We start from the raw sequence: 57,671 nt of genomic DNA, 5'->3' as shown, positions 1-57,671 counted from the left end.
GTAGCACGAGCCATTGATAATGAAATGAAGCTGCGTGGAGACGATTATGTTTGTTTGGATTGCCGACACTTAGATCAACGAAAGTTTCTCGAACATTTTCCCAATATCTATAAGCAATCTAAGGATGAAGGGCTGGATATGTTCATGGATTTGATTCCTGTGGTACCGGCAAGCCATTATCTATGTGGAGGAATCGATGTAGATTCATTTGGGCAAAGTACAATAAAGAATATGTTTGCTGTGGGCGAATGTTCGAATACAGGACTTCACGGCGCAAATCGTTTGGCATCCAATTCTTTGCTTGAGGCTCTCGTTTTTGCACATCGTGCAGCAATGAAAACGATAGAACGGCTGCATGAAGATAATTTTAATTACGATCATCTTCTAAAAATTCCCGAATGGAATCAGGAAGGAATGAGAGTGAATGAAGAAATGGTTTTACTAAATTATCTTCGAAAAGAATTGCAGACTTTGATGAGCGATCTTGTCGGTATTGTGCGTAGCAATGCCCGTCTGAAAATGGCAAAGCAAAAAGAAGAAGAAATATACAAGTCTGTAAAAGAAATATATAAATTTTCGATACTATCGCCGCAACTCTCAGAATTAAGAAATCTGGCTAGTGTGGCTTATCTGATTATAACTCAAAGTATAGAACAAACAGAAAATAGAGGTACATTTTATAATAAAGATTTAGATATCCATGAATAGACCTTCATACGTAACTGATAGTAGATTATATCATTTTATTGATGAGGCCATTAAAGAAGATATTGGCGACGGAGATCACTCTACATTGGCCAGCGTGCCTGCTGATCTGCAACAAAGAGCACATTTGATCATAAAACATGATTGCATCTTGGCTGGAATTGATCTGGCACGAGAGATATTTCATTATTATGATAAAAATCTGAAAATAGAAATCCTCAAAAATGATGGGGATCAAGTAAAAGAGGGCGAGATCGCATTTATAGTATCAGGTGCGGCTCGGTCGATTCTCACAATGGAACGCCTAGTACTAAATTGTATGCAGCGCATGAGTGGAATAGCTACATATACGCATCGGATGGTAGAGCTGCTGGCAGATACAAATACTCGCATTCTGGATACCCGAAAAACGGCACCAATGTTTCGTATGTGTGAGAAATGGGCTGTTTATATAGGTGGAGGTCAAAATCATCGCTTTGGACTTTTTGATATGATCATGCTCAAAGATAATCATAATGATTATGCCGGAGGAATAACCAAAGCTGTAGAGGCCACAGTAAAATATCTGAAAGAGAATAATAAAAATCTACGAATAGAGGTGGAAACACGCAACCTGAAAGAAGTAGAAGAAGCCTTGGCTACAGGTGCTGTGGATGTTATTATGCTCGATAATATGTCTTTATCTGAAATGAGTGCTGCTGTAAAGCTAATAAATGGTAGAGTAAAAGTTGAAGCTTCGGGCGGTATTACAGAAGATATGGTGCATGATATAGCTAAGACGGGAGTCGATTATATTTCTTCGGGAGCAATTATATACTCTGCCCCAAATATTGATTTAAGCCTTAAAGCCTTTTAATTTTATCTGAATTACCATGAAAGCAGAAGAAATTCTATCCTTACGCTTATCTAATCATCAGTTGGATGGTACATTCGTGGGCGAAGCATACGAGTTGGTTTCGTGGATGGGAGCTATTCAGGCACAAGACTACAATATGGCGAAATGGGGCATCGGTATACGTATTCCCGAGATTCCCGATCAGAAGATTGAAGAGGCTTTGAACAAGGGTGATATTTTGCGTCTTCATATCTTACGTCCTACATGGCATTTTGTATCTAAGGACGATATATACTGGATGCTTTATTTGAGTCTTCCGAGAGTGAAAACTGCAATGCGATCTTATGATAAGGATCTGGGACTTACCGAATCATTAATAGCCCGTACAAATTCAATTATAGAAAAGGCACTTCAGGGAAATTCATTAACACGTCAAGAGCTGAAAGATGTAATAAATAGGGCAGGTATAGATGCTGACAATAGAACCGTTAATCATATAATGATGCATGCCGAGTTGGATGGCGTTGTATGCAATGGAGAGACGAAAGGCAAAAAACAGACGTATGCTTTGTTGCAAGAAAAAGTTGAAAAAACGACAGATCATTTCGATAAAGATGAATGCCTGTATAAATTAGCATTCAAATATTTTAGGAGTCATGGCCCTGCTACTTTACAGGATTTTGTTTGGTGGTCGGGATTGACTACAGCAGAAGCCAGACAAGGAATAGCTCTGATAGGGGACGATTTTATTCATGAAACAATAAATGATCAAACATATATTTTTCATAGAGACTCTAAACTAGTCAGCAGTAATAATTTGATCAATCTTTTACCTGCTTTTGATGAATTTACAGTTAGCTATAAGGATAGAAAAGAAAGTCTGCATATAGACCATCACCATAAAATAATAACAAGTCCGGGAATATTCAGACCTGCTATCAGCCTTGATGGCAAAGTTATTGGTACTTGGAAAAAGTCATCAAAAAAGAATGAAATTCTTGATACCGAGTTCTTTTGCACATCAAATAAGAAAACGCAGAATTTGGTTACTAAAGCTATCGAAGGATATAAAAAATACCTACTTTAAGTATATATCATATACACTACAAATACAACATACAATGTAAAAGTAAGGAAGATAAAAAAGCTATTTATACTTATCAGAACAAAAGATTTCAAATTGGATATCAATCTGTTCTCTTCAAAGAATACTCTATTTCCTCTGAAAAAATAGAATGTTACATATAGAGTAGCAAAAGAATATAAAAGAAAATAGAATGTTGTATTTAAGTTTAACCAATCGAACAGACAGCTTAGAATTGTTGCTATCGTTATCGTTAGCAAGGTCGTAGAAAAGAAATGCAATGTAAAAACTGCGCTGTCGAAATAATACTTTTTCTTTTTATTATGAAACAACCATAACCAAAAGGCAAAGAGAGGCATATATATAAAGAGAACTTTGGGGATATTGTGAATGAAGAACTCGATGGCTTTTTCTCCTTTTTGTTTATCTTTTACATTCTCTAATATACCTGCTATAAATTGTTTTGTCTTATTCCCCGTCTTTTCATCTACTCCCGCATTATTAATTTTATCTTCTATCTTATTAATCTTTTCAGGTATTTTAGCCTCATTAATGAGTTTCTTATTATTTACATCCAGCTTTGTGATAATCGTATCTAAAGAGTCACTATTTACATTCTCGCTGATCTCTTGTTCTATTTTTTCTTTGTCTGGTGTTGATACTTCGGGAAGGAGAGGGGGGATAAAAAAGGCAATGAAACTGATGAATATATAAAGAGTAAAAGGATTTACGTACGATTTCCGTTTTCCATTCATATACTCCAATGAGAGTTTACCGGGAGAAAGAAAAAGATATTTTGCTGTTCTCCAAAATGAGCTGTCGTAATGCAAAAAATCGAATACAAAATGAGTAAATACATGATGGAAAGATTGCCTGCTTTCACTGTTTTCTTGTCCACATTTAGGACAGTAGTGCTGCTCAACAAAAGCCCCGCAATTTTGGCAAGTCTTGTTGATCCTGATCTTATGTTTACTCATAGTTCAAAAAAAGCTATTATAGTTATTTGCTTAATCGATAGGTGATACCTAGTGTACCGTATATATTGTAGAACGTGAATTTAATAGGGTTTGATCCCGAATAAAAATAAGGAAGAAGCCCCCATGTGAAACTGCCATAAAACCCGATACGATTATTTAAGCGATATTCACCTCCTGCTAATAGTCCAAAATCATAGTCACGGGAGTCGTCACCAAAGTCGAATGTTGCACCGTCCCCGCTTATCTCTTGTTTTTGACCTACCGGAGAATCGATTCTGATGTAACCATCATTTACATATCCGTCAAACTTGGATGAGAGAGTTCTTGCTGCATATATACCCAGTTTAACTTGCCATTTGTTATTGAATCGGTATGTACCATATATAGGTACGGTAAGATAAGTCATATTTACATTCGTTACATTTTTTCCTACAAAGTAACCTGTCAACTTTTCGCTCCCTTCGCTCAGAGTAACACTTGTATACATGTATTTCACATGATCGGAAACCCGCATGCCTTTCCAATCAAGAGTTAACCCTGTACCTACACTCCATCGTTCGTTGAGGTTGTAGACCAGATTGAATCCTAATTGAGGGTTGAATTTTGGGTTGTAACTATTAATCTCTCTTACTTCAGCCGGAATAGGTACAGGTGCAGTTGCTCCCATATTAAAGCCTAGTATAAAGCTCAGATCGAATGTTCTGTTATCAGAATTCTGCGCTGAAATATTATTACTTATCATTAATACTGTTGCAAATATTAAGATGATGTTATATTTTAATCTCATCGTATATATTCTTATTTTATAGGATCACATACTAGTTCAAGATCATCAGCAATAAGAGTGCTGCCTACAGCTCCCTGATATTCGTTTCCATCTTTGCTTGAAGCCAATACGATGGTAAGGCGATAATCATTTTTCGTAAAATCGAGTTCTTCTTTATACCTGAATGGAATAGAAAATTGTATAAATCCATTGCTTGCAGGTGTTTCCACTATACTCTTGTCTGTATGAGACCATTTGGCTGTTCCTACAACTCTAGGAGACGTAAGAATTGATTCCCCATCAAGAAACTCTTCGTTTGCAGGAGCTCCTTTACTCACTTTAAATATCGTAGCATACATCGACAGCGAATCTGTTTTGTTTGCTATAACCTTTCCGTCTTTACCTGTAAAAATATCGCCCGGGGTATATTTGTAGTAGCCGTTGAACATGATCGGTTTACCACTTTCTTTCAGATGAGCTTGTCCTAATATTAGTGACTTTAAAGGGTTAGACATATTCGCGGAGAAAGCACCTCTAAAAAGTGATCCGGAAAAAATAGGGTAGTCTGTTCCAAAAACTTTTGTCCCTTTTATCGTGCGTAGTATTGCCGCATATTTTCCATTAACGCAGTCGGTCGTTTTATCAGTAGGATAATGATCCAAAGTTAATGATCCGGTGCCTACCAAAATGGATAGTCCCGAATTTGCATTACTCCATAAGAGATCACTTAAAATCGGATATGGAGCTTTTTCAGTACCCGCTGTTGTCCATTCTTCGAACGTATTTTTAAGACTAATCTTGGAGGTTACTGTTACAGTATATGTTTTGGTATATTTACCATCTTCGGAAGTTACTGTATAGATAACATTTTTTCCATTTGAGAAATCTTGAGAAGTTCCCGATTTGGGTTCGATCGTAGCTCCGGCAGTAACTTCAATTATTGGTGTAAGGTGTGAGTAATCAGCATTATCAGAGACGAAAAGCTGAACAGTATGCTCTGTTATAGCCCGAGTTATAAATGCTTCATCTTCAACTTTCATATCTATAATGTCCGCCTCCATATTGAGCGGCTCATCTTTAATGCATGAAGTAATACTCAGCATAGACAAGATAAATAGTAAGAGATTCTTAATATTCATAAATTATTCTAAAAGAAATGCTGATAAAGTTACACAATGATTTTGTGGCAGAAGTTTTTAGTTTTGTAAATTAATGCTTTTTAACGCTAAAATCTTCTGGGATAATTTATCATATTTCCTTCTGAGAATATGATATAGTTCCCGAATTTAGTCACTTCCTAGTAATATATTTCAGTAGGAGTACTACTTAGTTCAACATATAGGTTGTCATTTTTGACTGAAAAACGTACTTTGTTTTCCTTCGAGAGCCAACCTAACGCAAGAAGTATCAACGAATTTTTGTAATGTGTTAATTCTTCGATTTCCTGAACCGACATCTTGCCTTTCTCTGACAGATACTGCCAAATAGCTGTGGCGTTTATACGAATATCTTTTCTTAGCATGGCGAATAGTTTTAGTTTGGTTAAATAAAGCTTACCTTATATGTAAATATACTAATTTTAATTGATTAACGTAACAAATAAGCCGCCTAATATTGTTCCAAAACCACAATTTACCCAAGATTCAGACGAAAGGGGATATGTTCCCCAGTAACATGCAAAATAGTACCAATAGATATATGCGGCAATGAAACCGATGAACATACCTATCAGTACAATTTTATTGTGTAATATGAATTGTAATATATCTTTCATTATTGATTAAGCTAAAGAATATAGACCTGCATGACTATTTTCTGTTAGTATAATCGATTCTTCTTGTACACTAGGGAATACGGCTTCTCTAATGGCTCTGGCAAACATATTGTTTATTTTATGTCCCGGACAATTAGCTATAACTTTTCCCTTTATGAAACGACCTACTAAAGCCAAATCACCTACGATGTCTAACAATTTATGCCTGGCCGGTTCGTTTGGATAAAGCAAAGGTTTGTTCATAATGTATCCTAACTTTGTAGAATCTTTTCTCTTTGCACCCAACATGTCTGCTAATAGATCAAACTTTTCTTGCTCTATTGGCTTATCATATATAACAATGGCGTTATCTAAATCTCCACCTTTCACTAAGTCATTATTGAGTAGAGATTCGATTTCTTTTACAAACACAAATGTTCTTGCAGAAGCAAAGTCTTTTGGAAATTCAGACAGATCATGCATTGTTGCATCTTGCCTTTTTAGGAATGTAGAGTTGAATGATATGTGTGATTCTATACTAAAAGAGTCATCAGGGATCAATATCATTGACGATCCGGTGGCTTTATCTACAACCTTAATTTTTTTGCGTTTTATCGAAATATATTCTCTTGCTGTATTCTGTATTTCTGTGCCGACTTCTTTTATTTTACTTACATACAAAATAGAACTTCCATCTAATATAGGGAATTCGGGTCCATCTACATCTATCAGGCAATTGTCTATTTCACATGCATATAATGCAGCCATAGCATGCTCTACCGTGCTTACATTAACATTATTGGCTGATACTACAGTTCCTCTTTGGGTCGCCGTAACGTTTTCTGCCAAAGCATTTATTATCGGTTTTCCCGGCATATCTACACGTCTGATCTTATATCCAAAATTTTCAGGTGCCGGGTTGAATGTGATATGTATATTTAGTCCTGTATGCAATCCTTTCCCTTGTAGGGAAAAACTATTTTTTAAAGTACGTTGATAAACCATAATAATAATTCTTTAATTTTATATTTAGGGAATCTTGATCAGGCATGAGCCTGTAGAATACCCCCCACCGAAGACCGATATACATATTAGGTCTCCTCGTGCTATTTTTTTTATGTTTTGTGCCAATACCAACAAGGCACTTGTTGAGCCGGTGTTGCCTAACTCTTCAATATTAGATAATACCTTTTCTTCGGGTATAGCGAGTTGTTTCGCGACATTCTTTAATATTCTCATATTAGCCTGATGCCCTATAAAAAAGGTTAAATCATCTAACGAATATCCGTTCATTTCGACTATATCCTTCGTGTTTTGCGCCATATATGTGCAAGCCTGTATAAATACATCTTTGCCATGAGGCATTTTCAAACCATCTTCTTTCGGATTAAGATAAACCGCTCTCGAAGCTAACCCTATATGTCCTAATCCTTGTGTTGTGATATCTATAATCTGAGGATCTTTTTCTGAATAGGATTCGGTTGAAAAAAAGTAAGCAGTAGCTCCATCTCCCCACAAATGCCCTGATATGCAATCTGTATCATCTGAATATGTAGAGTTGCGATCGGCGCAGATAAGTAATGCTTTTTCTGCTATCTGCGATGTAAAGAAAGAATATATAATTTCTATAGCATTCAGCCCTGACGAACATGCCGATGATACAAAAAATACTTTTGCATTTGATATATTGTATTTGCGCTGTACATAATGCCCTGTTGTAACAATTGTATCACTAGGCGTATATGATGCAAAAATTATCAGATCTATATCTTCTATATTGTAGGGAAGATCCGGTAATGCCGACTCTATGGCTTTGCTAGACATATAGTCTATCGTTTCTTCCTGCGAAGCTCTTGAACGAGTTAAGATTCCTGTACGTTGATTTATCCAATCACTTGTTAATCCGTTTATTTCGGTGAAGTAATCGTTTGGAATCCTTGTTTTCGGGACGTAACATCCAATTGAGTTAATAAACATATTAGTGTGTTGTTTTATATTATCTACAACTATTTTGCAATCCTACTATAGATAATTTCCATATTAGAGGTTGGAACTAAACCCATAATACGACTTATTTCTTCTCCATTTTTAAGTATCAAAGTACAAGGAACTCCGGATATATTATGCTTTTTATATAATTCGGAGTTCTTATTTACTTCCGATCTGTAAAACTTACTATTCTTGTTTGTTAGCTGATTTATATTGTGCATCATTTTTCCACAAATGTTCGAGTCTTCTTTGTAAAAAATAATAGACACAATCTCAGCAGAATTCTCTATTTCCGACAAATCATATATTTCTTCTATTTGTGCAATTTCATTTTCAATAGAGTATGAGTTCCCGCTTATAGATATTAGTCCTATAATGTTTACCAGAATAAAAAAAAGGACAAATAGTACAACGAAATGCCATGTTTTGAAACGAATTTTTTTTAAATCAAACATTTTTAAAAGAAATTATAGAAATTAGGTTTTATACAAATACCTACTCTTATATTCATTGTATATTGATTGTAGCCGAGCAGACTTTCTCCGTACCCTTGGTAGAAACGAGCAAATAGATACTGGTTCGATCTGTCTGACATTTTAAATGCAGCGGTGAGAGTCGTATTCACATTACCCCATCCTTTTCGCGGATTGATATCTGCTGAAAGCCACCATCGATGTTTATCACTTGTGTAGTTGAACGAAACAAAGCCAAGCCCTCTATAATCTAGCAGATCTTTATTGTTTCCCCCATCCACATATGGAATCCAAACTTCTCCAGAGATATTGAATCGGGCGTTGAAATAATATTTCATTGATAAACTTAAATAGTTCCAGCTTCTGGATTCTTCCTCATCTCGTCCGTTCGATTCATGTTTCAACTGTACAAAGGCGGCACCAACCACTCTGTCTTTATACAATATATACTTTCCAAGCCCTACACCCGGATTATAATTTGTATCTCTGAATGGGCTCGATTGAGCGTATATGTTCCAAAATGATTTTTGTGTATAAGTTAAATACAAGAATGATTTAAAAGGTAAGATACTTCTAGTCAGTCGTTGTCTTATACTCAGCTGGAAAGTTACATCAGCACTGTTTTCTGAAATCTTCTCATCCAGTGGTACCCCGGTAACAAAATAAGTGTCTCTATATACAGCGAATGCAGGCATACGGTCTGCCATTTTTATAGCATCCCTCTCTGATATTTCTAAATGCCTTGGGCGAAAAATATGAGGGTCTTTCATTGCACTGTCGTACTGCTGCCGTATGCTATCGTTACCTAGATACATTAAATCTGTATCATTTTGAGCTAGTAGTGTAACTGATGAAATAATAAGTATTATAAATATATAGCTTCTTAACATGAGGTGATTAGTATTATAAATTGTCTAATGATGAGTAAATAAATGAATTCTCATTTCTGAGCGGTTATCTTGTGATTTCGTTTTCTATGTTGCTGTTTTATAATGAACATTCATTCACATTTCATTGTTCATTAGAGCTATACTTTTATTAGGCTATATAAATAACGCATTACTTCCATCCTCCGATTCATATCCTGCATTACATTAATAGCGAATGAAGAATCGTCACAATCCCTGTCAGAGGTCTCTTTCACACTTGTATTATTAAACAAGATTGCTAAGATATCTATATCTATATCATCTTTAATCTCTCCCGCATTTATACTGTTCCGCATAGCATCTTTCCATGATTCTAAGGATCGATTATTTATTATTCTAAATCGTTCTAAAAATTCAGGATAATGCTTGCCGGCTTGTATTATAAGAGCTGTATAATTTAAGAAGATAGTATGGGTAACACCTGCTCTGGTAAAAGCATTGACAACTATTTTTTGTCGTCTATGCATTACCTCTATAAATTTCTCTAGAGAGTAGGTATGCTTATCCATATTGTGCTGCAGCTTATCGAATATTTTAAAGAAATATTCATCTATTACAGCGTTAAAAAGCTCTTCTTTATTTTTAAAATAGCGATACAAAGCACCCCTAGACATCTGTAATTCTTCTTGTAACACAGATATTGAAGCACTATCATAGCCTTTATTCATGAAAACATCAAAGGCTCTCCTTAATATATATTCTCTACTATATTTCATTATTTGAGTTAAAAATAAAAGGTGTGAACGATCGTTCACATTGCAAAGATCATGATAAAATTTAAAAATGCAATATCTTTTGTGTTAAAAAATATTTTACAAATGCTTAGGTTTGGATATTCAATCTATACGATTATCGCTAATCTTTTTAGTATATAGATTATAATGGAAGATGATTATTTGTCACGATGAAAAATCGTGAATTAAGAAGACATTTAAAAAAAATGTTTGTTAAGAAATTCCATGAATTTGCTTTTATATGATTCGGAGACAGGGATGTATTCTTTTCCGAAAACGATACAATTTCGTTCTATTGTTTTTATTTTGTTCAGATTGACAATAAAAGAACGATGCACTCTCATAAATAATTTACTTGGTAGTTTTTCTTCAAGTGATTGCATACTCATTAAAGAGCTAATTGGTTCTTTTTGACTTTCGAGATGGAATTTCACATAATCTTTCTGGTTCTCTATATACAAAATATTGTCAAAATCTATTTTTTCCATTCTATAACCCGATTTTATAAATATACTTGTTGTAGAATGAGATATATTTGCCATTTTGAACCACTCTAATGCTTTGTTTGTTGCCTGTAAGAAATCTGTGTAATTTATCGGCTTAAGAAGGTAGTCCAAAGCGTTTACGCGGAAGCCTTCAACTGCATATTGATCGTACGCCGTAGTGAAAATAATACGTGTAGATGCGTGTATTGTTTTTGAAAACTCAAGTCCATTAATTTGAGGCATGTTGATATCAAGAAATAGTAGATCTATCTGTCTCTCATTTATTGTACTGATAGCAGCTAGTGCACTATTAAATGTTCCAACTAGCTCCAGATAAGATGTCTTTAAGACGTATGATTTTAGTAAATCAATAGCCAAAGGTTCATCGTCTATTATTATACATTTGAGTGTCATGCTGTTATTTCTATTTTTTTGAAATCTATCTTCAATAATGTAAAGAAGCGATCAGGGCGTCTCTCTGCAATAAATTCATATCTGTCGGGATATAACAACTCCAACCTCTTCGTAAGATTTACAAGTCCTATTCCTGAATTATGAGTTTCCATATTTTCAGCTTTTTCAATCAAGCTATTTTCTACAGTGCATAAAACACCTTTTCCCGCATCAACCAAGATACTTATATTAATGAAGCTATTCTCTCCGTTATTTATTCCGTGTTTAAAAGCATTTTCAATAAGTGTAATAAACATCAGAGATGCAATCAGGTCTTTGCTCTCTGCACTATTTATTTCAACATTCAGCTTTACCATCGAACTAAGACGAAGTCTCATCAAATCTATGTAATTTTTTGTGAATTCCAGTTCTTTATCCAATGGAACAAATTTCTGATCATTGTCATACATAACATATCTCAACAAGTTGCTCAAGCGATGTATGGCATCCTGAGCTCCGTTTTGATCTATAGCAATGAGCGAGTATATGTTATTTAACGTGTTGAATAGAAAATGAGGATTTAGCTGACTTCTAAGATTTCGTAAATCCGCTTCTAATTGTACACTTTTTATTTTCTCGAAGGTTATAGAATCTTTATACCAACGAGCCGTCATTTTTATGGCAACGCTAAGACCAATCAGAAAGAAGATAGACATATAGTCTATAACAAATTTCATTAAAGGAGGTCCTCCGGGACCACCTCTTCGATGATCCTCCATTCGTGGAAAATCTTTTGGATGTTCCTGCATATTGACAGGTATGGAAAAGGCGAGTAGGTCTGATATTGTTGTTTGTAATGCCACAATAATAATGACAAGAACAATATTTATGCTTATATAGGTAATAATCTTACGGTTGAATAGAAACTTCTCTATTAAATATAAATAATTGAAGTAGAATAGTATAGCTAGTAGAGAAATACGTATGCAATAATTGTAAAAAGGTTTGCTATCAAATACCCCTTCTCTTGACATCAGATAGGTAGGAACAATTAAAACAATTGTCCAGATAAGTACATGTGGAAATATTTTTATAAAGTTTCTCATTTTTATTCGTATCTGAGTGCGTCTATAGGGTCGAGGGTTGATGCTTTTTTTGCCGGATACCACCCAAAAAATATTCCGGTAGCGGTACATACTATAAAAGACAAAGCTATAGTATAAACTTGAATATCTATAGGCCATGCTAAAATATTTTTCACAATATATGCACTGCCAATACCAATGATTACACCTATTACGCCTCCTGTAACGCTCAATAATATAGATTCTATAAGGAACTGCATCAATATATCAAATCCCTTGGCTCCGATAGACATTCGCAAGCCTATTTCCCTTGTGCGCTCTGTTACCGATACATACATGATATTCATTATGCCAATACCACCTACAAAGAGAGATATTCCGGCTATACATGCCAGCAAGATAGTCATCATGTCGGTTGTAGAGCTCATCATGGATATTAGTTCCTTTTGCGATCGTACATTGAAGTCGTCTTCCTGATTCCCTGTTATTTTATGTTGTTGTCGCATTATATTCTCTATACTCGAAATGGCTTGATCTGTAGCATCTTCGCTAACCGCCGAAACCGATATGGATTGTATATAAGTTATTGCCAATATACGCTTTTGTACAGTAGTGTAGGGTGATATTATCAGGTCATCCTGATCCATACCCATTGTATTATCCCCTTTTGATGTTAATACACCAATGACTTTGAATGGGATTTTATTGAAACGTATCGATTGCCCTACAGGGTCTTCACCATTGGTAAACAGGTTATCAACTACAGTTTGTCCGATCACGCACACTTTAGCAGATGTCTTCACGTCCGCATCTGTAAACATTTCACCTTGTGCTATTGTGTATTTGCGGATATCAAGAAAAGAAGGATTTACCCCATAAATAGATGTTGGGGCATTATTTGCTCCAAAAATTACTTGCCCCGAAGATTGAACCTCGGGCGATGCCGCAGAAATGAATTCCGCCTGATCTACTATTGCCTGATAATCTTCCAGCTTTAATGTTTGCATGCTGGATGCGCTTTGACGCACACCTCCAAATTGTCCGGTTCCGGGACGTATATTTATCATATTAGAGCCCATTGTAGAGATCTGATCCTGTATACTTTTTTTAGATCCTTGACCTATTGCAAGCATCGTGATAACGGCAGCTACACCGATAATTATACCAAGCATAGTAAGGAATCCCCTAAATTTGTTCCCGCTAAGGGCTCTTAATGCTATTTTAAAAAGATTGATGAAATTCATTTTAATATATCAGTTTTCTACCGGTAATTTAGCCAGAAATTCTTTTGCTGACTGAATATTTGTATTCCTTGTATCTTCCTTGATACGTCCGTCTCGTATAACAATATTGCGACTGCTAAATGCCGATATTTCGAGGTTGTGTGTAACAAATATAATAGTACGTCCTTGAGAGTGTAACCGCTGCATCAGTGATAATATTTCGAACGAAGTACGAGTGTCCAGATTTCCTGTTGCTTCGTCTGCTAATATGATTACAGGCTTGTTTACTAATGCCCTGGCAATGGCTACCCGTTGCATTTGCCCTCCCGACATTTGATTCGATTTATGATTCAGTCGGTCTCCCAATCCTACATCTTGCAAGGCCTTTATGGCTCTCTGATGGCGATCTTTTGCAGATATATCAGGATTGTACATCAATGGTAGTTCTACGTTTTCAACAGCGGTCGTTTTTGCCAGTAAATTGTAAGACTGAAATATAAATCCAATCTTACGATTGCGGAGAGTTGCCCTTTCATTTTTACCCATTTTGCGTACAGAAATCCCATCCAGATAATATTCACCATCCGAGGGGGTATCCAAACAGCCCAGTATATTCAATAATGTAGATTTACCCGACCCGCTTGTACCCATGATTGTAACAAATTCTCCTTCGGATATACTAAAGTCTATTCCTCTCAAAGCATGAACTATTTCATCTCCAACAATATAATTTCGCTTAAGGTTTTCAACTCTTATGATTTCTTTATTCATTACGTTATTTTTTCTTGTTGTCTTCGGGGCGTTTTGGCATAAAAGGGCTAGACTCTCCATTTCCATTTGCTTGTGCTTCAGGTTTATCGCCATTTGTCTTTTGTGCTATTCCGGTTACAATTTCTTTCCCTGCATGTAGTCCTTCTATTATAGCTGTATGTATGCCGTCGGTTTGGCCAATAACAATATGTTTAGGTAATAGCTTGTCTCCTTCCTTTACCCATACTATTTTTTGAGTCTTATTACTAGGATCAACATGATCTTTTTGTTCAGATACCTTTAGCCCTTCTATGTCTTTCATTACTTCGGGAACAGGGTTGAAACGTAAAGCTTTTGATGGAATCAATAGTAAATCCTTTTCTTCCATTGTATAAATGTTTACGTTTGCTGTCAGCCCTGGTTTTAATTTTAGATCAGGGTTGGGTGCATCTATTACAACTTGGTATGTAACTACGTTAGATGTAGTTGTTGCTTCCAGTCTTACCTGCACTACTTTTCCTTCAAATTCGTCTTCGGGAAAAGCATCCACAGTAAAAGATACTCGTTGTCCTTCTTTTACTCCACCTATATCGGCTTCATCTACATTGGCTATTACGCGCATCTTAGTGAGGTCGTTTGCGATGGTGAAAAGGGTTGGCGTACTGAAAGATGCAGCTACCGTTTGTCCTTGTTCTACAGCACGGGAAACAACTACTCCGTCTATTGTAGAAGTAATGGTTGCATATCCAAGATTGGTTTGAGCCTTTAATACGGCAGCTTTGGATGATGTTACAGCAAGTTGAGCCGTTTTGTATGTCGATTCGGCATTTTCCCAATCAACTTTGCTGATTGCTTGTTTTTCCCAAAGGCTTTTTTGCCTCTCATAATTTTTCTTTTGGAGATCCAGATCTACTAGTCTCGATTGAAGTGCTGCATTTGCATTTTCCAGTTCTGATGCGAGTAGGCGTTTATCCAATTCTGCAAGTACTTGTCCGGCCTTGACCTCCGAATTGTAATCCACATATATTTTAGATATTACACCAGAAACCTGTGTGCCTACTTCTACCAGGGTGATAGGTTCTATCGTTCCTGTCGCTGTGACGGCTATAGAAAGATTTCCTTTTTCTACCTTAGCTGTTATTAATGTAGTTATTGTCTTTTTCCCTTGTGGAAATATAAGAAAAGCTATACAACATAAAACGAGTAGTATAGCACCTATTATCAGATATTTTTTGGATTTTCTTTTCATCATTATCTCATTAAAGCGTTAATTCTTGTCCTTGATAGAAATTTAATAATTTCAAACTTAGTAATGCTGTATATTTGGCTTGTAGTAAAGACTGTAAAGCATTGGCATAATTATTTTTTTCGGTAGTGAGTTCTACAGTATTGCGTATTCCTAATGAATATTGCTCTAGTACAAGCTGATAACTCAATTCCGAAGATTTTACTTGATCCTTGGCAGCTCTATACTTGCTTTGCCCCGATACTGCATCCTGATATAAGGTTTCTATCGTCTTTAATAATGTTTTTTCTGTATCTATCAATTCTAGTTGAGCTGTCTGTATGTCGAGCTCAGCCTTTTTTACGTTTGACTTGTTTTGTTTATTATCGAAAATAGGCACACTAAGTGTAAGCCCTATAGACTGATTGAAATTTCGTCCTATTTGTGTAGCAAAAGAGGGGGAATTATTAAATATATTACCCGTACCTATACTTCCTGTAACAGAGATAGTAGGTAGATAGCCTGCCTTTGCAGATGATTTACTGAGATTAGCCAGCTGGATATTTAATTTACTATTTGCTACTTCGGGCATTATATTCAGAGATCTTCTGTAGACTTCATATTTCGAAGGAATAAATAATAGTATATCCTCGTCATTTATCTCTGGAAATACAATGTCTATATCTTCATCATAATCTAATTCGAGCAATTGCTTCAGTTGTAATTTGTAACTTTCGTAAGAGCTTTGTGCTTGTACCAGATTGTACTTATCGGAGCTATATTGAGCTTCCACTTGAGCATATTCACTGTGTGTAATACTTCCCGCATCAAGAAACTCTTTGCTCTGTTTCAATTGCTCTTCGTCCGACGCTACAATATTTTCATTATTTTTTATAGACTCTCTACTATATAAAATTTGTAAATAAGCCTGTGTAATAGCTATCTCTGTCTGATTCTGGATATTTTCCGTATTCAGGCTTTGAGCTTCTTTTTTTAGTTGAGCTTGTTTGATGTTATTTTTATTCTTTCCGCCATTGTATAATGTCCAGTTTGCATTTAATGTATATTGCCCATTGAACAATCCTTCATAATGATAATCTCCGGCACCATCCGGTGACTGAGAGTTTGTGTATCGCTGCGAAATACTTCCGCTTAAACTCGGAAACAATGCAGCCTTCGATTGCGAAATATCCACATTGTAACTTTCTGTAGTAATAATGGACTTCTTTACTTGAATATTTTCTTGTCTGGCATAGTCTATGCATTCTCTTAATGTCCATTTTTTTTGAGAGAAAGCAGCAACCGGAATGAAGAGTCCGGTTACTGCCATTACTAAACCTAACAAACTTTTAGTAAAATAAATGCTCATGTTTAAATTTTATCTTAATGTTTTCAAAACATTCCGTCTGGTGATTCTTCTGGAGCTGTACCTTCGTTAGGCATCCCTGAAGGGCGTTGATCCCGATTCTCATCGAGTCTCCTTCTGGGTGGTTCGCGGAACTCCACGCTTTGTTTCTTTTCAGCAAATATGTGGTATTGTTCGGCTGTAAGTATAGACTTGTACTTTTTGTCGTATTTCTCTTGTTTAGTCTTAATCTTCTCGTCTGTTTTACTTATTTTTTCTGTAAGTTTTAATCTTTCTTTATTCGCTATTCCGGGATTCTCTGATCTCATTTTTAGCTCTTGTTTCTCTTGCATCAATTTGAAGATATCCTTCCGTTCATCCGAAATCGTTTTACTCAATTTCTCTCGTTGTTCAAGGGTTAGGTTCGGAATATCAGGTATACCCATAATAAAAAAGCTCTCGTCTCGAGAATTACCTTGATGCATAGGGGCATGGCCTTCCCCTCGTCCTTTGCCTCCTCCGGGAGGTCTTCCTCCTCCCATACCACCCATAGAGCTTTGTGCAGCAAGACTACCACATACTATAGCAAGGGATGTTATCAGTAATATTTTCCTCATTTTGTTTCTCTTTTTTCTCAAAAGTATATCTGAGGATTTCGCTATACAATGGTAATCGATGAATAAGTCTGTTTTATCGACAAATAGATCATCTTTAGGTCTAATCTGTTGGCTAGTTTAGATATTGATGCATCGTAACTAAAATGAAACGTTTTCTTGAACTAAACTTATTGAGGGTGTAGTTCTCTTGTAACAAAAATGTAAGTGATTTGCAATGTAAAATATCAAATAAATATATGTTTAAAATTGACTATTCAGTGAAAAAGAAGAACCGCAACTTACTAAAATCAATGTTGCTTGTATTTACGTTATTATCAATAACTACACTTTCGGGTCAGACCATTCTTACCGGAAGTATTATAGATGCAAAAACAAAAGAATCTCTACCGGGAGTTACCATTTCTGTTAAGAACACAACAATAGGTGCTATTTCTGACGAAGATGGAAAATATGAGTTGAAGCTTACTCCGGGGAAATATACCATCGTAACTTCTTACATTTCATATCAACCATTAGAAATTACAGATGTAGAGATCAAGAAAGGAGAGCCCACGGTAGTAGATATTCCCATGATAGAAGCATCGCATACATTAGGCGAAGTATATGTTGTAGCCTTGGGACGTATAAATTCCGAAGTGTCTTTACTGAGCTCTATACGAAAGTCGAATGCAGTAGTCAGTGGAGTATCCTCACAGCAAATTGCAAAAAGTCAGGATAGAGATGCATCGGAGGTGATAAGACGTATTCCCGGCATATCTATTATAGATGATAAGTTTGTTGTTGCCAGAGGGCTTTCTCAAAGATATAATAATGTATGGGTAAATAATAGTACTATACCAAGCTCTGAAGCAGATAGCCGATCTTTCTCATTCGATATATTGCCAAGCTCACAGATAGAAAATATTATGATTGTAAAATCTCCGCAACCGGAGCTACCGGCTGACTTTTCGGGAGGTTTCATTAAAGTAGAAACAAAAGGAATTCCGAATGAAAACTCTATACAAGTCAGTTACGGAGCGGGTATAAATACGCAAACTCAATTTAAGGATTTTAAATATAGTAAAGGTAGTGCAACAGATTTTCTTGGATTTGATAACGGTATGAGAAGTCTTTCGAGTGCATTTTCATCGGGACGTATAGATAATGATAATTCTCAGCAAGTAACAGATCTTACCCAAAACGGATTCAATAACGATTGGCTTGTAAAAAACAAAAAACCATTACCCGATCAGCGTTTAGGTTTTGTTATCAACCGAAAATATACAGGTGCGAATAACAGTATGTGGGGGCTGATAGCTGCTCTGAATTATAGCAATACAAGCAAGACTTTTACCGATATGGAAAACTCCCGATATGGAGTCTATGATTCGGACAATGATAAACCATATTTTACATTTAAGTATAAAGACAATCAGTATAACAATGATGCAAGGGTAGGGGCTTTGGCTAACCTGATATACATGCCGAACGATAAGCACCATTTCGAATTTCGAAATATATTGAACCAAATAGGTAAAAATAGATATACTGAGCGTGAAGGGTATCAAAATACAAGTGGTTTCTATGGGCAACGAAAAGCAGAATATATCTATAGCAGTCGTCTTGCTTATTCGGCGCAATTCGCAGGGAAACACACCTTGACTGAAAAAGATAAACTGGATTGGGTATTAGGCTTTTCTTACAGTAATAGAAATCAACCCGACAGACGTATTATCAATTGGGAGCAAAATGGTTATCCGGGTGATGCTCATTATATGGAATATCAAATCGATCAAAATGATATAACACGTGACTATAACAAACTAAACGAATATAATTATTCCTTTTCTGCCAATTATACACATGATTTCTCTTTTGATAATGGATTTAAACCGTCTATAAAAGCAGGTGTATATGGAGAGTATAGAGATCGGAATTACAATACACGCTATTTTAAATATCGCTGGATTCCTGAGAATCTCGATGAAGATTTTGGATATAAAGATGTTTATACTCAAATGCTGATCCCCCAAAACTATGGAGCAACTAAGCTGTATGTTTATGATGATACCGATCGATTAAATGATTATTCGGGAACAAATACACAGGCTGCAAGCTATATCGGCTTCAATATTCCACTGAATAAATTGAATATTTATACCGGAGTTCGCTTAGAGCACAACAAAATGTCTTTGAAAAGCTATACAACAATATCAGGAGATAAATCAAAAACATCAGATTATAACTATACAGATATATTTCCTTCATTGAATGCTTCTTACAATTTGTCTAGCGATCATTTGGTAAGATTGGCTTATGGACGATCTACAAACAGACAGGAATTTAGAGAAATATCATCTTCGTCATACTATGACTTCGATTTGTTCAGTTTTGTTTCGGGTAATCCTGATTTAAAACCTGCATATGTCAATAATTTTGACTTAAGATATGAGTTTTATCCTTCCAACTCAGAAATCTTCTCGGTAGCTCTATTTTACAAAAACTTTACGAATCCGATAGAATGGACTTATCTCGATGGAGGTGGAACATATATCTATACGTTCAAAAATGCGGATAATGCGGATAATTATGGTATTGAAGTAGATATAAAGAAAAGTTTAGATTTTATAGGGCTTAACAACTTCTCTTTGATCTTCAACGGATCTCTGATAAAAAGCGAGGTAAAGTTTAAAGAAAGAAGTAGTGCCAACTACGACCGCCCTATGCAAGGTCAATCTCCTTATCTGGTAAATACAGGTATTTTCTATCAGAATGAAAAATTGGGAATTAATGCAACGGCGCTCTATAATATAATTGGGAAACGTATAGTTGGTATTGGCCGTGTATCTACTACTTCGGGTGGATCTGTGAACAATGATATTCCTGATATGTATGAGATGCCAAGAAGTGTGGTAGACTTTATTATAACTAAAAAATTCGGGAAGCATTTTGAGCTGAATGCAGCAGTAAAAGATATACTTGCCGCAAAAGTAAAGTACGCTCAATTTCCTAAGTTCATAGATGCAGATGGCAATACACAGGAAAGAGAACAAATAACAAAAGAATTTAAGACCGGACAAAATATATCATTAACAGCTAGATACTCTTTTTAAACAAACAAATTATAAATAAGAAAGTAATACATTTTAATAATATGAATATGAAGACATTAAATTTATTTGGAAAATTATTTTTAGTCGCATCTATTGCTATTCTATCAGCTTGTTCTGATAATGGTAATGATGATCCAACAGTAGATCCGTCTAAAGAGCAGATCTTATTTAACAATGGTACCGAAATAGGCAATGGTGAGCAGGAATTTAGCATAAAAGAGAGCCATACACTAGCCAAAGGTACTTATGTGTTGAAAGGTTGGGTATACATCGAAGATGGTGCTACGCTGACTATCGAACCGGGTACTATTATCAAAGGTGATAAAAATACAAAAGCAGCAATTATAGCAAAAAGAGGCGGCAAGCTAATCGCCAAAGGAACAGCTTCTGCACCTATTGTATTTACTTCTAATCAGGCGGCAGGAAGCCGTAAGCCGGGAGACTGGGGAGGTATTATACTTTGCGGTAGAGCAAAAAATAATATTGATATCGTGGATGGAATGCAAATAGAAGGTGGAGTAAATGCCAAACATGGCGGTAATGACGATAATGATAACTCTGGTATAATCAGCTATGTGAGAATTGAGTATGCCGGATTTCCTTTTGCAACAGACCAAGAGATCAATGGTTTGACAATGGGTTCTGTAGGTCGTGGTACACAAATAGATCACGTGCAAGTATCTTACTCTAATGATGACTCTTTCGAATGGTTTGGCGGAACTGTAAATGCTAAATATCTTGTAGCATATCACGGATGGGACGATGATTTCGATACAGATAATGGTTATTCAGGTAATCTTCAATTCCTTTTAGGTGTTAGAAATCCTCAAATTGCAGACCAATCTTTATCTAATGGTTTCGAATCAGACAACAATGCGAATGGTACAACGGACGAGCCATATACAAAAGCTGTATTTAGTAATGTGACGCTAATCGGGCCAATCGGACAAACTACAGATTTTGCTAATACAACTCAATACATTACAGGCAATGGGGTAAATCCGAATAATGGGTCGAGACTCGGTGTATTCCAAGCTGCAATACAAATTCGTCGCAACTCTCGTTTGAATCTTTTCAACTCTGTTGCTACAGGCTATCCGGTAGGTTTAATATTAGATAACCAAAAAGGAACTACTCAAAAATGGGCTGAAGACGGTATTATTAAATTGCAGAACAATGTTTTTGCAGGTATGGGAGTACTTGGAGCTGACATTAACAAACAATCTCCGACATGGACAGATCAATTGTCAACAAATGGAACATCTATAACAGACGAAACAAAAGCATCATTCTCAAGTACATTCTTTAAACTTTCAGCTAATAATAATAAAGTTTTGACTAGTGTTTCAGACCTGAAATTGAAACAACCAAATAGTAAAGCGGGTAGTCCTAACTACGGTCCTGTTTCAGGCAGCCCTGTACTCGGATTAGCTTCATTTACAAATGCTTCGTTATCAGATTCATTCTTCACTAAAGTAACCTATTCAGGTGCCTTTGCCAGTGACTCTAGCAATGATAATTGGTTGCAAGGATGGACAAATTTTGATCCTCAAAACACTACTTACTAATAATAACAGAAATTTTCAAAATGAGAAAAGGCCGGATGTGAAAAACATTCGGCTTTTTATGCTTAATATTGGGGATACCAATAAGTATATAAGTGCATAAAATAGAAGAGAATGCAGCGTATATTCTCCTTTCTTAACACGATTCTGTAATTGCATTGTTTTAACAAAGAGAAATTATATCAGGGTAATATTAACCCTTAAATTGATACTTTAATCATATCTTTGTGTCTTTAAATCCATAATTTTTAACCATAAAAAGGAGATTATGTCTACATACACAGAAGATAACCGCAAGGTCACTACTCGTCGCCTGATAGAAATGAAACAGCGTGGCGAAAAAATTTCAATGCTTACAGCGTACGATTTTTCAATGGCATCTATCATCGATCAGGCAGGAATGGATGTTATCTTAGTTGGTGACTCAGCCTCTAATGTAATGGTTGGTAATGTTACTACTCTTCCGATGACGTTGGAACAAATGATTTATCATGGGCGTTCTGTCATGAATGCCGTTAAACGGTCTTTAGTTGTTGTTGACATGCCCTTCGGTACAGTGTCAGGTAATCCATTAAAGTCTCTGGAATATGCAATCCGCATGATGAAAGAAACCGGAGCCGATGCTATTAAAGTAGAGGGTGGAGAAGAAGTTATCTCGGATATCAAGAAGATAATCGATGCCGGTATTCCAGTAATGGGGCACTTAGGGCTTATGCCACAATCTATAAATAAATATGGTACGTATAATGTGAGAGCAAAAGATCAGACGGAAGCAGATAAGCTGCTAAAGGATGCTCTTAAACTTCAGGAAGTAGGTTGTTTTGGTGTCGTATTAGAAAAGATACCTACAGAGCTGACAAAACAAGTCACATCAAAACTATCAATTCCTACTATCGGTATAGGGGCGGGACCTCATGCTGACGGACAGGTCTTAGTGGTACATGATATGCTTGGGATAAATAAAAATTTCTCTCCTAAATTTTTACGTCGTTATGCAGATTTACATTCCGTAATGACTGAGGCCGTTCAGAATTATATCAAGGATGTGAAGACTTCTGATTTCCCGAATGAAGACGAAAGTTATTAGAGCGTGATCTCTGTTGCAGAGTATAGCTAATGTATTGAATAATATATATATATATAAGGAATTGACAAATAAATGAAGGTTTGTATTGCAGAAAAACCAAGTGTTGCAAGAGAGATAGCAAGTATTTTAGGAGCGAATGCTCGTAAAGATGGTTATTTTGAGGGCAATGGCTATCAGGTGACATGGACCTTCGGACACTTCTGTACGCTTAAAGAGCCGCACGAATACACCCAAGAATGGAAGAAATGGTCTCTGTTCGTATTACCAATGATCCCTCCTCGTTTTGGTATAAAAATTATTGATAATGATGGTGTTAAGAAGCAATTCTCGGTTATTGAAACCTTAATCTCCCGAGCTGCTGAGGTTATAAATTGTGGGGATGCCGGACAGGAAGGAGAATTAATTCAACGTTGGGTATTACAAAAAGCTCAATGCAAAGTTCCTGTAAAACGTTTATGGATATCATCATTGACAGAGGATTCGATACGCGAAGGGTTTAACAATCTTAAAGAAGAGCAGGTCTTCGATAAGCTTTATGAAGCCGGATTGTCCAGAGCAATAGGCGATTGGCTGTTAGGTATGAATGCCACCCGATTATATACCGTAAAGTATGGACAAAATAGATCGGTACTGTCTATCGGACGAGTGCAAACACCTACATTGGCACTAATTGTCAACCGTCAACTCGAGATTGAGAACTTTAAGCCAGAACCTTATTGGGAGCTAAAAACAGTATATAGAGAAACAACATTCTCTGCAACAAAAGGACGGTTTCTGGTCAAAGAAGAAGGTGAAAAGTTTCTTGAAGAAATAAAGCAAGCTGATTTTGAAGTAACGGATGTATCAGTTAAGAAAGGAGAAGAGGCACCTCCACGCTTGTTCGACCTTACTGCTCTACAGGTGGAATGCAATAAAAAGTATGCATTCTCGGCAGAAGATACATTAAAGACGATACAGTCATTGTATGAAAAGAAACTGGTGACATATCCTCGTGTTGATACTACATTCCTTAGTGATGATATTTATCCTAAAATTCCTGCTATTTTACGAGGAATAAGTGGATATGAAGAACTTGTGAAGCCTTTATTGGTATTGGCAAAGATTCCGAAATCAAAAAAGGTTTTTGATAACAGTAAAGTTACCGATCACCACGCTATTATACCTACAGGTGTAAGGGCGAATGCGATAGCAGGTAACGAACAAAAGGTTTATGATCTTATAACAAGGCGTTTTATTTCAGCTTTTTATCCAAATTGTAAAATAGCAACTACGACCGTTCTGGGTGAAGTAAATAAAATAGAATTTAAGGTAACGGGCAAACAAATTCTGGAACCCGGCTGGCGAGTAGTATTTGAAAAGCAAGTAGAAAATCAGGATGAAAAAGAAGAGGATGCCGATGATAACATACTGCCTGCTTTCGAAAAAGGAGAATCAGGACCTCATATCCCAGCCTTGAATGAAAAGTGGACTCAGCCACCTAAATATTATACCGAAGCAACTTTATTGCGGGCTATGGAAACGGCCGGAAAACTTGTGGATGATGACGAGTTACGTGATGCTCTAAAAGAAAATGGTATAGGTCGTCCTTCTACACGGGCAGCAATAATAGAAACATTGTTTAAACGGAACTATATCCGCAAGGAACGAAAGAATCTGTATGCTACTCAAACAGGGGTTGAGCTTATTGGTACAATCAAAGAAGAGCTGCTCAAATCAGCCGAACTAACCGGAATCTGGGAGAAAAAGTTACGTCAGATAGAACGAAATGAATATGATCCTCGTCAGTTTATCGACGAACTCAAGCAAATGCTAACCGAGATTGTAGCCAATGTGAAAAATGATTGGGGTACGACTATAACAATACAAGAAGCCGTAAAAGAAGAGGCAAAATCAACAAAGAAACCGACTAAGGAAAAGAAAACCAGCGATAAAAAAACAACCCCAAAGCCTAAGAAAGAAAAGAAAACCGAATCTAAAAATAGCGAGCCTCTATCTTGTCCGTTGTGCAAAGTCGGTAAAATATTGAAAGGGAAAACGGCTTACGGATGTTCTGAGTGGAAACAGGGCTGTACCTTCCGTTTGACCTTTGATGAAGTTGGTGATAATTTGACTGATGATGAACTAAAAGCAATATTTGAAACGAAATATAAGTCTTAGTTTCTATTCTATTAATCGATCATATATAAAAAGAAAGAGCTATCATCCATTGATAGCTCTTATTTTTACCTTAAGTTTTAATTACTTTTTCTTATCTGCAGCAGCTTTGTCTTTGCAACAAGCTTTTTTATCTCCGTCTTTTGTACAAGCTTTTTTGTCGGCAGCAGCTTTGTCTTTACAGCATGCTTTCTTTTCTCCGTCTTTAGTACATTCTGTTTTTGATTTAGGACAATCTTTTTTAGGTGCTTTGTCTTGAGCCATTACACTTGTTGATGCAATTAAAGCTAAACACATAATTGCCGACATGATCATTTTTTTCATACTTTGTACGCTATTAAGTGAATATTAATATTTTGTTTGAATACAAATATAATAGCAAATCAAATAGAATTTAATTAACTAAAGTTAAATTTGATAATCAAATACAGTAACTATTCCTAATTAATATTCAAAACGACCAAATTCACTATCGATAAGCAGTTCTGTCTTGTCCGACTTCTCAACGTATCCCACAATTTGAGCATCAATGCCGAAAGACTTTGATATATCGATTACTGCCTCGGCGTATTCCGAAGGTAAGTATATTTCCATACGATGCCCCATATTGAATACTTTGTACATTTCTTTCCAATCGGTTCCCGATTGTTCTTGTATCAGTTTAAATAAAGGAGGCACAGGGAACAAGTTGTTCTTTGTTATCTTTACTTTATCTACAAAGTGGAGAACCTTTGTTTGTGCTCCTCCCGAACAGTGTACCATACCATGTATCACCGGGCGTAATTTATCTAATATTTGCTTGATAACTGGTGCATAAGTACGAGTAGGAGAGAGAACCAGTTTACCGGCATCAATTCCTAATCCTTCGATCATATCCGTTAATTTCATATTGCCTGAATAAACCAAATTGGACGGAATAGACGAATCGTAGCTTTCAGGATACTTGGTTGCTAAATAGTTAGCAAATACATCATGGCGGGCAGATGTTAATCCGTTGCTACCCATACCGCCATTGTACTCTTTTTCGTATGTGGCTTGTCCGTATGAAGATAGACCTACAATAACGTCACCATCCTGTATCTTGTTGTTAGATATTACATCCGATTTTTTCATACGGCAGGTAACCGTACTGTCTACTATTATTGTACGCACGAGGTCGCCTACATCGGCAGTTTCGCCTCCGGTAGGATATATATTTACTCCTAGTGACGATAATTCTTCACAAAGATCGTTTGTTCCCTGTATAATAGCTGAGATTACTTCGCCCGGAATCAGCATTTTATTACGTCCTATAGTAGACGACAATAGAATGTTGTCTGTAGCTCCTACACACAGGAGGTCGTCTATATTCATTATCAATGCATCTTGTGCAATACCTTTCCAAACCGACAGGTCGCCGGTTTCTTTCCAATACATATACGCTAACGAAGACTTTGTTCCTGCTCCGTCGGCATGCATAATATTGCAGTATTCGGCATCACCGCCTAATATATCGGGGATTATTTTACAAAAAGCCTTAGGGAATATTCCTTTATCGATGTTTTTTATAGCATTATGTACATCTTCTTTCGATGCTGAAACGCCACGCTGGTTGTATCGTTGGTCACTCATTATTATATGAATATATTTAAGCTGCAAAGTTAATAAAATAGAGGTAATATCGAAATAAGAAATACAGTTCTAATTTCTGCAACTATATAATGCTATATATTATTCTGTTTTAGATGAGAATTGAATAAAAAATGAGAAGAAATTAAGTGTATACTTCGGTGTAAATTTTATCTTTGTTGGAATAATAAAAAAGACTTTAATGCAAGAAGAAATATTTCCCCTGGTAGATGAACAAGGCATTGTAGTTGGGCAAGCACCACGTAGTGTCTGTCATGATGGGTCAAAGTTGTTACACCCTGTAATTCATCTCCACATCTTTAATTCTAAAGGTGAATTGTATTTACAAAAACGTTCTGCGACAAAAGATGTACAGCCCAATAGATGGGATTCATCTGTAGCGGGGCATATAGATTTGCACGAAACACCCGAAAATGCAGCATTGCGCGAGGCCTCCGAAGAATTAAACATATCGGATATTAAGCCTCACTATATAACAAAATATATTATAGAGACGGATAGGGAACGTGAATTAAGCTATTGTTATTGCGCTATATACGATGGAAGTTTTAAGCTAAATATGGAAGAACTTGCCGACGGACGGTTTTGGACGATCGATGAGATACAAAAAGAGTTGGGTAAAGATGTATTTACCTTAAATTTTGAATCCGACTTCAGGTTGTTCCTACACAAAGGCTCTCAAAATATAGCTCAACAGTAGTCTTAATCTAGTTGATATACTTGATGACTTGCTGTATATCTGAAAAATCTGAAATTATAAAATCAGCTTTACCTTGAAGTTCATTTTCGGGAATTGTAGTGGAAACACCTACAACACGCATTCCTGCATCTTTGCCCGCTCGTATTCCATGAAAAGAATCTTCGAATACAACGCATTCTGAAGGAGATACATTCAGGTCTTCCGCAGCTAACAGGTAGCATGCCGGATTAGGTTTACCTTTGGTTATGCGTGCCGCTGTAACTTCGGTATCGAATATCTCAGATAAATTTAAAATATCCAAAGCACGTTTCATTTTGAAGTCCTGCGAACTGGTTACCAATCCTATTTTATAGTTATTGTTTTTCAGATACTCAATAAACTCCATGACACCGTCTACCAATGGAAAGTCCATTTGTAATTCGAATTCGCCTAATTCTTTCTCTACTGTTTTTACTTCTTCTTTGGGTAAGTGGCTAAAATATTTTTTTAATATGTCCGGACTAGTTGTTCCTTTTACTTTCAAAGCAAAATTTTCGATACCCAGATTATATTTTTCGCCTAATGCATCAATGTATATATCATATTGAGGTTCGGTATTGGCTATTACCCCATCAAAGTCAAACAGTACGGTTGTTATTTTTGTCATATTTCAATATTATTTCTTCTTTTCCGCTGCAAAGGTAAGGTTTTAAATCGTCATTAACAATTAGCGTTTGACTTGTAAAGAGTTACTATATTTTTTTGTCTAAAATATCTATAATAAAGTACTGTTACGATTGAACCCTAAATTCAATTATATCGCCTATTCCTTACATAATGTATAGCAGAAAAGTGACAATAATAATTATATAAAAAAGTGTCACCTTTGTCACCTTTTGTTATGTAACTGTTTGGAATATATCGTATTGTGGGATATTTCGAATTGTCACTTTTCTGCTATACATTATATAAAGAATGTCAGAAAAGTTACCATTAAAGTACAATTAATGGTTATTCGCTAAAGAATCGGTGTTGTAAAAAAGCTTCTTTATTTATTTTATTTATATTTTTGTATATTTGATTGTTTAAGATGAGAAGAATATTCCTGATAGGATATATGGGCGCTGGAAAAACCACAGCAGGGAGAGAGCTTGCAAAAGAGCTCGATCTTGAATTTGTTGATTTAGACCACTTCATACAGGCTCGCTATCAAAAAACAGTAGGACAGATTTTTGCAGATGTTGGAGAAAGCGAATTTCGCAATATTGAAAAGAGCGTTCTGAAAGAAGTAGGTGAGTTCGAAGATGTCGTAATATCTACCGGAGGAGGGACACCTTGCTTTTTTGATAATATAGACTATATGAATAAAGTAGGTACAACCATTTATTTGAAAGCATCGGCTGATGTGCTGGCTTCCCGATTGAATGATTGTAAAGATAAACGCCCTCTGATAAAAGATAAAAATGAGGAGGAACTTCTAAGGTTTGTAACAGATACCCTAGAGAAAAGAGAGCCTTTTTATTCCAAAGCTAAAATTATATATGAAACTGAGGTGTTGGTCACTCGTGAAGATGTAAATGAGTATGTTCGGAAATTAATAAAATTATTATGAACTTAAGTCTGATTCGTTTTTTAGCAGGTATTACTTTATTATCCTGTATTATTTCACTCTCTGCCCAAGAAAAGCAATATAGTTTCAATAAAGATAAATCGAAATTGACTCTCATTGTTGAAAAAGAAAACACAAAATTATTAGTAGTAAAAAATAATGTAAAAAGAAGAGGTCTTCCGCTCAAAGAAGCTAAGATTTATACATTAGATATAGCTTCCGACACAGTTGGCACATGGTCAGTATTGCCTACAAAAGAAAATGTTTGGAAATTGTCTTTTGATATTCCCGATGCCAAAGGTTTTTATATAGGATTTGATGATTTTTATTTACCGGAAGGGTCTCAATTATATGTATATGAAAAAAGCAATGTGAAAAATGCTATTGTATACAAACATGAAGATAATCCTCAAGGAGGAGCTTATTCTATCGAAAATCTGAAAGGAGATAATGTCGTATTAGAATATGTTGCACCACAAAATCTAGGAATTCCACGATTGCATATATCCGATGTAGGGTATAAATATGTTGATGAACAAGGCGACCCTATCAGTGGCTTTGATAACACATCTAATTCTTGTATGGTAAATATAAATTGTGCAGAAGGCGGCTTTTGGAAGAATCAGAAAAAAGGAGTACTGCAGTTGCGTGTCAAAAGAGGAGGTAGTACTTATCTTTGCTCGGGTACGTTAATTAATAATACGAGTGAAGATAAAACGCCTTATGTGTTAACTGCATATCATTGTTTTGAATACTTATCGTCGTCAATAATATCTAATACTGAATTCTTTTTTGATTACGAGACTCCCGAATGTGAAATAGAAAACAGACCCAACTATAAATATCATAAAGGCGCAAAGCCATTGGTACTTAATTCAATTGATGATGGTTCTGACGGCGCTCTGCTTAAGTTGTCTGAGCCAATTCCCGATACATGGGATGTATACTACAATGGCTGGGATAGAACAAATGATGGCGCAAGCGTAACAGGTGGAGCTGTAATTCATCATCCTCTGGGAGATGTGAAAAAAATCTCTCTATTTAATAAGTCTCTAACTTCGGGGAAATGGGATCCGGACTCTGAAGACGAACCAGATGGTACTCAATGGATTGTAAATTACTATAAAGGCGCAACTGAGGGAGGTTCTTCGGGTGCTCCTCTATTTAACCAAAACGGTTATGTGGTAGGCACATTATCCGGAGGTGAAAGCAATTGTTCAAATTTGGGATTAGCTGATTCTTTTGGTAAATTTTGGTTTCATTGGGATCAGTACTATGATTCGGATCAACATATGTCTAAATATTTAGATCCCAATAATACAGGTGCTACTAAGTTGAAGGGGTTGAGTTCGCTTGGAACCAATGATCCAAATCCTGATCAACAGCCGGAATTCCTCGTATATTTTAAAGGTGATGTCTTGCGCATATATGCTAAAGATATATTAAAGAAAGTAAGTATTGCAGACTTAAACGGACGAATATTGTATACTAAAACCACAGGTTTTGATTCTTCTATATTTGAAGAAACGTTCTATGGATGGCGTCCGGGAGTATATATTGTCTCTGTGGATGTTTCGGGAAGATCTACGAAGTCGTTAAAAGTAATGAAGTAAAAGAAGAAAGATTCAATAATAAAATGGCTAAAACCAAAACAGTATATGTTTGTAACAACTGTGGAAATGATTCTCCTAAATGGCTAGGGAAGTGCCCTGTATGTGGAGAATGGAATACCTATGTCGAAGAGATTGTCACTAAAGAAAGCTCATCGAGAGGGAATTCCAACTTATTTGAAACATCTAAGGCGAAGCCCTTATTATTGAAAGAAGTAGAAACGGGAGAAGAACCTCGTATAGACTTGCACGATGGAGAATTGAACCGTGTGCTTGGAGGAGGACTGGTTCCCGGTTCATTGGTGCTGATTGGTGGTGAACCGGGCATCGGAAAGTCGACACTCGTTTTACAAACAGTCTTAGGGCTGAGAAAAATAAAAACATTATATGTTTCGGGAGAAGAGAGTGCCAGGCAATTGAAATTACGTGCCGATCGTATAAACTCCAATAGTGAGAACTGTTTTATCGTATGTGAAACAAATCTCGAACAGATATTCGTACATATACAAAATCTGAAACCGGATTTTGTTATCATAGACTCTATACAGACAATCTTCACAGAAACAGTAGAATCGTCTCCGGGTAGTGTATCTCAAGTCCGTGAATGTTCGGCTTCAATACTTAAGTTTGCTAAAGAGACAGGAACCCCTGTGGTTCTTATCGGGCATATAAATAAAGAAGGAAGTATTGCCGGACCAAAAGTGCTGGAGCATATTGTAGATACAGTACTGCAATTCGAAGGAGATCAGCATTATATGTATCGTATCTTGCGAAGTATAAAAAACCGTTTTGGGAGTACTGCCGAACTCGGTATTTACGAAATGAGACAGAATGGGCTTCGTGAAGTTAGTAATCCGTCTGAATTGCTGTTAACTCAGAATCACGAAGGGCTGAGCGGTGTTTCTATTGCCGCAGCTATAGAAGGAATACGTCCGTTTCTTATAGAAACTCAGGCTTTGGTAAGTACTGCTGCTTATGGGACTCCTCAACGTTCGGCTACAGGTTTTGATCTGCGACGGATGAATATGTTACTTGCGGTATTAGAGAAAAGAGCAGGTTTTAAGCTGATACAAAAAGATGTATTTCTTAATATTGCAGGAGGGCTTAGAGTAAATGACCCCGCAATGGATTTGTCTGTAATCAGTGCGGTACTGTCTTCAAGCTTGGATATTTCCATCGAGAAGCATGTTTGTATGACTGGCGAAGTGGGCTTGTCGGGTGAAATACGTCCCGTAAACCGTATTGAACAAAGAATATTGGAAGCAGAGAAGCTGGGCTTTTCTAAGATACTTGTTCCTCAAAATAACCTGAAAGGATTTACCTCGAAAGTGAATATTGAGATCGTGCAAGTACGAAAAGTAGAAGAAGCTTTCAGGCAGCTATTTGGATGAAAATATAACGATATGACATATCTTTTTTGCTTATTACGTTATTTGGTGGTTTGATAAGGTGTCTCTCCCGTTATATTGCAACTGATAAAGAAAAGGATAAAAGAATAGTTTAGAATGAATTACGAAGAAACACTAGAATACTTATATAATCAATTACCTGTTTATCAAAAAGTAGGAGGTACTGCCTATAAAGAAGGATTGGACAACAGTCTATCTCTCGATAAATATTTTTCACACCCTCATACCAAGTATAAGACAATTCATATTGCAGGAACAAACGGAAAAGGTTCTACCTCACATTTATTAGCCGCAGTTTTGCAACAATCAGGATATAAGGTTGGACTATATACTTCTCCTCATCTAGTTGACTTCAGAGAGCGTATCCGTGTAAATGGTGAGAAGATATCGAAACAATATGTTTTGGATTTTGTAACAAAACACAGAGAAGCTTACGAACCGATACAGCCTTCTTTCTTTGAATTGACGATGATGATGGCTTTTCAGTATTTTGCCGACACGAATGTTGACATTGCTATTATAGAAGTCGGACTCGGAGGAAGACTGGATAGTACTAATATTATAACACCGATTTTGAGCATAATCACCAATATTAGCTTCGATCATATGCAGTTTTTGGGTAATACACTAGAGAAAATTGCGGCTGAAAAAGCTGGTATAATCAAGAAAGATATTCCTGTTATTATTGGTGAAGCCGAAGAGGATGTCCGCAAAGTATTTGACGATACAGCAAAGAGAGTAGGGGCTCCGATTGTTTTTGCAGAAGATGAAAAACTAATACACTCAAGCTTGCGTACTGCCAGTGGGTGGTTGTATGATACAAAATACTATCAGCAACTCAAAGGTGAACTTTCGGGTTATGCCCAGATAAAAAATACGGCGACAGTACTATGTGCTATACGTGAACTTCAAAAGCAGGGCTATATAATACCATCGAAGGCCGTATATAATAGTTTTGCCTATGTGAATGAATATACCGGACTGATGGGACGCTGGCAAATATTACAAGATTACAATCCCAAAATTGTATGTGATACAGGGCATAATGAAGCCGGAATGAAATATATATCGGAACAGCTTGTGAATGAGCGTTATGATACCTTACATATTATTCTAGGTATGGTAAATGATAAGGATATTTCTTCCGTATTATCCTTACTCCCTAAAAAAGCTATTTATTACTTTACTAAAGCATCTGTACCTCGGTCGATGAACGAACGAAGCTTGCAAGAATTAGCTGTCAAAAAAGGACTTACAGGCTATTCATACCCTACGGTGAAAGAAGCTATTCGTGCAGCAAAAGATTGGGCTACACCAAGTGATTTTATATTTATAGGAGGAAGCAATTTCGTTGTAGCTGATGCACTTATCGAATTCGGCTATGAATAGAAGCAATGCAGGGTATTAATTCTTTTGCTCTTTCTTTACTTTACTATGTTGCGGCTTTAGTGCATTCAGTATTGCACTATCATATTCATACACATCATCAGCATAGTATAGCATATCGTCGTCAGGATACATGTAGACTGTATAATAATCGATGAATAAAGAGATCTTTTCTTTAGGATTAAGAATATCAGGTAACTTTTTTAATTTGTTTTCCTGTGCGAGCTTCTTGCCAGCTTTTGATATAGGTTGTTTATCTATACTATAAAATAATCGATCTTTGTATATGTCGTCTGATGTGGTCGACATACAAAAGAAAGCCAGATCGAAAGGTTTTTGTACTCTGACACATCCATGACTTACGGCTCTGTTTTTTCGTCCGAATGCCGCTTTAGATGGGGTGTCGTGTAAGTATACTGAAAATGCGTTGCTGAACATGAATTTTACTAAGCCAAGAGCATTACTTTCTCCGGGACTTTGACGAATTGTATATGAAAATTTAGAAGGGTCAACTTCTTTCCAGTTAATAGTCGTAATATCTACTTCTTTACCGTTCCTATACAGTTTCATGTTGTGACGCTTAATGTATGTTGGATCTTTTTTCTGTAATACAGCTACTTCTTTCTGTGCTATACTTGTTGGAATATTCCATATCGGATTCAGGTTCAAGTAGCTGATGTCACTTTGTAATAAAGGCGTTTTATTAGTCGCAGTACCAACACAAACCTTCATAATCAGAGGGAGACTGTCTTGCTCCGTTGCCGTAAGGTATGCCGATGCTACATTTACTTCGATATGCTTGTTATGCTTTGCTTTTGTCATTTTCCAGCGATAACGTTCCATGTTAGCCTGTAGCTTTTCGAGATAGTAATCCAATGGTCTATTTAGCGCATCTATAGTCAGCTTACCTATTTCTTTTTCTTCCGGATATGAGTTCTTTTTACGGAATATATTTATTGCCTCTAGCAGATTTTCATCCAGCATCATCTCAGAAGAATCATCCCTGATAGAATCACTTTCTGCGATAACATATTCTCCCGTTAGGGCGAGTCTTTGAGCAATCTCTGATATATGTTTATTCTTATCTCCCAGTTTATAGGTTGCTGTACTTGTTATCGTTTTAAACCCTTGCTCTTTTTTCTCTTTCAGTTCCTGATATTCTTTTTGAAGTCTCAGATAAATAGCATCTGTAGGAACCGAATTAATGATACTCGAGATTGGATCTTCTTTCAACTCCTTGTATATCTCTTGGTAGAAAGTAGAGTCAGGGGTTAATATTGATATATCATAATCTTTTTTGTAAAGCTTTTTGGGGTTGATAAAGCCGTATTTCATCCCTTTGATGTATTTCACGGCAGACAGTGAAGATGTCAGCTCCAAGTCAACCATCTTGTTATACAAGTCGTCAAGGTTATACAGACCTGCGTCTATGGAATCTGTAATAGCTTTTATTCTACTTACAGAGAAATACTCAGGAGATAATCCATGTATATTGCTCTCATTTAGAATAGAGACAAAGTTTTTTAATTTATCTACATCCAATGTATCATGTGACCAAATAGGATGATATACATCTTCGCTATAAAATGGCAATAATAGGGAGTCTTTTAGAATAAGGTCATGTATAGTCTCTTTTATCTGCTGCGGGTTATAATCGGGGTATAGTCGTGCAAATTTAGACTTAGCTACCTGTTTATTTGTTGATTCGCTAAGCTTTGTAGTTTCCTTTTCTTTACAGTCCGTGAAGCTAAAAATTAAGAATGCTAAGACTAAAGAAATGGATAATATTTTTTTCATAAAAGTAAAGTTGATCAAGTACAAGTGTTTTTAGAAAGACAAAAGTATACAAAAAGTTATGATAGTACAAAAGTGTTAAGATCTATGATGTTACTTATAATTATCTCAGAAAAACAACATCAGCAACAATTGTGTGAAAACGATCCGAGCAAACATGGATACCGGATACACTGTAGCATAAGCAACGGCAGGTTCATCACCGTCGATAGTCGAATTGACATAGCTTAAAGCCATCGGATTAGCCATACTGCCACAAAGCATTCCTACATTCCGGGCAAAGTCGATCTTATATACTTTCATCGCTATCAATGCAACAATAAGTACCGGTACAACTGTGAGTATAAATCCAAATCCAATCCATATCAGTCCTTCGGTTTGGAATACTGTTTCGAAGAAATGTTCTCCTGCTCCGATACCCAGGCAAGCCAGATATACAGTCAATCCAAACTGTCGCATTAGTAAATTGGCACTTTGTGTTGTATAAGTAGTAATATGAAATCGAGGGCCAAATGACCCCATCAAAATTCCTACAATAATAGGACCGCCGGCAATCCCTAACCTGATCGGAAAATCCATCCCCGGAAAAGGTATAGGTAAGGCTCCAAGTATAAGGCCTAGCGCGATCCCAAGAAATATTGCTATCAGATTTGGTGTATTCAATCGCTTCTCCTCATCACCAAGTATTTTAGCAACATTATCTATCGATGCTTTTTCTCCCACTACAGTAAGTTTATCTCCAATTTGTAGCATAAGATCAGATGATGCCAATAGGTCTATACCTGCACGGTTGATACGAGTTATGTTTATTCCATAATTATTGCGAAGTTTTAGACTCCCCAGTTTTTCACCGTTTATTTTGCTATTGGTGATAATGATTCTTCTCGATACTAATTGACTATTATCTATGTGGTTCCAGTCTATATCTTCTTTATTCCAGTCGACGTTTTCTTGTTCTCCAAACAGAACTTTGATATGCTCTACATCGCTCTTTTTGGATATGATAAGCAGGTGGTCGTTATGCCTGAGGATACTCGCAGAAGTAGGAATCGTAACTATACCATCGTGCCAGATACGCGAAATAACGAAATGTTTAGCAGTTAATTTCATTATATCAACTATTGATTTCCCTTCTATAGCCGGATTGGTTATATGAAATTCACCTACGTGCATTTCATTCTCTTTCTTTTCTGATAGCTTTGCAAATTCTTCGTTTGGAACAAAGCACTTTCTGAGAAATATTATCGCCAGAATGACTCCCACTACTCCTAATGGATAGGCAATGGCTGTAGCCAAAGCCATATCGGCTATTACCCTTGAGTTTCCACTGATTTGTTGTAATGCCTGCTGAGCAGCACCAAGAGCCGGTGTATTTGTCGTGGCACCACATAATATTCCTACCATATTAGGAAGGGATATGTCACTCGCATAGCTAAATATAACGGTGAGGATAAGTCCGAGAAATACAACTCCCAAGGCAAGCATATTCATTCTCAATCCTCCAGCCCTTAAGGATGAAAAGAATCCCGGTCCTACTTGTAACCCTAATGCATAAACAAAAAGAATCAGCCCAAAGTTTTGAGCAAAGTTGAGCATGTCTTTGTTAAGGTCGAAATTGAAGTGACCAATAACGATGCCTACAAAGAACACAAAAGTAATACCAAGGGAGATATTGAGAAGTTTTAGTTTTCCTAGCTGTAGTCCAACAGCAGAAACTATAGATATAATTATAATTGATAGAACCGATGGTGATTCTATTATGGTTTTCATAAACCAATCCATACAATTTACTACTTATAAATGGACTGCAAAGGTAAAACATTTAATGTGAAAGAGCCAATATCCGCATACGAAAAATAAAAAGAGAAAAGAATATAAATTTTCCATCTCTCTTTATTCAATCTTAGAAGCTCTTGGTGAGAATTTACGGATTTCTTATTTCTTGCAAATATTCGTGAATATACACCACTTACAAGCTTCTCCTGTAGGTGTTTGAGTGAATGATACTTCAGGGTCGAATATCTCATCGAGGCACATATCGAAATACTCTTTGAATTCTTCTCTATACATTGAGAAGTCTGTTATATGATCATCGTTGCGTCCCGATTTATTGATTACTCCCGGCTCAAATTTAGAGTCGAATAAATTTCGAAGGTAATATATGCCCGGTTCTATAATTTTATTCGGATACTTTCGCATATAAAGATGTGAATACATAAATACTTGCATCACAGCTTTAGGGCGATCTTTAAGATCTTTATCAAAAAGATCTTTCATTTCTTTATATCGTAAAACTCCCTTCCCTGTTTTATAATCTATAATGCGGGTTCGGCCTTTGAGTTCATCTACACGGTCGATAAATCCTTTTAAGGATACAGTTTTTCCAGATGGTAGACTATACTCCATTTTTATTCTTTCTTCTGAGTCTACATAGATAAAAGGTGTCAGCCCTGCATCAGTAACTAGAACCTGTTTGATGTATTTTCGCAGCACTTCTCCGGTCAGATAATTCTGTCCTGTCAGCTTTTTTATTTTGTCTGTTTTGAAATAGTTTTCGGCAAAAGATCGTTCTATATTTTCAGTCAACAGCTTTTCATCCTTTCTGATTTTGTGCAACAAGTCAGCAGTAATCATTTTCCCCTTAAATGGCTCATACAGCCATTCCATTATTGAGTGAAAGATTGTTCCAAACATACTAGCCTCTATCGTCTCCACTACCTCATCCTCTTCTGCCATGTTTTCTACCACAGAGAAATAAAATTGTAGAGGACAATTGAGATACATATTGATTGCACTGGCAGATAGTTGTTTGTCTCCTCCTTGCAAGAATACATTCATCTTTTCCTGTATCTCTGGAGTTTTAGATATTGAAATGGGAAGACTCTCGGTAGAAGAAACTTTATAGACAGTGAGTTTTTCCTTTATATCGAATGAATCGGCGTATAAATGTTTTATCTGTTTAAAATAACGGCTTACTTCACCCGATTGTAATCCTTCGGTACGAGTATCATACAAAAGATAGATTCGTTTAGCCCGGTTTATCAAACGATAAAAGTGATAAGCAAAAATGCTATCCTGATGCTCGTAAGTCGGCAAATCAAATCCTTTTCGAAGATTGTATGGTATAAAAGAACTGGTAGCGCGTTTGAGAGGGAAAATGCCTTCATTCATCGATAAGATAATAAGATTATCGAAGTCTAAAGCACGAGTTTCGAGCACTCCCATAATTTGTAATCCTGATAATGGCTCTCCCGTAAATGGCACGCTGATGTTTACTATCAACTTTTTCAATAACTTGAAATATGTTTCGATATTCATTTCAAAGGAAACGTTTTGCAAAGCATCGTTCATTTTATTGATCGTCTTGTAGTATTCCACAATGAATTCACCTTCAATGTCTACCGAACGGGCACTTATTAGCTCATCTTCGTTCTCTTTTTCTTTCTGAGTATACAGGGATTTTCTTAGTGTGGATAATATGTTTTTTAAATATTCAGGTGCATCGTACCAATTATCTATTGTTTTGAATATGAGTATAAATAATGGATGAATTTCTAATTCTTTGACAGATACTATAATCTTATTGTATTGAAGTATACTTTGCCTCAGATTTTTAGCTTCTTCTCCGGCTATGTTTGTTATATATCGGTGATTGAGTATAGCCAGTACCGGTTTATAATAAAAGCCTGCACTGTTTTCGGATCTTCTTACATTCTTTTGCAATTCAAAAATGTGTTCCATCAGTCCTGAAACAGAACTATTGTTCAGGCTATACCCCATTGTTATGTTTATCTTGTCTATCTCTTGAGGTATGGAGTAAAGCGTTGGCAATAAAAGATTTTCATCAGGCAGCACCAATGCCGTATTCATAGCTTGATCGGATGACACTATCTGATTTTCTGCCAATAAAGATTTGATGATTGTATGCACATATTTAGCCTGTCCTATAGAAGACGGAATGCCAATGGCTTCAACAGTCGGTTGATCAAAGCTTAATTCTTCGGGTTGTAATGATAGCTGAGATGGAAATTGCACCTTATTTTTATCCATAAAAAAAGATGCTTTGTTTTGAGGATCGCGCACCAAAGGAGATGAGTAATCCCAATAAAAATCGGCGATACCTTTTTTATGGAGGTAAGTAAGCAGTTTCTCTTCGGATTTGCTATGTCCGTTTAGCCCTATAAATATTATTTTTTCGTATGGAAGTTCATAATCCGGATTCTTCGAAAAAGAATCTATTACATCTCTAAAAATCATTCCTTCATAGGCTTGATCTTTTTCTGCAAGTTGGTATCTTAGAGAAGAGTATAGCTGAAAGAGTACTTCCCACATTTCGAGAAAGTCTTTTTTCTTTTCATTTTCTCCTACAGGCAAAAAGTTTGACCAGAAACGTCGTATAACCTCTATCTGTGTTTCGGTTAAGTATGAAAATCCGGCGTCAATATCTTTTAAATCTTTTATATTTCTGAACAGCTGTTGTGCATCAACCAAATATTTATCGATGTCGTCAAAATCATTGAGCAGCATTTCTCCCCAATATAGAAATTCATCGAAAGTTTCGTTGGTCTTACCTACTTGTTTGTATATATTGAACAACATAAAGAGCATCTCAATACGATCAGCTTTTTTATATGGACTTAGTTGTTCGAACAAGTCAGCTATTGTAAGTATCTGAGGGGAAAATATAGGTTTATCCGCTATCTGTGATAAGTAATGTTGGAAAAAAACTCCGGCTCTACGGTTCGGAAAAACAAAAGTATAGCGACTAATGTTTTGTCCATCGGCCTTATAGTATGCTTGAGCTACATTGTATAGAAAAGGAATCATTATTTTCGAAAGTAGGTAAATCAACTATATGCAAAAATACGAATTTAAGCTATTGACTGTATTATTTTCTTCAAAAGATTACCGGGCAAAGTTCTTATTCTTGAAGAAGTGCCTCATAATGAAAATAGATTCCTTACACAGCTATAAAGATTGTGGCTCCCTTATGAGAAAGGGATACATTTAGTATGCATCCCCTTCTCAATTTGGTTAAATGTCTAATTTCTATAATCTTACAAGGCACAATGATTTTGTTGCATGAAATAAGCTTTACCACTATTATACCATACTTCAAATCCTTTTGATTTTAGCAAATCCATGATTGGTACGGGCTTGAATGGTGCAGTTAATTCCATTATCTGATTGTTTTGCAATTCTTTTGATAACCGGATAATCTCATGCATGGGGTTTTCTCCCGACACTATAATAGGACGAGCATCAAACCTAATCGTGATATTGGTTTCTTCAAACCATTCCGGCTTATCTTTTTGTTCATTCTCTATATCTATTGATTCACTATTATTATCAATAGGTAACCCGGCGGCTTGGCGCAGAGTTTCAAGAAGTAGAATAGGAGAGATGCCTGCAACTTTTGCAGCTTGCTGCAATGTCGTAACCTTTGCCACAGTACGGCGCAGAATAGGATTCCGCAGTTTAGAGAATGCCGGAGAAAGCTCCAGTAGTGTACTCTCTAAGTGAGGATATGCATCCAGCAAATCTGAAACCTTTATATGCAGATTAATATCCATGACTCTTTATTTTGAATAAGAAAGTAACCTCTGATCTCCTTCCAGCTTTCGCAAGTCGGTTATATCCTGAGTAATTTCTATCACGCCTAAATATTCACCATCCTGTCCTCTGAGAGCAGTATAATCTATATGCACAAAGCGTCCTTTGAAATTAGATATCCAAAATGCGGCTTTGTTTTCTTTGCCGGTTTTGAAGTCTTCTATGATTTGTTCTACGATATGAACACTGTGTGGAGGATGGCACATACGTACATCACGCCCGATAATAGAACGATTTCGCTCAAATACACGATTAGGACTATGAGAAAAGAACTTTACTTTATCATCTTTATCAACAAATGTAATATCTACCGGAAGAGTTACAAAAAGAGCTTCTAGCTCCTTCATATCAAAGCTTCCTGAAGATAGCTTAATTGCATTGCCGGGCATAAAGATGGCTTCTTCTTGCTTTACAAGCTCGGGTTTCCACTCTACGCTTGGATCATAAAGGCAAAAACCATATATAGTAGTTTCCTTATGTATTTGATACCAATTTTCGTCAGTGAGTGTATCCAAGCACATTGGCAATAGAATTTGTTCTTCTTTCATTATCATGCCTTCTATTGCATCGATGGCCGGCTGCAAAACCAAAGAGCAAACTGTTTCCAGCTCTTCTTTTGTCAGTTCGCTTTTGAGAGCTTCATGAGCGGCTTTCAATAATTCCCGGGTTTCATCGTGTTTTCCCCACATCACCTTCGGCGGACCTGTAATTCCTGCCTTCTCCAGAAATGGAAACAATAGATATTCTTTGCGCAAATAGTGTTTATCTACATCCGATAGTTGATTAAAGAGGCTTCGCAATCCCATCGTATAATCTCCAATATCACTATCTTTCAAGTTCTTTAATACATCAAACATCCCATAAGTCAGGTCGATGCGCTTTTCCAGTTCTCTGTTTTCTTTGATAAAAGTATCTACAGGATGTCCATCAGGTACACCTTTAGCGGTTGATGTATCTATACTTCCATCGAGTACAGCCGTGTGTATATCACAGAGACGTAATATATCTTCTTCGGGAAGACCTTCAGCTATCAATTCCTGCTCTACCTCTACTACCTCATTGTATGGAACCGAGTGCAGTAAACTTATCAGACGGCTTTTCACTTGTTCGGGAGCTTCGCCGTTATGCAATTGAAGGATAAGATGTTTAAGTAACTCTTTTCTTTTTTCGGAATTATTGATTAGCTCGCTCATCGCTTATTCTTTTATCATGGTTAATAACATCTTAAAAGACTCTACAGCCTGAAGAGCATGAGTTATGTTAGCCGGCATTATAATAATTTCACCAGCCTTTACCCTGTGAGGTTCTCCATTTATGCGAATTTCAGCCTCACCATCCAGTACTTGTACAAGCGCATCGAAAGGTGCTGTATGCTCGCTAAGTCCTTGCCCCTTGTCGAAGGAAAATAATGTAACATTTCCTGCTCGGTTTTTAAGTATTTGTTTGCTTACTATTCCTCCTGTGGAATAATCGATTTGCCCCGCAATATTGAATACGGTTGCTTTAGCGAATGTATTTGTTTCCATTTTTAATGTTTTATGTAATTATGTGCTGACATTATGAAGCAAGAAACATCTTCATATCTTCGTCAGGTGTGGTAATAGAGCCAATACCAAAATTATCAACCAGCACTTTTGCCACGTTAGGCGATAAAAATGCAGGGAGTGTTGGCCCTAAGTGAATATTTTTTACACCGAGTGATAACAATGCAAGAAGAACGATAACAGCTTTTTGCTCGTACCATGCAATGTTGTATGCAATCGGTAATTCATTAATGTCATTTAGTTCGAAAACTTCTTTAAGCTTTAGTGCAATCAAAGCGAGAGAGTAACTGTCGTTACATTGTCCGGCATCTAGAACACGAGGGATACCGCCTATATCGCCTAGAGGCAATTTGTTGTAGCGATACTTAGCACAACCGGCAGTAAGGATAACTGTATCTTTAGGTAGATTTTCTGCAAATTCAGTATAATAGTTACGTCCTTTCATACGACCGTCACAACCTGCCATTACAAAGAACTTACGTATAGCTCCTGTTTTTACAGCATCAACTACCTTATCAGCAAGTGCGAATACCTGTGCGTGAGCAAATCCTCCGATAATTTCTCCCGACTCTATTTCAGTAGGGGCTTTGCATTGTTTTGCATGCTCTATCAATTTTGAAAAATCTTTAGGCTGTCCGTCTTTTCTGTCTTCTATATGTTGGAAGCCGGTAAACCCTGATGCACCGGTGGTGTATACCTTATCTGCGTAGGTTGAAGTAGATCGTGGAGGTACAATACAGTTAGTTGTAAATAGTATCACGCCATTAAATGATTCAAAGTCTTCGTTCTGACGCCACCAAGCACTACCATAGTTGCCTACAAAATGGCTATATTTCTTAAATGCAGGGTAGTAATGTGCCGGGAGCATTTCGCTGTGTGTGTACACATCTACGCCTGTTCCTTCTGTTTGTTCCAATAGGTCTTGCATATCACGCAAGTCGTGACCAGAGATAAGAATTCCCGGATTATTGCGAACCCCGATATTTACTTTTGTAATTTCAGGGTTTCCGTATGTAGAAGTATTTGCCTTATCAAGCAAAGCCATTGTTTTTACACCATATTCACCACATTTAAGCACAAGTACAGTAAGCTCATCTCCACTCAATTCTTGGGTTGTTGCTACTAAAGCTTCTTGCATAAAAGCATGGATGTCATCATCCTCATATCCTAGATTTGATGCATGTTCAGCGTAAGCAGCCATTCCTTTGATACCATAAATAAGAAGTTCTCGCAACGAGCGAATATCTTCGTTTTTGGTTTCAAGGATTCCTACATTTCCAGCCTTCACTTCCATTTCTTTTACGCTTTCGGTAGTCCAAGTAATACAGTCACAATCTAGGTCGGGAGAAGTGTTGCCTCCTTTAGCTTTTAATTCGAGTAAAAGTTCGTCTCGCAAATTTATAGCTTCACGTACACGTATTACGAAACGCTCTTTGTCGAAGTTTGCATTGGTGATTGTCATAAATAATGACTCCATTACAAAGCGGTTTGTGTAAGCGGGTATCTTTACACCTGCTTTACGTAATTCTACAGTACTGTATGAGATCCCTTTGAGAAGAAACATTAACAGGTCTTGAAGATTAGCAACCTCCGAAGTTTTTCCACAAACACCTTTTATCGTACAGCCTGTATTGTGAGCTGTTTCCTGACACTGATAACAAAACATATTCATATCCTTAGTTTTTTAGTTAATTATTTTTTATAGAATGATTATTCCTTTATTTCTGATAAATTGGCTATATAGTAAATTTAACTCCTGATTATTGTGACCAACCTGTTATTTCCTATGCAAACATACGATGGTAGTGAAACTAAAATCGTAACATTTGTTACGACTATAAATTATTTTTTATAACTTTGTAAAAAAATTACAAGACTATGAACCCTGACTTACTTTTTTTCTGTACAATGTGTCGCGAAAAATCTCAGGACGAGATTGCCCGACTAAAGTGTACAATAGATCATACTATAAAGCATTATAAAAAAGGAGAATACATCGCCTATCAGGGTGATGTTATTTCGCAGCTATATATGTTGTCTAAAGGGAAAGTAAAAACAGAGATCGTTTCCGATTCAGGGCTTACTCTATCAGTAGAAGAAATTTCAGCTCCTTATCCTTTGGCAGCTGCCTTTATTTTTGCAGAAAACAATCGTTTTCCAGTAGATGTGATAGCGCTTGATGATAGCGAAATCTTATTTATCACCAAAGACTCTGTGGAGAAACAAATGGCTAAATGTCCCGGATTTTTGCGAGGATTTATGGCCTTCAATGCAGATCGTGTACAATTTTTATCCGAAAGGCTCAAAATATTCTCACAAAAAGGAATTAAAGCTAAAATAGCATATTACATTTTACAGCACGATAAAAACGGATCTTTTGAATTAGGAAAGAGTATCGCATCTCTTGCCGAGTATTTTGGTGTAGAACGTCCTTCCCTATCCAGAGCTATTTCAGAAATGGCTGCCAGTGGAATCATAGAATTTGAAGGAGGTAAAGGTAAAATACTAAACTATAATGAAATAAAAGAATTGTTAGGATAGTTGATATCCGAATACTTTTTGCCTTACTCAATAATAATTGAGAACAAAAAATTTGATTATCTCTATCTTACTGTATTGTCAATACACATGTACACTACCTTGTGCGGCCGGTAGGTAATTTACTCCAATCCAAGTTATCATCAGTAATATGAATGCAATAGGCAATGCCCAAAGCGCAACTTTATCATATTTACCATACAGTCTTATATGTATATATGCGAGATAAGCCATGGAAGTAACAAAAGCCCATGTTTCTTTAGGATCCCATGACCAATAGTGCCCCCATGCTTCTTTTGCCCATACAGCACCCATAAGCATTCCTAATATAAGGAACCCAAATCCTACATAAACGATGTTATCTATAAAATTAAATATCTTATCATCAGAATAGCCATTACGATGTACTTTTCGTAATTGCACAAAAGCTCCGATAGTAGCAGCTCCAAACATAGCGTAAGAAAGAATGTAGGATGTGACATGAGGTACAAACCATTCGCTCTGGAGAGCAGGCATCAAATTTTTAGAATGTATTTCGGGCTTAAATAAATTGATAAACACAAAAACGGATGCTACCAATGCAGAGAAAGATAATAGCCAAGGATATTTCCATCTGCGATAAGCTAGGTATCCGACCGAAGACAGAAAGAAAGAATACCATAAGCGAGTTTCACCCATCGTTCTCATTGGCGGACGTTCGATATGTATCCAGAAGCCTGCGATAAATGCAGCAAATACAGCAATACCACATAGCATTAATATATCAGCTAATCGCTTTTGAGGTCGATACACTATAATTCCGGCCGAAAACCAGAGCATCACAGCAGGAAGTGCAAACCATATAAAATTATTCCAATTCATATTCTTATCTTAGTACTATTATTCTTTGTTGTTATCATTCTCATTTCGGTTTCTAACCAATCTGCCATTCCAAATTAAAGCGATTGAACCCAGAGCTATAAAAATAAATCCGATATATACGGGTATAACCCAAGGATCGTATACAAGTTCCATGCTACTGTATGAAGATAAGCGTCCGGCCTGATTATCGTATCCATATTGATAGATTGTCCAGCTTCCTATACGCATTGGTTTATTTACTTCTACCGTTCCTTTTTTTATTGTGCCGTCAGGTGTGTATGTTCTATATCCGACATGAATCGTTTTGGCTCAGGGACGCTCATTACCACACACTGGTGTTCATCGAGGGGAAGGGTCATATAAAGTTGTGCCTGATTTCCTCCGCATATCCATCCGGTGGTATCTTTACCTTGAGATACATTGAATGCCCGTATTTTGGCAGCCGGAGTTGCTCCGGGCATAGGTACCTCCCTATAGGTACTATCGCTGTTGCGCACCGCCTGATGAATATATTCTTTCAATTCAATCTTCCATTCATTAAGTTGTCCTTCAGTTATTTCTGTATCTATCTGATAATAGTCCGGTTTGTCTTCTGGCAGAGGTTTTCCACTTTTACGATCTATAATAGTTAGCTTGGGAGGATATTCTTCCATATCAAAATCGTTGAGCTGTATGGCGATGGGTAGTTCTTTTACGTTTTCATCTTCATCATAAACTCTCCACTCTAATTCTCCTTCACGTACGTGCATCAGATAACGTTCAATATCAGCATGTCCTAGTCCTGCTGCGAAAAGTGTAATCCATAGTCCGATATGATTCAAGTAAAATGCGTAGTCCTTCTTGCGAAAATTAAACAAACGGCGAACGATAAGACAGCCAAGCGATAGTAGGGTGATAAAGTAAATTAGTATAAAAGCCCATGAACTTGTCATGCTGTCGAAACCCAAACGTGAAAATATATTTGCCGATATTTCATCCGCATGGTTTGTCGTTTGTGGTGTAAGCCCCATGATGATCGTAAGAATGAGTAATGCTGAGATTAAACAGACTGAAGAGGGAATACCACTAAACCATAGTATGAAATGGCTCTTACGCACAAAAAGCGAAAGAATACATAAAATCAGTGTAATAGCTCCGACCAAAAGATTGGAAGGGAATGCCAATAAATAAAAATTAAAATTACCAATTGTGAGTTGAAGGAGAAATCCGACCAAAAGGATTCCGCACGTAGCAACAATGCTTTCAGGATATCCCCAAGGCTGTTGCCACATTTTTCGATTATTTGTTTTTTCCATCTGCTTATATAGAAGAGAGCTATTATTTTTTTGTCGAGAATAGTTTAGGTGTTATATTTATAGATACCCATCCCCAATCTTGCCAGCTTTTATGGTATCCACCTTTTACTACATCCATCGACTTACTTCCAAGCATGAACGAATAGCCTGCCATAAGTTTTACATCAGGCATGATAGACCAATTTACCTGAAAGTCAAACTCAGAACCTAAACCTTTGTCTATTCTTTCATTTGATACAACAACTTCATTTGCAGTCAAGAAATAATGATAATTCAAAGATAGGTCTACTTTCTTCGAAGGCTTGTAGTAAATGGCAAGTTGATTATCCCATAATCCCGGATTGATACCATTCACAAATGGAGATGCATAGAAGTAATCCATTGTTCCGTAGAACTTATGGTGTGTGCCATACAACGGATCAAATGCTTTTTGCTTTGTGTCATCTTGCTTGTTTCCACTCAGATAGTCACTGCCTACACCTAATGACCATTTAGGGTCTATTTTGAAACCTGCAAAAAGACTTCCCATAAAGGCTGATACTTCTTTATTTGACTTATTTTTTCCTGTTTGATAATAAAAAGAACCTTTGATATCCCAACCATTTGCTATATAAGTCAAATAAGTCCCAAAGGTTTGCATATACTTGTTGGATGAATCTTCTTCGCTTCCGTACTGAAGACCCAGATTCATTGCAAGTAATGAGATGCCGAATGGGTTCTCTTTGTTTCCATAGTGATACCAAAGTGTTTGCATATTTTTATAAGGCTGTCCTCCGGTCTCATAAAAACTTCCTCCTTTTATTTTTTCATCATTCTGGTTTAATGCTAGCATTAAATGTAAAGTGTTTATTTTATCCGCATACCCTAACTTTAATACATCATGATAGCGTCCCGAAACGTTCCAATCGAGCCCGCCTAATATACGTTCATCGTCATAAGATAAGGCTTGTCTTCCTAATTGGGCAAAGAATCCGTTGTTAAAATACAATTTAGCCCATGCTTCGTTTAGCATGAAGCGTCCATTTTTATCTACTTGCGGATCTTGTCCCCAAACTCCAACGTGCTGTCCTGATAATTTTAATTCCAGATTTGAACGTTGAAAGTCCATAGAGATTCGAGCACGGTTGTTAATGAATGTAGCAGGGCGTTCTCCTTCATTTCTAGGGAACAAGGCTCCATTGCGATATTCTCCGCGTGATCGTAGTTGCGCCGATATGGAAAATATGTCTTCTTGATTATTCTCTTGTGCTAATAATGTGAGAGGGAGTAATAGCAACCCTATTATGAAAATCTTTCTCATAATGATTATGGTTTAAAAAGCGCCTGCAAATGCTATATTAGATGAATGCAGACGCCCTCTAGGTAAGAAAAAATTAGTTCATAGCCAGCTTTCCTTCTGATTTGGCTTTTTCTATCCAAGTAGGAAGTGTTGTTTTAATCCACTTATCTTTATCTTCACGAAGCTTTTTCATATCCAATCCGATATATTCCTGAGCTTTTGATTTTGTAGAAATATCCGGCATTTTAACGTCTGCAACTCCAAGAGTGAATAATACTTTTTGTAGTTCCAATTGTGCCTGTAGAGTACGATCTAAGCTATGAGCAAGGATACGTTGAGTTTCTACAGGAGCATGGAAGGATGCGCCATGAGATGCCACGGCAAAATCCCAACGCCATTGAGCCTGGCGAATCAATTTCAAAGACTCTTTCATTTTAGCTTCATCTGCACCATTGTCCCATGCTGCTTTAGCCATTACATGGGCTTTAGCCAGTTCAACTTCTATTCTGTTTCTAATCTCTAATGCCTTATCCTGATATTGATAAACATAATTTTTTAGATTCTCTTCACTATCTCTATGGCATGTTTGGCATGTTGATGATACGTTTTTAAGCGGACTCATTACCTGATGGTTAGAGTATTTAATACCTCCTTCGGACATATATGGCATGTGACAGTCGGCACATGACAATCCACGTTGAGCGTGTGGTCCTAAAAGGAAAATTTCATAGTCAGGATGCTGTGCTTTTAGCATTGGAGCTTTGCTCAGATGATGTACCCAGTCTGTATAGTTTGCATTGTCATAATATTCTTCCATCGATTCTACTGTCATACCTCCATCCCAAGGGAAGGTTAGATATTTACCGTCACCCTTAAAGAAATATTCGACATGACATTGGGCACACACCAGTGAACGCATTTCCTGAGGAGTTGCTTTTGTAATATCTTTGCCTTGACGCTCAAAGGCCTCTATCAAAGCCGGGCGAGTGATAGTCAGATTCATCGTTTTTGGATCGTGACAATCGGCACAACCTACAGGATTTACAATCTCACTGCCAAACTGACTCCATGAGGCTTTGTAAAAATTCTCTATTCCTACTTCATGCATCATTCGTGGTACATCAGGACTCTTACAAGCCCAGCAAGTAGACGGTTGCATGTCTTTGTGCTCATGATCAGGTGTTCCGGTACGAAGAGTATGTGTCACATCTTCTATCGTATACATATGCCCGCGTGGAGCCGAATAATCTCTGGAAAATGCATAACCTGCCCAAAGAACAACCATTTCGGGACGACTTTCGAGTACATCTTCAGGCATATTGCCTAAATGCTTACTACGAAAATCCATTTCTTTTGTTTTTTTCCAAGTATCGTATTCACGAGGATAATTGATACCCCATTCTTCACTATTGGTATTAATTCCTGTAATTTCTATCTTTTTATTATTATACAGAGTCGCTATTTCAGCTCTACGTTCTGTAATAGATGCTGCTAAAAGTCCAAGCATAAATACCAAAACCATTACTACTGCAAAAATCCCCCATCCAATGATCGGTTTTCGCCTGATTGCTTCTGCTAATTTCTTTAACATATTGGATCTTATTTTTTATTTTTCATAATATTATTCAACCAGTCAGGTACTGCTGACTTTGGTAACGGAACAATTGCGTTCGGTGAAGAAGATAGATTACTCACGATGGTGTGAGGAACTTCCCGATGACAATCCCAACACGCTTTTCCTTCGCCCTCTTTTACTTGTGTATAGTTTATCATACCTGTATTCACAAATTCTGTATTCAATTGAGTATGACAGCGAATGCAGTTATCCATGATTACTTTTTTACTGGCATCTCGAGGACGGATAACCTGTGGCTCAGCATTTAATGTAAATACTGCAGCATGGTAAAGTCCATCCATAGCTTTGAATGCATATTTATTTATGACATTATCATGTGGTACATGGCAATCGTTGCAATTGGCCCATTCTCGGTGTGCGCTGTGTTGCCATGTTTGATAATAAGGGGTCATTATATGGCAATTGATACAAGCTTCGGGCTCATCAGACAGATAAGAATGTGCCCGCGACATATAGGCCGTGTATCCGCCAAGTCCGGCTATCATTCCCGCTATAACAAATAGTGGAACAACAAAATTCCGTGGTATTAGATCTAGAAGTTTTCTCATTTTATTTACCAATGAATACTGTTATTAAACAAAGATATTGTTTAGATATGATAATTGCCGTAACAAATGTTACGTAGTGTTATTTTTTATTAATTTATTAAGAACTACTTATATCATCTTTTCCCTTCGGAGAGTTCTTGAAAGATGTTATCTTGCTTCAATGAATAATTAAAGTCATGTCATAATATTTAAGAATAAAGTATCTCTTTATTGAAATAATTTATTTGTAATAGATACTTATACAGATTTTTTTAGTTGTATGAGAGTGAACCGTTATAAAAGACGTATATAAATGTTTGTTATTCACGCTAAAATACAAATTATTTTTTATTCTTCAAAGAATTTTGTTCTTTGTTTTAACTTTTTATTGGTTTAAGGTTTAGCTTGATCTCTATTTGCCCTTTTCATCTAAAAACGGTAATTTTGCGCACTGCTTTTTTTAAGCACTAAAAAAAACATACAAAAGAAAGAAATGAATAAGAAGATATCAGATTTTGAAATAATGGCACCTGTTGGCTCTTACGACTCTTTGGCTGCGGCTATACAGGGTGGGGCAAACTCTATTTACTTTGGAATAGAAGGGCTGAATATGCGAGCCAAGTCCTCTAATAACTTTACAATGGATGACCTGAAGCAGATAGCGGCTATATGTAAAGAAAATGGACTAAAGAGCTATCTGACGGTGAATACAATTATTTACGACAATGATATCTCGTTGATGCACCAAATTGTAAATGCTGCAAAAGAGGCTGAGCTTTCAGCCGTAATTGCTTCGGATGTAGCTGTGATGATGTATGCGCGCAGTATCGGTGTTGAAGTTCATTTATCTACACAATTGAATATTACGAATACAGAGTCCTTAAAATTTTACGGGCAATTTGCTGATGTTGTTGTACTGGCACGCGAACTCAATCTCGATCAGGTAGCTTCTATCTATAAAGATATTGTAGAGCAAAACATAAGAGGCCCTAAAGGTGAGCTTATTCGTATCGAAATGTTTGCTCATGGAGCTTTGTGTATGGCTGTGTCAGGTAAATGTTATCTGAGCTTGCACGAAAGAGATTTATCAGCAAATAGGGGCGCATGCAATCAACTGTGCCGCCGCAGCTATATTGTAAAAGATAAGGAATCGGATATCGAACTCGAAATAGACAACGAATATATCATGTCTCCAAAAGATTTGAAGACCATTCATTTTATGAACAAAATGATGGATGCTGGAGTACGTGTATTTAAAATAGAAGGGCGTGCTCGTGGGCCAGAATATGTGCGCACTGTAGTCGAATGTTATAAAGAAGCAGTGCAAGCCTACTGTGAGGATACATATACAGAAGAAAAGATTGAAAAGTGGGACGATCGCCTTGCTACGGTCTTTAATCGAGGATTTTGGGATGGTTATTATCTTGGTCAGAAACTAGGGGAGTGGTCTAGTAATTATGGCTCAGGTGCAACGAAACGAAAAATATACATAGGTAAAGGTCTTAAATATTTCTCAAATCTTGGTGTTGCCGAATTCTTGATGGAAACACAATCGTTGAAGGTTGGTGACGAAATACTTATTACCGGACCTACTACTGGAGCTGTAACACAGATCGTAGATGAAATTAGAGTTGACCTTCAACCTGTAGAAGAGACAGTAAAAGGCGAAAAATTCTCTATTAAAGTAAATGAAAAAATCAGACCTTCAGATAAACTATTTAAGTTGGTTGAAGTAGAACGGAAGAAGAAGTTTGTGGAAAAAATATAGCAATATTATTTTTTCAGATTCCTTTTTATATTGAACTTCACGATCCTCGTAACTAGATTCAATGGTAAAGGTTTATCCAGAGGTAACTGTATTGTACCTTTCGATGTTTTGTATTGAGTAAGTTCTTCTTCGAAGGCAATAATAGCTTCTACACCCGGGTATAAACCGATGTGCTTTTTATGACCTGCAAAGTGTATAAGATTCCCATTCTGATGAAATGTGGGCATTTGCCAACTGATTTTTTCTATAGCATCAGGTGCGGCTTTTTTGATGGTTGTTCTTAGTTTCTTCATCAATACTTGAATGTTCTCAGGAAATGAAGCTATATATCCATCTATATTTTGCATAATTATAATGTTTAGCTCTAATAAAATAAATTTGTAAGGCTTGAAAATTAAATTCAAGCCTTACAAATTTATTTAAACTTATTTCATTTACAATAAATTACAAATCAATTTTTTGCTAATCCTTGAGCTGTTTGCATTAATCTTACAAATTCTCGGCGATACCCCTGCTTATCTTCTCCATATCCTTTTTGAGCTAATGCAATAGCTTTGCTATAGCTACCTTCTCCTTTGTATTGAGAGTCTTTTATAATTTGCCCGAACATGGCAACAGCCGAAGCAAAGCGAAAATCGTCAGAAACATTATCACCCTTGTCATCTATTAACGGAACTTCTATTTTCTGACTTTGGTCGCTGTTTGGTTGTTTATATCTCAATTTTACGGTTAAGAGATCAGGATATTTATTTGCTACAAATATATTTTGAGTGGATACACTGGTTTCTTTCTGATACTTTAGAGGATCAACATTTCCTATTAGATTGCTTTTTATACCTGTGGGTATAACCTCATAAAATGCAGTAACTGTATGACCGGCACCCATTTCTCCCGCATCTTTTGTATCATCGTTAAAGTCTTCTTTGTTTAGTAATCTCGTTTCGTAACCTACTAGCCTGTATGCTTGTACCTTTGTTGGGTTAAATTCTATTTGTAATTTCACATCTTTAGCTACAGTATACATTGTTGCCCCAAATTCGTTTACTAAGACTTTATTTGCCTCTTGTAAATTATCGATATATGCATGATTTCCATTTCCGGCTTGTGCCAGAGTTTGCATCTTGCTATCTTTGTAATTGCCCATTCCATAACCTAATATGGAAAGAAACACTCCACTCTTGCGCTCTTGTTCTATCAACGCTAGCAGACCATCGTTACTTGAAACCCCTACATTGAAGTCGCCATCTGTGCATAAAATAATACGATTATTACCACCTTTTATAAAGTTTTGCTTTGCTATTTTATATGCAAGTTGTATACCGGCTCCTCCTGTAGTCGAACCTCCTGCGTTCAGATTGTCAAGCGCTTCTTTTATTTTTTGTTTGTTCGCTCCCGATGTCGAAGGTAAAACTTCTCCTGCAGAGCCTGCATATACAACTATAGCTACACGATCTTTCTCTCTAAGATTGTTTGTCAGTAGTTTTAATGATGACTTTACAAGGTCAAGTCGTGTAGCGCCATACATCGATCCCGAAACATCTATAAGAAAAACAAAGTTTGAAGCCGGGAGATTTTCTCCTGCCATACTGCGTGCCTTTAATCCGATTTTTACCAAACGATTTTGACTATTCCAAGGACAATTGCCTACTTCTGTAGATATTTTTATAGGGTCGTTCCCTGTAGGTTCTGTATAATTGTAGCTAAAGTAATTAATGAGTTCTTCTATTCTCACTGCATCTTTGTTGGGTAGACTTCCCCGGTTTATAAAACGGCGCATATTGCTATACGATGCTGCATCTACATCTACCGAAAATGTAGAGAGTGGATCTTCGTTTGCTAAACGAAACCTATTTTCCGAAAATTGGCTATATTCTTCATCTTGCAGATTGTCGTATGGCGAAGATTCCATTCTTAAAGATGATATTGAACGACTTGTTGTCATCTCTAATGCACTGACATCGGCTACAGATATATCCATCTTGCTTTTTCGCACATCACCTAAGGATATTTGCTTTTCGTCTTGAACTATATATGCATCACTTAGCGGTGAAGATTGATTCGTTTCAGATTCAGTCTTAGGTGTGATTGTTGTATTTTCAGCTGTCTTAGAATCTTGTACTTTTGTTTTGTTACTGCTACAAGAAAATAATAGGAAAACAGAAAGTACTAAAATGATTGTTTTGTAAGTTTTCATAATCCATCTAATTTTGGTGAATATTATTCTATTTACTATATAGATAGATTTTCTACTAAATTCCATAAAACGATATGAACTAAAATAAAAAAGGTGAGAGTATGTACTCCCACCAATTCAGTATTATATTTGTTATAAGTCTTAGATGTTTTCTCTGATTTTTTTTGCAATTTCTTCAAATTCAAATTGCTCAATCTTTATTCTTGGATTTGAAAGGCTCATATCTGATTCTTTATTAATAGGAACCAAGTGTATATGAGCATGAGGAACTTCAAGGCCTACAACCATTATACCTACACGTTTGCAAGTAATGGTTTTCTCAATAGATTTTGCAACTTTCTTTGCAAAAATGACCATATCTTTTAAAATATCGTCGTCAAGATCGAATATATAATCGACTTCTTGCTTAGGAATGACAAGGGTATGCCCTTTTGCCATCGGATTTATATCCAAGAATGCAAAGAACCTCTCATCTTCAGCCACCTTATATGATGGTATCTCACCCTTAACAATTCTACTGAAAATACTAGGCATAAGTTTATAATGATATATCCATTATTTCGAAACTCATAATTCCCGAAGGAACTTTTATTTCGGCTACATCTCCCACTTTCTTCCCCATCAATCCTTGCGCGATAGGAGTGTTTACAGCCATCTTGTTTTCTTTCAAGTTAGCTTCACTTTCGGCAACGATCGTATATGTCATCTTTTGGTTATTTTTCGTATTGCGTATTGTAACCTTGTTCAATATTTGCACAACATCTGTTCCTATTGAATCTTCATTGATCAGACGAGCATTTGCCAATAGATTTTTCATTTGGGCTATTTTAGCTTCAAGTAGCCCCTGAGCCTCTTTGGCGGCATCGTATTCAGCATTTTCAGATAAGTCTCCCTTGTCTCTAGCCTCTGCTATTTGTTTCGATATAGCAGGCCTTTCTGTAGTTTCAAGAGTGTTGATTTCTTCTTTCAACTTTTTGTAACCTTCTGCGGTCATGTAAGTGATAGCCATGGTAATTAAAAATTAAATTAATTCCTACTGTTTTTTAAATTTTTGATTGTTTTTAAAGCGACAAAAAGAAAAAGAATTCCTGCCGTTAAAGGCCAGAACTCCTTTTCCTTTTTCATTTTATCAAAAACAAAGATATAGTATATTTTTCGTATTTTCAAATATTTGGAAATACTTTTATAATAATTTTTGAACTTCTGAAGCTAGGTTATCAGTAGATAAAATTCTTTTTACAATCTCTCCATTCTTGTTTAATAAATATGTAGTAGGGAAGCCTTGAATGTTGAATTTTGCAAGCCATTCAGAGTTGAGTAGTTTGCTATCTCTTACACATACCCAAGGTAAATTTGTTGCTGCATTTTTCCATGCATGTATATCCGTGTCAAAAGATACTTGGTATACTTCTACATTTCCTTTATTCTTACTATATACATTATTGATAAGTATATTGTGCGCCGGAGAAAAATCTGTTTGATATGCGGTAAAATCGAGTATAACAACCTTTCCTTTCAAAGAAGATAAACTTACTTCCTTATTATTAATATCAGGTAGTGTTATATTGTAAAATACACTGTGATCTGCCGCCGCCGTATTCTCTAACTTTTTCATTGTTTCTTCCTGACTAGCCATTTGTTTCAACTCGGCCAAGGTAGTCAATGTAAAAGTCTTTAAATGTTCTGCCCGTGGTGATTTTGACTTATACAAATCCCAAACGGTAGCAACAGCCCTAAAAGCTACTAAGTCATTTTTATCATATGGATCGAATATAAGGTATCCATCTACCTTTTGAAATAAAGCAAAATAGCTGGCTAAGCTTTTTGAATCAGACAAGATTAGATCTTTAGCTTTAGTTTTGTATTCATCCAGTGCTTTTTGAATTTCTACGACATATTGATCTTGTGATATTCCTTTACTTTCAAATTGTTTTCTCAAGTCAGACACAGTCCGACTAAGCTTGTTTTGGGCAAAAACAATATCTTTTATTTTCACAGAGCCTTCAGATCCTTCTATTGTATATTCCGATGCAAATGTAGGCTTGCTAGCATGTACAGTAATTGTTTCTATAGAGTCTATTGCTAAGTTTATGGATTGCTTATCCATTCTTAGTAGATAGAATTCTGGATAGCCTAATGCAGGCTCTTTAAACTTGAAGTTTCCATCTGCATCTAGTTTTACTGAGTCTATTATTGTTGTTTCATTTAAAGACCGTCTTTCTAGATATAGCATTGTTGTGTCGGCATTGGCAATCTTACCCTCTACTGTAAAATAAGGGCCTTTATTCTGACAAGATGCAAAAGATATGACCGCAAGAGTAATAATAGATAACTTGGAAAAAAAAGATGTTTTCATGTATAATGCATGTTATATTATATAAGTATTTAGCGGAACAAAGATATTAATTATAATTATTATGTGATTCTCCCCAAGTATTTCTTTCCAAAATATTTTTCATATATATAATTATAGTAAGGTTTAGATTGATCTTTTTGAAGGATGATCTTATGACCAATAAACAATAATTGATTAAGTTATTTTGTTTAAGGTGTTTGTATATTTCGGTTAAAATATTTTTAAAAAAAGGCATTAAAATATTTGGAGATGTATAAATAAAATGCATATCTTTGCACCCGCTTTGATAGAGAACACGGCGCATAAAAAGAGGGTTTCGGCCACTTGTTTAAGTCCGGAGATTTTCGCTAAGCGATTAGAAAACGATCTTTGAAATAATGACAACATATGAGTGTAGTACAATAGCACTTTGGTGCTAAGAAATATTATACCGTCAATTTACTTAATAAGTAAAAAGAGCAGGACAGGATCACGAAAGACTTAGAAAAAAAGAATATACAAAGAAGAGTTTGATCCTGGCTCAGGATGAACGCTAGCGATAGGCCTAACACATGCAAGTCGAGGGGCAGCATAGAGTAGCAATACTTTGATGGCGACCGGCGCACGGGTGAGTAACACGTATGCAACCTACCTACATCAGGGGAATAACCCGGAGAAATTCGGACTAATACCGCATAA

The 57,671-nt window shown here is 36.4% G+C and carries 52 protein-coding genes and 1 rRNA gene (1 of these 53 running past the window's edge); 15 read left to right on the top strand and 38 right to left on the bottom strand.

From position 1 onward, the window contains the following. The 3 genes in view from nadB to HMPREF9456_RS10375 are tightly spaced (at most 16 nt apart) and all read left to right on the top strand, a layout consistent with a single transcriptional unit that may run on beyond the window. Positions 1-708, top strand: partial view of an L-aspartate oxidase gene (nadB, locus tag HMPREF9456_RS10385; protein WP_006843482.1) — the end only. It extends 876 nt beyond the left edge of the window; the window shows 708 of its 1,584 coding nt (coding positions 877-1,584); the start codon falls outside the window, past its left edge; the stop codon is at positions 706-708. After that, entirely contained in the window at positions 701-1,561 is an 861-nt protein-coding gene (gene nadC, locus HMPREF9456_RS10380) for a carboxylating nicotinate-nucleotide diphosphorylase (protein WP_006843481.1), read from the top strand. Before nadB ends, nadC begins: the two co-directional genes overlap by 8 nt. Positions 1,562-1,577: 16 nt before the next feature. Further along, positions 1,578-2,627: a winged helix DNA-binding domain-containing protein gene (locus tag HMPREF9456_RS10375; protein ID WP_006843480.1), complete on the top strand. Its 1,050-nt coding sequence runs from the start codon at positions 1,578-1,580 to the stop codon at positions 2,625-2,627. Here the strand turns inward: HMPREF9456_RS10375 and HMPREF9456_RS10370 are convergent. From HMPREF9456_RS10370 to HMPREF9456_RS10290, 17 genes are all read right to left on the bottom strand, one after another. Continuing rightward, positions 2,624-3,601, bottom strand: a complete 978-nt coding sequence (locus HMPREF9456_RS10370) for a DUF3667 domain-containing protein (protein ID WP_018074978.1) — start codon at positions 3,599-3,601, stop codon at positions 2,624-2,626. The genes HMPREF9456_RS10375 and HMPREF9456_RS10370 overlap by 4 nt on opposite strands. Before the next feature lie 22 nt (positions 3,602-3,623). Continuing rightward, positions 3,624-4,388, bottom strand: a complete 765-nt coding sequence (locus HMPREF9456_RS10365) for a porin family protein (protein WP_006843477.1) — start codon at positions 4,386-4,388, stop codon at positions 3,624-3,626. Positions 4,389-4,399: 11 nt separating this feature from the next. Then, the gene (locus HMPREF9456_RS10360) at positions 4,400-5,506 is read right to left on the bottom strand and encodes a PCMD domain-containing protein (protein ID WP_006843476.1); all 1,107 of its coding nucleotides are present in this window, start codon (positions 5,504-5,506) and stop codon (positions 4,400-4,402) included. A 158-nt stretch (positions 5,507-5,664) separates the two neighbouring features. Next, entirely contained in the window at positions 5,665-5,889 is a 225-nt protein-coding gene (locus tag HMPREF9456_RS10355) for a winged helix-turn-helix domain-containing protein (protein ID WP_006843475.1), read from the bottom strand. Positions 5,890-5,946: 57 nt separating this feature from the next. After that, positions 5,947-6,141 carry a hypothetical protein gene (locus HMPREF9456_RS10350; protein ID WP_006843474.1) on the bottom strand — a complete coding sequence of 65 codons (195 nt, stop codon included), beginning with the start codon at positions 6,139-6,141 and terminating at the stop codon, positions 5,947-5,949. A gap of 6 nt (positions 6,142-6,147) precedes the next feature. Next, positions 6,148-7,125, bottom strand: a complete 978-nt coding sequence (locus tag HMPREF9456_RS10345; protein ID WP_006843473.1) for a UDP-3-O-acyl-N-acetylglucosamine deacetylase — start codon at positions 7,123-7,125, stop codon at positions 6,148-6,150. 24 nt (positions 7,126-7,149) lie between these two features. Continuing rightward, positions 7,150-8,097, bottom strand: coding sequence for a 3-oxoacyl-ACP synthase III family protein (locus tag HMPREF9456_RS10340; RefSeq protein WP_006843472.1), 948 nt, complete (start codon positions 8,095-8,097; stop codon positions 7,150-7,152). 29 nt (positions 8,098-8,126) lie between these two features. Then, positions 8,127-8,564 carry a thioredoxin family protein gene (locus HMPREF9456_RS10335; RefSeq protein ID WP_006843471.1) on the bottom strand — a complete coding sequence of 146 codons (438 nt, stop codon included), beginning with the start codon at positions 8,562-8,564 and terminating at the stop codon, positions 8,127-8,129. Between the two features lie 2 nt (positions 8,565-8,566). Next, the gene (locus HMPREF9456_RS10330; RefSeq protein WP_006843470.1) at positions 8,567-9,472 is read right to left on the bottom strand and encodes a phospholipase A; all 906 of its coding nucleotides are present in this window, start codon (positions 9,470-9,472) and stop codon (positions 8,567-8,569) included. A 137-nt stretch (positions 9,473-9,609) separates the two neighbouring features. Then, positions 9,610-10,227, bottom strand: coding sequence for a TetR/AcrR family transcriptional regulator (locus tag HMPREF9456_RS10325; protein WP_006843469.1), 618 nt, complete (start codon positions 10,225-10,227; stop codon positions 9,610-9,612). A 215-nt stretch (positions 10,228-10,442) separates the two neighbouring features. Next, a complete protein-coding gene (locus HMPREF9456_RS10320; RefSeq protein ID WP_006843468.1) occupies positions 10,443-11,144 on the bottom strand; it encodes a LytR/AlgR family response regulator transcription factor in 702 nt (233 codons plus the stop codon). Then, complete coding sequence (locus HMPREF9456_RS10315) at positions 11,141-12,229, bottom strand: sensor histidine kinase (RefSeq protein WP_006843467.1); 1,089 nt, start codon at positions 12,227-12,229, stop codon at positions 11,141-11,143. Before HMPREF9456_RS10315 ends, HMPREF9456_RS10320 begins: the two co-directional genes overlap by 4 nt. 2 nt (positions 12,230-12,231) lie before the next feature. Continuing rightward, complete coding sequence (locus tag HMPREF9456_RS10310; RefSeq protein WP_006843466.1) at positions 12,232-13,452, bottom strand: ABC transporter permease; 1,221 nt, start codon at positions 13,450-13,452, stop codon at positions 12,232-12,234. Positions 13,453-13,461: 9 nt separating this feature from the next. Continuing rightward, positions 13,462-14,202, bottom strand: a complete 741-nt coding sequence (locus tag HMPREF9456_RS10305) for an ABC transporter ATP-binding protein (protein ID WP_006843465.1) — start codon at positions 14,200-14,202, stop codon at positions 13,462-13,464. Between the two features lie 4 nt (positions 14,203-14,206). Next, positions 14,207-15,433, bottom strand: a complete 1,227-nt coding sequence (locus HMPREF9456_RS10300) for an efflux RND transporter periplasmic adaptor subunit (protein ID WP_006843464.1) — start codon at positions 15,431-15,433, stop codon at positions 14,207-14,209. Between the two features lie 7 nt (positions 15,434-15,440). Continuing rightward, entirely contained in the window at positions 15,441-16,775 is a 1,335-nt protein-coding gene (locus HMPREF9456_RS10295) for a TolC family protein (RefSeq protein ID WP_006843463.1), read from the bottom strand. Between the two features lie 23 nt (positions 16,776-16,798). Beyond that, positions 16,799-17,368, bottom strand: coding sequence for a hypothetical protein (locus HMPREF9456_RS10290; protein WP_006843462.1), 570 nt, complete (start codon positions 17,366-17,368; stop codon positions 16,799-16,801). 236 nt (positions 17,369-17,604) lie between these two features. Between HMPREF9456_RS10290 and HMPREF9456_RS10285 the strand changes: the two genes are divergently transcribed. The 4 genes from HMPREF9456_RS10285 to HMPREF9456_RS10270 all read left to right on the top strand — a co-directional run bounded on the left by HMPREF9456_RS10285 (position 17,605) and on the right by HMPREF9456_RS10270 (position 25,269). Beyond that, on the top strand, positions 17,605-20,460 hold the full coding sequence (locus HMPREF9456_RS10285; protein ID WP_006843461.1) for a TonB-dependent receptor: 2,856 nt from the start codon (positions 17,605-17,607) through the stop codon (positions 20,458-20,460). A gap of 41 nt (positions 20,461-20,501) precedes the next feature. Next, positions 20,502-22,028: a hypothetical protein gene (locus HMPREF9456_RS10280; RefSeq protein ID WP_018074974.1), complete on the top strand. Its 1,527-nt coding sequence runs from the start codon at positions 20,502-20,504 to the stop codon at positions 22,026-22,028. Between the two features lie 265 nt (positions 22,029-22,293). Beyond that, positions 22,294-23,112: a 3-methyl-2-oxobutanoate hydroxymethyltransferase gene (panB, locus tag HMPREF9456_RS10275; RefSeq protein ID WP_006843459.1), complete on the top strand. Its 819-nt coding sequence runs from the start codon at positions 22,294-22,296 to the stop codon at positions 23,110-23,112. Between the two features lie 72 nt (positions 23,113-23,184). After that, positions 23,185-25,269 carry a DNA topoisomerase 3 gene (locus HMPREF9456_RS10270; protein ID WP_006843458.1) on the top strand — a complete coding sequence of 695 codons (2,085 nt, stop codon included), beginning with the start codon at positions 23,185-23,187 and terminating at the stop codon, positions 25,267-25,269. An 81-nt stretch (positions 25,270-25,350) separates the two neighbouring features. On the opposite strand, the gene HMPREF9456_RS10265 is transcribed toward HMPREF9456_RS10270, so the two are convergent. Beyond that, positions 25,351-25,590, bottom strand: a complete 240-nt coding sequence (locus HMPREF9456_RS10265; RefSeq protein WP_018074973.1) for a hypothetical protein — start codon at positions 25,588-25,590, stop codon at positions 25,351-25,353. A gap of 120 nt (positions 25,591-25,710) precedes the next feature. Continuing rightward, on the bottom strand, positions 25,711-26,877 hold the full coding sequence (locus tag HMPREF9456_RS10260) for an AIR synthase related protein (protein WP_006843456.1): 1,167 nt from the start codon (positions 26,875-26,877) through the stop codon (positions 25,711-25,713). A gap of 199 nt (positions 26,878-27,076) precedes the next feature. Here HMPREF9456_RS10260 and HMPREF9456_RS10255 point away from each other — a divergent pair, with 199 nt between their 5' ends. Beyond that, positions 27,077-27,595, top strand: coding sequence for an NUDIX hydrolase (locus HMPREF9456_RS10255; RefSeq protein ID WP_006843455.1), 519 nt, complete (start codon positions 27,077-27,079; stop codon positions 27,593-27,595). A gap of 7 nt (positions 27,596-27,602) precedes the next feature. Here HMPREF9456_RS10255 and HMPREF9456_RS10250 read toward each other — a convergent pair whose 3' ends face one another. After that, positions 27,603-28,241: an HAD family hydrolase gene (locus tag HMPREF9456_RS10250; RefSeq protein WP_006843454.1), complete on the bottom strand. Its 639-nt coding sequence runs from the start codon at positions 28,239-28,241 to the stop codon at positions 27,603-27,605. A gap of 423 nt (positions 28,242-28,664) precedes the next feature. Between HMPREF9456_RS10250 and HMPREF9456_RS10245 the strand changes: the two genes are divergently transcribed. The 4 genes from HMPREF9456_RS10245 to HMPREF9456_RS10230 all read left to right on the top strand — a co-directional run bounded on the left by HMPREF9456_RS10245 (position 28,665) and on the right by HMPREF9456_RS10230 (position 33,591). After that, on the top strand, positions 28,665-29,186 hold the full coding sequence (locus HMPREF9456_RS10245) for a shikimate kinase (protein ID WP_018074972.1): 522 nt from the start codon (positions 28,665-28,667) through the stop codon (positions 29,184-29,186). Beyond that, a complete protein-coding gene (locus tag HMPREF9456_RS10240) occupies positions 29,183-30,796 on the top strand; it encodes a trypsin-like peptidase domain-containing protein (protein WP_006843452.1) in 1,614 nt (537 codons plus the stop codon). The genes HMPREF9456_RS10245 and HMPREF9456_RS10240 overlap by 4 nt, the downstream gene beginning before the upstream one ends. Positions 30,797-30,819: 23 nt before the next feature. Then, positions 30,820-32,184, top strand: a complete 1,365-nt coding sequence (gene radA, locus HMPREF9456_RS10235) for a DNA repair protein RadA (RefSeq protein ID WP_006843451.1) — start codon at positions 30,820-30,822, stop codon at positions 32,182-32,184. A 114-nt stretch (positions 32,185-32,298) separates the two neighbouring features. Next, on the top strand, positions 32,299-33,591 hold the full coding sequence (locus HMPREF9456_RS10230; RefSeq protein ID WP_006843450.1) for a bifunctional folylpolyglutamate synthase/dihydrofolate synthase: 1,293 nt from the start codon (positions 32,299-32,301) through the stop codon (positions 33,589-33,591). 15 nt (positions 33,592-33,606) lie between these two features. Here HMPREF9456_RS10230 and HMPREF9456_RS10225 read toward each other — a convergent pair whose 3' ends face one another. From HMPREF9456_RS10225 to hcp, 7 genes are all read right to left on the bottom strand, one after another. After that, complete coding sequence (locus tag HMPREF9456_RS10225) at positions 33,607-35,385, bottom strand: L,D-transpeptidase family protein (RefSeq protein WP_006843449.1); 1,779 nt, start codon at positions 35,383-35,385, stop codon at positions 33,607-33,609. A 105-nt stretch (positions 35,386-35,490) separates the two neighbouring features. Next, a complete protein-coding gene (locus tag HMPREF9456_RS10220) occupies positions 35,491-37,164 on the bottom strand; it encodes a putative transporter (protein ID WP_006843448.1) in 1,674 nt (557 codons plus the stop codon). 153 nt (positions 37,165-37,317) lie between these two features. Further along, positions 37,318-40,209 (bottom strand): PD-(D/E)XK nuclease family protein, encoded by a 2,892-nt coding sequence (locus tag HMPREF9456_RS10215; protein WP_006843447.1) that lies wholly within the window; start codon positions 40,207-40,209, stop codon positions 37,318-37,320. A 230-nt stretch (positions 40,210-40,439) separates the two neighbouring features. After that, positions 40,440-40,955 carry a DUF1858 domain-containing protein gene (locus tag HMPREF9456_RS10210; RefSeq protein ID WP_006843446.1) on the bottom strand — a complete coding sequence of 172 codons (516 nt, stop codon included), beginning with the start codon at positions 40,953-40,955 and terminating at the stop codon, positions 40,440-40,442. 6 nt (positions 40,956-40,961) lie between these two features. Next, a complete protein-coding gene (locus HMPREF9456_RS10205; protein ID WP_006843445.1) occupies positions 40,962-42,188 on the bottom strand; it encodes a DUF438 domain-containing protein in 1,227 nt (408 codons plus the stop codon). A 3-nt stretch (positions 42,189-42,191) separates the two neighbouring features. Further along, complete coding sequence (locus HMPREF9456_RS10200) at positions 42,192-42,521, bottom strand: cupin domain-containing protein (protein ID WP_006843444.1); 330 nt, start codon at positions 42,519-42,521, stop codon at positions 42,192-42,194. Positions 42,522-42,552: 31 nt separating this feature from the next. After that, entirely contained in the window at positions 42,553-44,205 is a 1,653-nt protein-coding gene (gene hcp / locus HMPREF9456_RS10195) for a hydroxylamine reductase (protein WP_026177095.1), read from the bottom strand. A 212-nt stretch (positions 44,206-44,417) separates the two neighbouring features. On the opposite strand from hcp, the gene HMPREF9456_RS10190 reads away from it, so the two are divergent. Next, the gene (locus HMPREF9456_RS10190; protein ID WP_006843442.1) at positions 44,418-45,080 is read left to right on the top strand and encodes a Crp/Fnr family transcriptional regulator; all 663 of its coding nucleotides are present in this window, start codon (positions 44,418-44,420) and stop codon (positions 45,078-45,080) included. Positions 45,081-45,158: 78 nt separating this feature from the next. Here the strand turns inward: HMPREF9456_RS10190 and ccsA are convergent, their stop codons facing one another. From ccsA to nrfH, 6 genes are all read right to left on the bottom strand, one after another. Beyond that, the gene (gene ccsA / locus HMPREF9456_RS10185; protein WP_006843441.1) at positions 45,159-45,938 is read right to left on the bottom strand and encodes a cytochrome c biogenesis protein CcsA; all 780 of its coding nucleotides are present in this window, start codon (positions 45,936-45,938) and stop codon (positions 45,159-45,161) included. An 18-nt stretch (positions 45,939-45,956) separates the two neighbouring features. Beyond that, positions 45,957-46,166 carry a hypothetical protein gene (locus HMPREF9456_RS10180; RefSeq protein ID WP_006843440.1) on the bottom strand — a complete coding sequence of 70 codons (210 nt, stop codon included), beginning with the start codon at positions 46,164-46,166 and terminating at the stop codon, positions 45,957-45,959. A gap of 29 nt (positions 46,167-46,195) precedes the next feature. Next, a complete protein-coding gene (locus HMPREF9456_RS10175; RefSeq protein ID WP_147591747.1) occupies positions 46,196-47,233 on the bottom strand; it encodes a cytochrome c biogenesis protein ResB in 1,038 nt (345 codons plus the stop codon). Positions 47,234-47,255: 22 nt separating this feature from the next. Continuing rightward, positions 47,256-48,533, bottom strand: coding sequence for an alginate export family protein (locus HMPREF9456_RS10170; RefSeq protein ID WP_006843438.1), 1,278 nt, complete (start codon positions 48,531-48,533; stop codon positions 47,256-47,258). 73 nt (positions 48,534-48,606) lie between these two features. Next, positions 48,607-50,103: an ammonia-forming cytochrome c nitrite reductase gene (gene nrfA / locus HMPREF9456_RS10165; RefSeq protein ID WP_006843437.1), complete on the bottom strand. Its 1,497-nt coding sequence runs from the start codon at positions 50,101-50,103 to the stop codon at positions 48,607-48,609. An 8-nt stretch (positions 50,104-50,111) separates the two neighbouring features. After that, complete coding sequence (gene nrfH / locus HMPREF9456_RS10160) at positions 50,112-50,696, bottom strand: cytochrome c nitrite reductase small subunit (RefSeq protein WP_006843436.1); 585 nt, start codon at positions 50,694-50,696, stop codon at positions 50,112-50,114. A gap of 472 nt (positions 50,697-51,168) precedes the next feature. On the opposite strand from nrfH, the gene HMPREF9456_RS10155 reads away from it, so the two are divergent. Next, on the top strand, positions 51,169-52,443 hold the full coding sequence (locus HMPREF9456_RS10155) for a peptidase U32 family protein (RefSeq protein WP_006843435.1): 1,275 nt from the start codon (positions 51,169-51,171) through the stop codon (positions 52,441-52,443). 5 nt (positions 52,444-52,448) lie between these two features. Here the strand turns inward: HMPREF9456_RS10155 and HMPREF9456_RS10150 are convergent, their stop codons facing one another. From HMPREF9456_RS10150 to HMPREF9456_RS10130, 5 genes are all read right to left on the bottom strand, one after another. Beyond that, positions 52,449-52,790 carry an iron chaperone gene (locus HMPREF9456_RS10150; RefSeq protein ID WP_018074968.1) on the bottom strand — a complete coding sequence of 114 codons (342 nt, stop codon included), beginning with the start codon at positions 52,788-52,790 and terminating at the stop codon, positions 52,449-52,451. Between the two features lie 104 nt (positions 52,791-52,894). Beyond that, positions 52,895-54,637, bottom strand: a complete 1,743-nt coding sequence (locus tag HMPREF9456_RS10145; RefSeq protein ID WP_006843433.1) for a vWA domain-containing protein — start codon at positions 54,635-54,637, stop codon at positions 52,895-52,897. 141 nt (positions 54,638-54,778) lie between these two features. Beyond that, complete coding sequence (locus HMPREF9456_RS10140) at positions 54,779-55,171, bottom strand: HIT family protein (protein ID WP_006843432.1); 393 nt, start codon at positions 55,169-55,171, stop codon at positions 54,779-54,781. A gap of 4 nt (positions 55,172-55,175) precedes the next feature. Continuing rightward, positions 55,176-55,646 carry a transcription elongation factor GreA gene (greA, locus tag HMPREF9456_RS10135; RefSeq protein ID WP_006843431.1) on the bottom strand — a complete coding sequence of 157 codons (471 nt, stop codon included), beginning with the start codon at positions 55,644-55,646 and terminating at the stop codon, positions 55,176-55,178. Positions 55,647-55,820: 174 nt separating this feature from the next. Further along, positions 55,821-56,993 carry a TlpA disulfide reductase family protein gene (locus HMPREF9456_RS10130; RefSeq protein WP_006843430.1) on the bottom strand — a complete coding sequence of 391 codons (1,173 nt, stop codon included), beginning with the start codon at positions 56,991-56,993 and terminating at the stop codon, positions 55,821-55,823. A 497-nt stretch (positions 56,994-57,490) separates the two neighbouring features. Between HMPREF9456_RS10130 and HMPREF9456_RS10125 the strand changes: the two genes are divergently transcribed. Then, positions 57,491-57,671, top strand: a 16S ribosomal RNA gene (locus tag HMPREF9456_RS10125); the annotation flags it as partial.

Origin of the sequence: Dysgonomonas mossii DSM 22836 (assembly GCF_000213575.1) — a bacterium.
GTDB classification, from domain to species: domain Bacteria; phylum Bacteroidota; class Bacteroidia; order Bacteroidales; family Dysgonomonadaceae; genus Dysgonomonas; species Dysgonomonas mossii.
The sequence above is the reverse complement of the archived record's forward strand: the minus strand, read 5'-3'. Positions and strand labels throughout refer to the sequence as shown.

Coding starts and splice junctions, on each gene's coding strand:
- nadC (WP_006843481.1), top strand. CDS start 701: ATGAATAGACCTTCATACGTAACTGATAGTAGATTATATCATTTTATT.
- HMPREF9456_RS10375 (WP_006843480.1), top strand. CDS start 1,578: ATGAAAGCAGAAGAAATTCTATCCTTACGCTTATCTAATCATCAGTTG.
- HMPREF9456_RS10370 (WP_018074978.1), bottom strand. CDS start 3,601: ATGAGTAAACATAAGATCAGGATCAACAAGACTTGCCAAAATTGCGGG.
- HMPREF9456_RS10365 (WP_006843477.1), bottom strand. CDS start 4,388: ATGAGATTAAAATATAACATCATCTTAATATTTGCAACAGTATTAATG.
- HMPREF9456_RS10360 (WP_006843476.1), bottom strand. CDS start 5,506: ATGAATATTAAGAATCTCTTACTATTTATCTTGTCTATGCTGAGTATT.
- HMPREF9456_RS10355 (WP_006843475.1), bottom strand. CDS start 5,889: ATGCTAAGAAAAGATATTCGTATAAACGCCACAGCTATTTGGCAGTAT.
- HMPREF9456_RS10350 (WP_006843474.1), bottom strand. CDS start 6,141: ATGAAAGATATATTACAATTCATATTACACAATAAAATTGTACTGATA.
- HMPREF9456_RS10345 (WP_006843473.1), bottom strand. CDS start 7,125: ATGGTTTATCAACGTACTTTAAAAAATAGTTTTTCCCTACAAGGGAAA.
- HMPREF9456_RS10340 (WP_006843472.1), bottom strand. CDS start 8,097: ATGTTTATTAACTCAATTGGATGTTACGTCCCGAAAACAAGGATTCCA.
- HMPREF9456_RS10335 (WP_006843471.1), bottom strand. CDS start 8,564: ATGTTTGATTTAAAAAAAATTCGTTTCAAAACATGGCATTTCGTTGTA.
- HMPREF9456_RS10330 (WP_006843470.1), bottom strand. CDS start 9,472: ATGTTAAGAAGCTATATATTTATAATACTTATTATTTCATCAGTTACA.
- HMPREF9456_RS10325 (WP_006843469.1), bottom strand. CDS start 10,227: ATGAAATATAGTAGAGAATATATATTAAGGAGAGCCTTTGATGTTTTC.
- HMPREF9456_RS10320 (WP_006843468.1), bottom strand. CDS start 11,144: ATGACACTCAAATGTATAATAATAGACGATGAACCTTTGGCTATTGAT.
- HMPREF9456_RS10315 (WP_006843467.1), bottom strand. CDS start 12,229: ATGAGAAACTTTATAAAAATATTTCCACATGTACTTATCTGGACAATT.
- HMPREF9456_RS10310 (WP_006843466.1), bottom strand. CDS start 13,452: ATGAATTTCATCAATCTTTTTAAAATAGCATTAAGAGCCCTTAGCGGG.
- HMPREF9456_RS10305 (WP_006843465.1), bottom strand. CDS start 14,202: ATGAATAAAGAAATCATAAGAGTTGAAAACCTTAAGCGAAATTATATT.
- HMPREF9456_RS10300 (WP_006843464.1), bottom strand. CDS start 15,433: ATGATGAAAAGAAAATCCAAAAAATATCTGATAATAGGTGCTATACTA.
- HMPREF9456_RS10295 (WP_006843463.1), bottom strand. CDS start 16,775: ATGAGCATTTATTTTACTAAAAGTTTGTTAGGTTTAGTAATGGCAGTA.
- HMPREF9456_RS10290 (WP_006843462.1), bottom strand. CDS start 17,368: ATGAGGAAAATATTACTGATAACATCCCTTGCTATAGTATGTGGTAGT.
- HMPREF9456_RS10285 (WP_006843461.1), top strand. CDS start 17,605: ATGTTTAAAATTGACTATTCAGTGAAAAAGAAGAACCGCAACTTACTA.
- HMPREF9456_RS10280 (WP_018074974.1), top strand. CDS start 20,502: ATGAATATGAAGACATTAAATTTATTTGGAAAATTATTTTTAGTCGCA.
- panB (WP_006843459.1), top strand. CDS start 22,294: ATGTCTACATACACAGAAGATAACCGCAAGGTCACTACTCGTCGCCTG.
- HMPREF9456_RS10270 (WP_006843458.1), top strand. CDS start 23,185: ATGAAGGTTTGTATTGCAGAAAAACCAAGTGTTGCAAGAGAGATAGCA.
- HMPREF9456_RS10265 (WP_018074973.1), bottom strand. CDS start 25,590: ATGAAAAAAATGATCATGTCGGCAATTATGTGTTTAGCTTTAATTGCA.
- HMPREF9456_RS10260 (WP_006843456.1), bottom strand. CDS start 26,877: ATGAGTGACCAACGATACAACCAGCGTGGCGTTTCAGCATCGAAAGAA.
- HMPREF9456_RS10255 (WP_006843455.1), top strand. CDS start 27,077: ATGCAAGAAGAAATATTTCCCCTGGTAGATGAACAAGGCATTGTAGTT.
- HMPREF9456_RS10250 (WP_006843454.1), bottom strand. CDS start 28,241: ATGACAAAAATAACAACCGTACTGTTTGACTTTGATGGGGTAATAGCC.
- HMPREF9456_RS10245 (WP_018074972.1), top strand. CDS start 28,665: ATGAGAAGAATATTCCTGATAGGATATATGGGCGCTGGAAAAACCACA.
- HMPREF9456_RS10240 (WP_006843452.1), top strand. CDS start 29,183: ATGAACTTAAGTCTGATTCGTTTTTTAGCAGGTATTACTTTATTATCC.
- radA (WP_006843451.1), top strand. CDS start 30,820: ATGGCTAAAACCAAAACAGTATATGTTTGTAACAACTGTGGAAATGAT.
- HMPREF9456_RS10230 (WP_006843450.1), top strand. CDS start 32,299: ATGAATTACGAAGAAACACTAGAATACTTATATAATCAATTACCTGTT.
- HMPREF9456_RS10225 (WP_006843449.1), bottom strand. CDS start 35,385: ATGAAAAAAATATTATCCATTTCTTTAGTCTTAGCATTCTTAATTTTT.
- HMPREF9456_RS10220 (WP_006843448.1), bottom strand. CDS start 37,164: ATGGATTGGTTTATGAAAACCATAATAGAATCACCATCGGTTCTATCA.
- HMPREF9456_RS10215 (WP_006843447.1), bottom strand. CDS start 40,209: ATGATTCCTTTTCTATACAATGTAGCTCAAGCATACTATAAGGCCGAT.
- HMPREF9456_RS10210 (WP_006843446.1), bottom strand. CDS start 40,955: ATGGATATTAATCTGCATATAAAGGTTTCAGATTTGCTGGATGCATAT.
- HMPREF9456_RS10205 (WP_006843445.1), bottom strand. CDS start 42,188: ATGAGCGAGCTAATCAATAATTCCGAAAAAAGAAAAGAGTTACTTAAA.
- HMPREF9456_RS10200 (WP_006843444.1), bottom strand. CDS start 42,521: ATGGAAACAAATACATTCGCTAAAGCAACCGTATTCAATATTGCGGGG.
- hcp (WP_026177095.1), bottom strand. CDS start 44,205: ATGTTTTGTTATCAGTGTCAGGAAACAGCTCACAATACAGGCTGTACG.
- HMPREF9456_RS10190 (WP_006843442.1), top strand. CDS start 44,418: ATGAACCCTGACTTACTTTTTTTCTGTACAATGTGTCGCGAAAAATCT.
- ccsA (WP_006843441.1), bottom strand. CDS start 45,938: ATGAATTGGAATAATTTTATATGGTTTGCACTTCCTGCTGTGATGCTC.
- HMPREF9456_RS10180 (WP_006843440.1), bottom strand. CDS start 46,166: ATGCGTATAGGAAGCTGGACAATCTATCAATATGGATACGATAATCAG.
- HMPREF9456_RS10175 (WP_147591747.1), bottom strand. CDS start 47,233: ATGGAAAAAACAAATAATCGAAAAATGTGGCAACAGCCTTGGGGATAT.
- HMPREF9456_RS10170 (WP_006843438.1), bottom strand. CDS start 48,533: ATGAGAAAGATTTTCATAATAGGGTTGCTATTACTCCCTCTCACATTA.
- nrfA (WP_006843437.1), bottom strand. CDS start 50,103: ATGTTAAAGAAATTAGCAGAAGCAATCAGGCGAAAACCGATCATTGGA.
- nrfH (WP_006843436.1), bottom strand. CDS start 50,696: ATGAGAAAACTTCTAGATCTAATACCACGGAATTTTGTTGTTCCACTA.
- HMPREF9456_RS10155 (WP_006843435.1), top strand. CDS start 51,169: ATGAATAAGAAGATATCAGATTTTGAAATAATGGCACCTGTTGGCTCT.
- HMPREF9456_RS10150 (WP_018074968.1), bottom strand. CDS start 52,790: ATGCAAAATATAGATGGATATATAGCTTCATTTCCTGAGAACATTCAA.
- HMPREF9456_RS10145 (WP_006843433.1), bottom strand. CDS start 54,637: ATGAAAACTTACAAAACAATCATTTTAGTACTTTCTGTTTTCCTATTA.
- HMPREF9456_RS10140 (WP_006843432.1), bottom strand. CDS start 55,171: ATGCCTAGTATTTTCAGTAGAATTGTTAAGGGTGAGATACCATCATAT.
- greA (WP_006843431.1), bottom strand. CDS start 55,646: ATGGCTATCACTTACATGACCGCAGAAGGTTACAAAAAGTTGAAAGAA.
- HMPREF9456_RS10130 (WP_006843430.1), bottom strand. CDS start 56,993: ATGAAAACATCTTTTTTTTCCAAGTTATCTATTATTACTCTTGCGGTC.